The organism is Kitasatospora sp. NPDC085895 (assembly GCF_040702125.1).
GTDB classification, from domain to species: Bacteria; Actinomycetota; Actinomycetes; order Streptomycetales; family Streptomycetaceae; genus Kitasatospora; species Kitasatospora arboriphila.
Window position 1 is genome coordinate 56,271 of record NZ_JBFBJY010000016.1, and the last position, 57,671, is coordinate 113,941.

Consider the following 57,671-nt stretch of genomic DNA (forward strand, 5'->3'; position numbering starts at 1 on the left):
GCGGGCGCGGGTCAGCCGGTGGAGGGCGAGCAGGCCGGCGACCGTTCCGCCGAGCGTCACGCCGAGCGGGACGCCGAGGCCCACCACGCCGAGCACGGTGACCAGGTAGACCGGGAACTCGCGGTGCCGGTGGATGCGCCTGATGTGGGCGTAGCTGACCATCTGCACGCCGACGACGAGCACGAGGGCGGCCAGGGCCGCGAGCGGGATGCGGCGCAGCCCGCCGGCCAGGGCCAGTGCGGCCAGCACCACCCAGCAGCCGTGCAGGACGGCCGACCACCGGGAGACGGCGCCGGCCTGCACGTTGGCCGTGCTGCGGACGGCGCCGCCGGCCACCGGCAGGCCGCCGAACAGGCCGGAGACCATGTTCGCCAGGCCCTGGCCGCGCAGCTCGCGGTCCAGGTCGCTGGTGGTGTGCGTCATCCGGTCGACCGCGACCGAGGAGAGCAGCGACTCCACACCGGCGACGGCGGTGACCGTCAGGACCACGGTGAGCAGGTCCGACCAGTGCTCGGCGAGCAGCCGGCCGCTCGGGGCCGCGGCGAGTGCGTGGTGCTGCCAGCCGGGCAGTTCGACCCGGGCGAGGTGCAGGCCGAGGGTGAGGGAGAGGGTCGTGCCCGCGGCGACGGCGACGAGGGCGGCCGGCAGCCGGGCGAGCCGTGTGCCGATCCGGCCGGCGGCACCGGGGAGGCGGCCGAGGCGGGGCCAGCAGAAGAGCACGGCGACGGCGAGCGCGCCGACCGCCAGGGCCGGCGGGTGGGGCCCGGCCAACTGACCCGGGAGCGCGCGGAGGTTGGCGAGGGCGGAGCTCTGCGGCGATCCGCCGAGCACGACGTGGAGCTGGGCGATGGCGATGGCGAGGCCCACGCCCGTCAGCATCCCGTGCACGATCGCCGGGGAGACGGCGAGCGCCGCGCGGGCCACGCGCAGCGAGCCGAGCAGGAGCTGGAGCAGGCCGGCCGCGACGGTCACCGCGCAGGCGATCCGCCAGCCGTACTGGGCGACCACACCGGCGGTGATCACGGTCAGGGCCGCCGAGGGGCCGCTGACCTGGAGGGGAGTGCCGCCGAGCAGACCGGCCACCAGGCCGCCGGCGGCGGCGGCGACCAGGCCTGCCGTCAGTGGCGCGCCGGTGGCGAGGGCGATGCCGAGGGAGAAGGGCACCGCGATGAGGAAGACCGCCAGCGAGGCCGGCAGGTCGTGGAGGAGTGCGGAGCGGCCTCGGCCGCCCGCCCGTCCGGGGCGGGGCGCCGACCCGGACGACCGGCCGCCGTACGGCGGCGCGTGGTCGGTGGTGTCCGAGGCGATGGGTGCGGAGGAGATGTCGAGGGTCATGGTGTCCCGTCTTCCGGGGGAACGTACGCAGTCAGGTCCGGTGGTGGTGCTGTCAGCGGATCGGCTGTCGTGGATCGCGACGGTGTGGCGGGATGGTGTGGGCGCGGCGGCTATCCGCGGGGCCCAAGGACCATCACTCCGGTCTGCCAAGATTCGGTAAACCGAGAGTAATGAGATCTTTGCACGGCGTGAATACGAACGACAGGCCGGAGCGTTGGATTCACCTTTATGAGTGGAGGCCGGTCGGCTCGGGAACCCGACAGCCGGAAGGGCCGGCGAACGCCCAGCTCAGTGGGTGTCCGCCGGCCCTTCCGGGGGTGCTGCCGCAGCGCCTCGTCCGGCGGCAGCGGGTGGGGGATCAGACCCGGGCCGCGCCCAGCCCGGCCGTGCCGCGGTCCGCGGTGGCGCCGTCGGGTCCGAGCACGAACTCCGGGTCGACCTGCTCGGCGAGGTCCCGGCCCACCTTGGCGCTGCCCCAGCTCTCGGCGTTGCGCAGGTGGAAGTGGACCGCCTGAGCGGTGTACTTCCGCGGGTCCCGCAGCCCGAACGCGGCGTCCGCGGCGGCCTTCAGCTCCTCCAGGGTGCTGCGGTTGGCCGGCTCGAGCAGGCTCAGGGCGGGCTCGGCGCCCTGCTCCAGCCGCCGCACCCAGTCGGACTGTCCGAAGGTCGTCAGCAGGTCGTCGCCCACCTCCCGGCGTAGGAAGGCCAGGTCGTCCGGCCCCTGCACCTTGTTGCCGACGACCCGGAGGGCGACGCCGAAGTCGCGCGCGTACTCCTTGTACTGGCGGTAGACGGAGATGCCCTTCCGGGTCGGTTCGGCGACCAGGAAGGTGAGGTCGAAGCGGGTGAACAGGCCGGAGGCGAAGGAGTCCGAGCCGGCGGTCATGTCGGTGACCACGTACTCGTCCTGGCCGTCGACCAGGTGGTTGAGCAGCAGCTCCACCGCGCCGACCTTGGAGTGGTAGCACGCGACGCCGAGGTCCTCCTCGGTGAAGGCGCCGGTGGCCAGCAGCCGGACGGACCCCTCGTCGAGCGCGATCGGGCGGGCGCACACGGCGTACACCGGGTTCTCCTCGACGATCCGCAGCAGTCGCGAACCCCGGCCGGGGGGAGTGGTCTTGATCATCTCCTCCGCGGACCCGATGAGCGGGTTGTCGCCGCGCAGGTACTCCTTGATCTCCGGCAGGCGGGCGCCCAGCGAGGGGAGTCCGGCGGCCTGGTCGTCCGTCAGTCCGAGTGCCGGGCCCAGGTGTTGGTTGATGTCGGCGTCGACGGCGATCACCGGGCGGCCGGCGGCGGCCAGGTGGCGGATGAACAGCGCGGACAGCGTCGTCTTGCCGCTGCCGCCCTTGCCGACGAACGCGATCTTCATCTAGGGCTCCGGCTCTCGCTGCGGCGGCCGGCGCCGCCGAAGGGATGTTGGAAATCGTTATCGTCACCGATAGCGGTCATGCTAGCGGTGGTTTGGTACGCCGCGCGGGTGGGAACGCCGGATTGCCTCGATCGGGTGATGCCGGGGTTGCTGTGCGGGGGGTGGGGGGTGGTTCATTACCCTCGGGTACGTGAGCACTGGAACTGATCCCCTCGCCTCGCTGGCCGAGCTGCCCGGGGTGCCCGAGGCCGTCGCCGAGGTGCGCAAGGCCGTCGACCGGCTCTACGGCCACCGCGTGATGCGCCGCCGAGCCGGTGAGGTGACGTCGGAGGCGGCCATCCGCGGCGCCCGGGCGTCGGCCGCCCTCGACGGTGCCGACTGGCCGCTGGAGGAGATCCGGCGGCGCACCGACTTCGGCGGCGACGCCGAGGCCCGCACGGTGGGCGGTGCACTGCGGATCTCGGCCGAGGCCGGGCAGCTGCTGGGCGTGTGGCGGCACTCGCCGCTGCAGGTGCTGGCCCGGCTGCACCTGCTCGCGGTCGGCGACGCCGACCCGTCCGCCGGCCGTCCGCGGCGCGCGGGCGAGCAGGCGGGGCCGCTCTTCCCGGTCGAGCTGGCGGCCGCCGAGGGCTTCGACAAGTCGTTCGAGGGCGTGGAACTCCCGCCCGCGCCGGGCGCGGAGGAGGTCGCGGCGCGCCTCGACCAGCTGTCACACCTCCTGGCGTCCCGCGCCGAGGGCGCCGCGAACGGTGCGCCCGCCCTGGTGACGGCCGCGGTGGTGCACGGCGAACTGCTCGCGCTGCGCCCCTTCGCCTCCCACAACGGGGTCATCGCACGTGCCGCACAGCGCATCGTCCTGATCGCCGAGGGCCTCGACCCGAAGGCCATCTGCCCGGCCGAGGTCGGCCTCGCCGAGCTCGGCACCGCCTCCTACCGGGACGCCCTGGCGGGATACCTCAGCGGCACCGGCGACGGCATGGCGCGGTGGATCCGGCACTGCGGGGAGGCGCTCCGGCTCGGCGTCCGGGAGAGCACCGCGGTCTGCGAGGCGATGCAGCGCGGGATGGTCTGACCGTCCGACCATGTGACCGGCCGACGGCTCGGGGCGTCGGCCGGGTCGCTCGAACGGTCCGTGACATGCAGATGCGGCGGCACCTGGTCCTGCTCGGTGCCGCCGCTGGCACAGGGGCCGGGTTACCAAGCATGCACCGGAAGTGCCCATCAGGTGGGGATCTGGCCCGTTCACCTGGTGCGGCGGCCCGTCAGCGGGTCGGCTGCATGTGGGTGCCCAGCTGGCTGTGCGCGGTCCGTGGGCCTGAACTGCGTTGTCGGAACGACCCCTTAGGGTCCTGACCGGGTCTCGCGGGCCGTAAGTCCTTTCTATCGCGGATCGCCCCAAAGCGGAACCCGAAACAAGAACTTTTTCCCGTTTGTCTGATATGGCAACCGGCCTGGTCGGACGGGTCAGGCCACCGGTCGGCGCCGCCGTGCGGAGTACCAGAGCAGGCCCGCCGTGAGGGCTGCCGCGCCGACCGCGACGGCCAGCAGCACGGACCGGCTCGGAGCGCTGAACTCCGGCAGCCTGCTGCGGAGTTCGACCGGACGGTTGAAGACCAGCACCGGCCACTCGCGGGCCGCCGCCTCCTTGCGCAGCGCCCGGTCCGGGTTGACCGCGGACGGGTGGCCGACCGCCTCCAGCAGCGGGAGGTCGGTGGACGAGTCGCTGTAGGCGTAGGACTCGGCGAGGTCGTAGCCCTGCTCGGCGGCGAGCTCGCGGATGGCCGCCGCCTTGTTCTCGGCGTACGCGTAGTACTCGATCTCGCCGGTGTAGCAACCGTCCTCGACCTTGAGGCGGGTGGCGATGGCGTGGTCGGCGCCGAGCAGCCGGCCGATCGGCTCGACGACCTCCGAGCCGGAGCTGCTGACGATCACCACGTCGCGCCCGGCCGCATGGTGCTGCTCGATCAGCGAGGCGGCCTCCTCGTAGATGATCGGGTCGATCAGCTCGTGCAGGGTCTCCGCGACGATCTCGCGGACCTGCTGGACGTTCCAGCCGCGGGTCAGCGCCGACAGGTACTGCCGCATCTTCTCCATCTGGTCGTGGTCCGCGCCGCCGACCAGGAAGACGAACTGGGCGTACGCGCTCTTGAGCACGGCCCGACGGTTGATCAGGCCGCCCTGGTAGAAGGGCCGGCTGAACGCGAGCGCGCTCGACTTGGCGATGATCGTCTTGTCCAGGTCGAAGAACGCGGCCGTCCGCGGGGTTCCGTGGGGCGGGCTCGGAGCGGCCGGCCGGGCCGCGGCGTCCACCTCGTCCACATCGTCCGCCTTGTCCGTCGCGTCCGCTTCGCCGTCGGGCCCGTCCGGGCGGCCGGTGTCGGCGACCGGTCCCCCTTCGCCGCCCTCGGGCGCACCCTCGGCTGCGCCGTCGCCCGGTGCGGCGTCGGCGGCCGGCGTCTTTGCCCGGTCGGGGACGGCCGGCGGGGGCGCGTCGGGGGTGGTTGCGCGCCCCGAGTCGGGACCGGTGTCGACGGTGTCGGCGTTCTCGGTGGTGTCCACGGGACCGAGGATAGAGGGCGTGCCGAAACCCCCCGCCATTCGGCGTACTCGGTGGCGCGCGGGTTTGTGTTTCTGGCCGCTCGGGTACACCATGGAAGTCACGGATCGTTCGCGACCGTGCTAACCCGGTCCGGCTCCTCCCCCCCGAGTCGGGCCGTGGATAGACGACCCCCGCTCTCCCCCCCCGGCGGGGGTCGTCGCATGTCCGGGCCCGTTTCGCAGGGTAGTTGACACTCCCGGTGTCCACCCGGAACGGATCGGTGACCGCCCGGCCCGTTCGGCGCACGTCCGCCACCGCCACGCCGCCCATGTCACTGTCGGTAACTGATTCATCGGGAATCGCAGGACGCACAGAAGGCGCGTTCTCATGCCTCTCGCGTCAATTCTGCGATGCATTGCCCCCCGGGCGAGTGAAGCGAGTTATCCACAGCCACGAGTTGTCCACAGCGAATGCCGGGGGCGCATCCGAGGGCCGCCCGCTCCGCCACGGTGGTGCCCGGGCCGCCGCCGCACCCACCCGATCACCGGGCGGGCCGGCAGCCCCGCACCGGCCGCCGCACGTGCTCCACGCGCGCCGACCGGCCCGGACCACTCGGACACCGCCCGGCAGCACCGGGCGCCGCCCCTGGGGGAGACGCCATGTCGACACCCACCACCGATTCCCGCCCGACGGGCCGCCCCGCGCCGGCCGGCCCGCTGATCATCACCGCGGACGACGCCCTCGCCGACCACCTCGCCCGGATCTGCGCCGCGGCCGGTGTCGAACCACAGCTGGCCCGTGCCGAACCGCCGCGCGCGCTCTGGGAGGACGCGCCGCTCGTGCTCGTCGGCGACGACCTCGCCGAGTCGTGCTCCGGGCTGCCCCGGCGAGCCGGTGTGCTGCTGCTCGGGCTCGACCTCGACGACGGCAGCGTGTGGGTGCGGGCCGTGCGCCTCGGCGCCGAGCACGTGCTCTTCCTGCCCGACGCGCAGACGTGGCTGCTCGATCGGATCGCCGACGCGGCGGAGGGCGTCGGCCCGCCCGCGCTCACCGTCGGCGTGCTCGGCGGCCGCGGCGGTGCCGGTGCCTCCACCTTGGCCTGCGCGCTCGCCGTGACCGCGGCCCGCAGCGGCCACCGCACCATGCTGGTCGATGCGGACCCGCTCGGCGGAGGGCTCGACGTGCTGCTCGGCGGCGAGACCGCCGAAGGGCTCCGCTGGCCCGATCTCGCCGGCTCCCGCGGGCGGATCGGCGGGGCCGAACTCGCCGACGCGCTGCCGGAACTGCAGGGCCTCAGCGCTCTCTCCTGGGACCGCAGCGACTGCCTGGCCATCCCGCCCGAGGCGATGCGCAGCGTGCTCGCCGCGGCACGGCGCCGCGGCGGCCTGGTGGTGGTCGACCTGCCCCGCCACCTCGACCCCGCCGCCGCCCGGGCGTTGGAGCAGATCGACACCGCCCTGCTCGTGGTGCCCGCCGAACTGCGCGCCCTGGCCGCCGCGGACCGCGTGGCCGCGGCCGCCCGGATGCGGCTCACCGACCTGCGTGCGGTGGTCCGCGTGCCCGGCCCGGTCGGCCTTCCCGCCGCCGAGATCGCCCGCAACCTGCGGCTCGCCTTCGCCGGTGAGCTCCCGCCGGAGCCCGGGCTCGGCCTCGACGTCGAACGCGGAATGCCGCCCGGTCTGCGGGAACGCGGCCCGCTCGCCCGTTTCTGCAGCGGTTTCCTGAGCGAGGTCATGCCGCCGGTGGCCGCCGCGGGCGGTGCGTCATGACCGATCGTCTTCCGCGTCGGCGGCTGTCCGGCGGCCCGTGGGCCCAACCCGCGCAGCACCGCCGACGCCTCGGTACCGCCCTTCGGCTCGGCGGCGGTGGCTCACTGCGGACGGCCGCGGCCCTCCGCCCGGACGGACACCACCCCGGGCTCACGGCATCGGTCGGCCAGCGGACCCAGGACGACACCGCGCACGGCCGCGGAGCCCTGCTCGACGCCGTCCGCCTCCACCTGGCCGAGACCGGCGCCCTGCCCACCACCGGGTCCGTCGCCGCCGCACTGCGTGCCAACCTGCCGACCCTGGGCGGCGACGACGTGCTCGACACCGTGCGCGCGATCCAGGCCGAACTGGTCGGGGCCGGTCCGCTCCACGAGCTCCTCGACCGGCCCGAGGTGACGGACGTGCTCGTCAACGGGCCTGACGACGTGTGGATCGACTGCGGTCGCGGTCTGCAACGGGCGCCCGAGGTGCGCTTCCCTGACCGCGAGGCCGTCCGGCGGCTCGCCCACCGGCTGGCAACCGCGGCGGGCCGCCGACTCGACGACGCCATGCCCTGGGTGGACGCCCGCCTCCCCGACGGCACGCGGCTGCACGCCGTACTGCCGCCCATCGCCGCCGGCGGCTGCACCCACATCTCCCTGCGGATCTGCCGGGCGCGCCCGTTCACCCTGGACGAACTCGTCGCCGGCGGCACGCTCACCGGGCCCGGGGCCGACCTGCTCCGCGGTGTGCTCCGTGCCCGGTTGTCGCTGCTCATCAGCGGTGGCACCGGCTCCGGCAAGACGACACTGCTGGCCGCCCTGCTCGGACTCGTCGGACCGGACGAGCGGATCGTCGTCGTCGAGGACTCGGCAGAGCTCCGCCCGGACCACGCCCACGTGGTACGTCTGCAGAGCCGCCCGCCGAATCAGGAGGGACTGGGCGAGCTCACCCTCCGCGACCTCGTCCGGCAGGCCCTGCGGATGCGTCCGGACCGACTGGTCGTCGGTGAGGTCCGCGGCGCCGAGGTCGTCGACCTGCTCGCCGCACTCAACACCGGACACGACGGGGGGTTCGGCACCGTCCACGCCAACGCGGCCGCCGATGTACCGGCCCGCCTCGAAGCGCTCGGATCACTCGCCGGGCTCGACCGGCTCTCGCTGCACAGCCAGCTCCGGGCCGCCGTGGACCTGGTCGTCCACCTCGTCCGGGATCCGGCCACCGGGCAGCGGCGGATCGCCGAGCTCCACACCGTGGAGGGCGATGTCCGCGGCCTGGCCACCACCCGACCCGCCCTGCTCTTCCGGCCCGACGGCCGGTGCGCGACCGGGCCGGGCTGGGCCGCACTGCAGCACGCCTGCGCCGAGCGCGGGGTCGTCCTCGCGGGGAGGCCGGAATGACGCTCCGCCAATTGGAGGCCCTGTGGGGCCTGGCGCTCTGCGGGACGGCCGGGCTGGCGTGGTGGCTGCTCGAATCGGCCGTCGCCGGGCCGAAGCGCGGCCGGGCGGCATCCGGTGAGCGGAGGCGGCCGTGAGCGGGCCGTCGAGAGGGACGACGGCCTTCGCCGGCCCGCCGGCCGCGCATCCGGGCGGCACACTGCGGCACCGGGCCGGCCACGGGCGTGCCCACCGACTGCTCGGCACCACGGACGGGCACCCTTCCGGGCGCAGCGGAGCGGCCCTGCACGCAGCTGCCCGGCGCATGACGGCGGCCGGACAACGGCCGCGGTGGCTGATCCCCGAACTGGTCCTGCTGCCGATCGGGATCGCGGCAGGCCACGCCACCCGGTCCCCGGTCCCGTTCCTCGCCGCGGCCGTCGGGATCCTGCCCCTGCGGCGACTGCGCGCCCGGCGCCGGACGGTCGAGGAGGCACGCCGTCGTGCGGCGGCCGTGATCGAGCTGTGCACCGCCCTGGTCGGCGAGCTCCGCAGCGGCGCCACCGCCGAGTACGCCCTGCAGACCGTCATCGGCCGCGGGGCCGCGCTCCGGTACGGCCTCGGCGCCGAACCGTCCGCCCGGCTCGCGGCGGCCCGCTACGGGGCCGACGTTCCCGCCGCCCTCCGTCTGGTCGCCGAACTGCCGGGAGGCCGCGGCGCCGCAGCCGTGGCCGCCTGCTGGCAGGTGAGCGCCGACAGCGGTACCGGTCTGCTGGCCGGCCTGGACCAGCTCGGCGATGCCCTGCGGTCCGAACGCGCCCTCGCGGAGGAGGTGGCCGGTGAACTGGCCGGTTCTCGGGCGACGGTCGCGCTGCTGGCCGCGCTTCCCGTGTTCGCCCTCCTGCTCGGCACGGCCCTCGGTGCCCACCCGTTGTCGACACTGCTGCACACGCCGGCAGGGCTGGCCTGCCTCGCCGTCGGCGCCGTGCTGGAGACCACGGGACTCCTCTGGACGGCCAGGATCGTCAGGGCCGCCGAGGACGGTCCCCCGGCCGACCCGGACCGGGCAGCGGACGAGGACTGCGGGCGGAGTGCGGCGCGGTCTCCCTGCGGACTCACCCGCCGACGCGCGGACCACCAGGAACCTCCGAGGCGGCCGCACCCCGGCACCTCGGGGGAGGCGGTGGCCGGGTGACCGCCCTCACCGCGCTGGCCGCCGTACTGTCAGCCGTTTTCGCGGTGCCGGCACTCCTGCCCGGTCCGGCACGGCGGCGCGACCTCCGACGACGCCTGCGGCGCTGTCTGTCCGACCACCGTGTCAGCCGTCGCCCCGGCGACCGCCGCCGCTCCCGCCGAACACGGAGGCCGCCGCGCCGGCTGCCGGGCCGCGCCTGGTGCTTGCCGCTGGCCGTCGGCCTCGGTACGGCCGCCGCCGTGGGCGGAGCGGTGGGTCTCGTGGCCGGGGCCGGGGCGGCCGCGGCCGCCTACCGCTGGCTGCCCCGGCCCGTACCGGCAGCCGCGCGGCGGGCAGTGGCCGAGGAGGAGCGCCTGCTGCGCCAGTTGCCGCTCACCGCGGAGCTGCTGGCCGCCTGCCTCGGCTCGGCCTCCTCGCCCGGCCCGGCAGCCGCTGCCGTGGCGGCCGGCCTGGATTCCCCGATGCGTGACCGGCTGGCGGCGGCTGCCGCGCAACTCGCGCTGGGAGCACCGCCGGAGGTCTGCTGGGAGCAACTCGGGGCAACCAGCCCGGCCCTGGCGCCGCTGGCCCGCTGCATGGTCAGGACCAGCCGTAGCGGCACGCCGCCGGCTGCCGCGCTGAGCGGCCTCGCCCAGGCGCAGCGGGCCGCCGCAGCCCGGGCCGCCCACGCCAGGGTCCGACGCGCAGGCGTGCTCGCCACGGCTCCGCTCGGGCTCTGCTTCCTCCCCGCCTTCGTCCTGATCGGCATCGCGCCGATCGTCATGGGCCTCGCCGCCCTCTTCGCACACCGGATCTGACAACACGTCCGCCGAAGGCGCCGTCCCGTCCCCACCCGCCCCGGCTCGAACCGAGCCCTCCCAGAATGGAGTCTGCGATGTACCAGCCCACCGTCCGTCTGACCGGCCTCCCGTCCCCGACGGCCGACGCCACCGAGGCGGCCCCCGACCCGGCGGCCGCGGCGCCCCTGGTCCCGACCTCCGTGGCTCCGCCGCCCGGCCCTCGGAGCCGTCGAGCCCTCGGGCTCCGCAGACGGCTCGAACTCCGCCGACCGCTCGGGCTTCGCCGCACGGCCTTGGCCCGTGCGCGCCTCGCACGGCGTCTCGCCCGGCGCATCCGCGGTGCCGTGGTCGGCCCGCCGGACGCCGGTATGACCACGGCCGAGTACGCGATCGGCACGGTGGCGGCATGCGCCTTCGCCGCGATCCTCTACCGCGTGGTGACGAGCGGGACGGTCTCCGGGGCGCTCGGGGAACTGCTCGACAGGGCCCTCCATGCGGTCTGACCGCCGTCGGCGCGACCCGTCGCATCCGGGTGGACGGGGCAGGGCCGCGGCGGCCCGCAGCAGCAGGCCCCGCGACGCCGGGACGGCCACCGCCGAAACCGCGGTGGCGATGCCGGCCATGGTGCTGCTCATGGCCACGCTGATCTGGGGCCTCATCGCCGCCGCAGGCCAGATCCGCTGCGTCGACGCCGCCCGGATCGCGGCGCGGGCGGCTGCACGAGGGGACTCCGACGCGGCAGCGGCCGCCCGCGCGGCGGCTCCGCCCGGTGCGTCCGTCGAGATCGCCCGGGACGACGACACCGTGCGGGTCACCGTCGAGGCGCCCTTCCCCGCCCCCGGCCGGATCGGTGCGGCGTTGTCGGTCCGGCTGGGAGCCTCCGCGGTCGCCGCCCGCGAGGACGTGCCGAGCGGGGCGGAGGGCGGCACGCCATGGCCGTCCTGAGAAGGCGATCCGCCGCGTCCGGCCGTCCGCACGACCTGTCGCCCGAGCCGTCCCCCGATGCGGGCTCGGCCACCGTCTGGCTGCTCGCGCTGGGCATGCTCGGCTGCGCCGTGTTCGCCGTCGTGCTCGCGGTGGGAGCCACGGTGGCGGCCCGCCACCGTGCGGAGTCCGCCGCCGACTTGGCGGCGCTGGCAGCCGCCGAGCGCCTGCTGATCGACCCCGACGGGGGTTGCAGCCGCGCTGCCCGGATCACGGCGGCCCACGGCGCCTCCCTGGTGTCCTGCACCCCCGAGCCGGAGGAGGACGCCGTCGAGGTGGTCGTGGAGGTGGCGGCGGGTCACCTCGGTCTCCTGCCCGGGCCTGCCCGGGCGCGGGCCCGGGCAGGCCCGGTCTGGGCCCCGGCCAGTGGCGGAGACACCTCCACCTCCACCTCCGCCGACGGACCTGACGGACCCGAAGGACCCGCCGGCGCAGCCGGGGCGAGCAGGGCGGAACGGCCCGCTGCCGTCCGGGCGCGGCCGCCCACCCGGATCGACCGGTGGCAGCCGGCCCTACCGCGGCACCGCCCCGTCCGAGCCGCCCCCGACGGTCGGCGCCCCCGCGAGCAGCACGTCCAGCAGTCGGACTGCGGCCGCCTTGTCCAGCGGGTCGTTCCCGTTGCCGCACTTGGGGGACTGCACGCAGGACGGACAGCCGCGTTCGCACTCGCAGGCGGCGATGGCGTCGCGGGTGGCCGTGAGCCACTGCACGGCCCGGGTGTACCCGCGCTCGGCGAAGCCGGCTCCGCCGGAGTGGCCGTCGTAGACGAACACGGTGGGCAGGCCGGTGTCCGGGTGCAGCGGCACCGAGACGCCGCCGATGTCCCACCGGTCGCAGGTGGCGAACAGCGGCAGCAGGCCGATCGAGGCGTGCTCGGCGGCGTGCGCGGCACCCGGCAGCCGGTCGAACGGGATCTCGGCGTCGAAGAGCTGGTCCTCCGTCACCGACCACCACACCGCACGCGTCCGCAGTGTCCGCGGGGGCAGGTCGAGCTTGGTCTCGCCGAGGACCTCGCCGGTCGAGATGCGCTTGCGCAGGAAGCCCACCACCTGATTGACCACTTCGACCGAACCGAAGCTCAGCCGGGCCTCGCCCCACTCCTCGGACCTGTCGGTCGACAGCACGGAGATCGACGTGATGTCGCGGGCCGCCGTGGTGTAGGGCGGATCGGCCGCCTCCACCAGGGCGACGGAGGCCTCCAGGTCGAGGTCCCGCACCAGGTAGGTGCGTCCCCGGTGCAGGTGGACGGCGCCGGTGTGCACGGTGGTGTGCGCGGCTGCCGCGTCGACGGTGCCGAGCACCCGCCCGGTGGGGGCCTCCACGATCTGGACGGGGTTGCCGCCGCTGCCGCGCAGGTCGACCCCGTCCGCCGCCCGCTCCCGCCGGGTCCAGTACCAGGAGCCGTCCGCGCGTCGGCGGAGCAGCCCCCGCCGCTCCAGCACGGGGAGCAGCTGGGCGGTGGACGGCCCGAAGAGGTCGAGGTCGGCATCGGTGATCGGCAGTTCGGCCGCCGCGGCGCACAGGTGCGGAGCCAGGACGTGCGGGTTGTCCGGGTCGAGCACGGTCGCCTCCACCGGGTTGGCGAACAGCGCCTCCGGGTGGTGCACCAGATAGGTGTCGAGCGGGTCGTCACGGGCGATCAGCACCGCCAGCGCGCCCTGCGCCTCCCGGCCCGCCCGGCCGGCCTGCTGCCAGAGCGAGGCCCGGGTGCCCGGGTAGCCGGCCAGCAGGACGGCGTCCAGACCGGAGACGTCGACGCCGAGCTCCAGCGCGGAGGTGGAGGCGAGGCCGAGCAGGCGACCGGAGTGCAGGTCGCGTTCCAGCGCCCGTCGTTCCTCGGCCAGATAGCCGCCCCGGTAGGCCGCGACCCGCCCGGCCAGCGGGCTGCCCAGCAGGTCCTGCGCCTGGAGGGCGACCAGCTCGGCGGCCCGGCGGGAGCGGACGAAGGCGACCGTCCGCGTCCCGGACTCCACCAGGTCCGTGAGCAGGTAGCCGGCCTCCGCGGTCGCCGTCCGGCGGACGGGCGCGCCCTGCTCACCGACGTGCTCGGTCAGCGGCGGCTCCCACAGCGCGAACACCAGCGGGCCGCGCGGCGACGCGTCCTCGGTCACGGCCACCGCGGGCAGCCCGGTCAGCCGCTCGGCCGTCACGGCCGGTTCCGCGGTGGTGGCGGAGGCGAGCAGGAACGTCGGGTGGGACCCGTACCGCGCGCAGAGCCGCCGCAGCCGCCGCAGCACCTGGGCGACGTGCGACCCGAACACGCCGCGGTAGCTGTGGCACTCGTCGACCACCACGTACCGCAGCGCCTTGAGGAAGGAGGACCATCGTGCGTGCCCGGGCAGGATGCCGCGGTGCAGCATGTCCGGGTTGGTGAGAACGTACGAGGCGTACTGGCGCACCCACTCGCGCTCCTCGGGCGGGGTGTCCCCGTCGTACAGCGCGACCCGTACCCGTGGCGGCACGAGCTCGGCGGCCCGCCTGCGCTGGTCGGCCGCGAGTGCCTTGGTCGGGGCCAGGTAGAGCGCGGTCGCGCCGCGGCCGTTGCGGGCCTCGGTGCCGTCGAGCAGTGCACTCAGGACGGGTGCCAGGTACCCCAGGGACTTCCCCGAGGCGGTGCCGGTGGCGATCACCACGCTCCGCCCCGCCTGCGCCGTTTCCATCGCCTCCGCCTGGTGCGCCCACGGCTCGCGCACGCCGAGTCCGGCGGCGGCCTCCCGGATTTCCGGACGGATTCCCTCCGGCCAGGAGGAATGGCGCGCGGGGCGGGAGGGAAGGTGCTCCGTATGGGTGAGGCGGTCCGACCGGCCCCGGTTGGTGGACAGGGTCTTCAGCAGTGCTTCGGGCGCGGTGTGACGGGGCGGCATGAGGACCCAGTGTGTCACCGGCGTGACGGAGAATCGCCGCAAGCCATCGTGCGGGCATGGTCACAGGTGGTTCAATGAGGCCGTGACGGCCGCACGGCCGAGGGACGCACGCCGGTGCTGGTCAGCAGCGGCTTGCCTCGCCCGGCCTGCGACCACGCGGTGGCGGCCGCCCGGCCGAGGATCGCAATGACGTAGCCGCAATGACGTAGCAAGGCAAGGTGCTGGAGGTTCCGTGGACCTGTCCCTGTCGACCCGTACGGTCGGCGATCGCACGGTCGTCGAAGTCGGCGGCGAGATCGATGTGTACACCGCCCCCAAGCTGCGCGAGCAGCTTGTCGAGCTCGTCAACGACGGCAACTACCACCTCGTCGTCGACATGGAGGGCGTTGACTTCCTCGACTCCACCGGTCTCGGCGTGCTGGTAGGCGGGCTCAAGCGGGTCCGTGCGCACGAGGGTTCGCTCCGTCTGGTCTGCAACCAGGAGCGCATCCTGAAGATCTTCCGGATCACGGGCCTGACCAAGGTCTTCCCGATCCACAACTCGGTGGACGACGCCGTCGCCTCCACCGACTGATCGTCTTTCCCGCACCGGCGGGGCCGTGTCGCGGCCCCGCCGGTCCGGCGGGGCCGGTGGCGGCCCCGCGCCGTGGCGTGCGTGCACGTCACGGCCCACCAGGGAGCAACCCCGGAGGGGGAGGAATGGCAACCGTCGAACTTCGATTCAGCGCGCTTCCCGAGCACGTGCGCACGGCCCGGCTGGTGGCCGCCGCCGTGGCCAGACGTGCCGGGGTCGACGAGTCGGTGCTCGACGAGGTCCGCCTGGCCGTGGGTGAGGCCTGTTCGCGGGCCGTCGGCCTGCACCAGCGCGGGGCCGCCCACGGGGCGATCCGCGTCGCACTGATCGAGCAGGAGAAGCGTTTCCTCATCGAGGTCGCCGACGAGGCCGGCGACGCCTCCGTACCGTCCCCGGCTTCCGGCGAGAGCGCCGACCCCGGCGAGGACGCCCTCGGGCTGGCCGTGATCAGCGGCCTGGTGGAGGACGTCGAGGTCACCAACGGTGGCGAGGGCGGCCTGATCAGGATGAGCTGGCCGGTCTCCACCGCACCCGTCGCGGTCTGACTTCCCCGACCGCTCCTGCCGGAGGCGCGTAGGCGCCCGCATGCGGGGCGCACTCCCGGCATGCGCTGCCCGCGGCCATGCCCCTGTCCGCGGCCTCACCTCTGTCCGCCGGACCCCTGCCCGCCGGCCGGGCCCGTGACCGCCTGCCGCTGCCGCCGGGTCCCGCTGCGCCTGCGCGCGCATTGACAAATTGTTGAAGCGGGCTGTTTCCTGCTCCCGGCGCGACCGGTTCGGTACGAGAACGACGGGACGAGTGACACCTCCATGCGCATACACATCCTCTGGCCGGCCGGACAGGCGACGGCCGAGCTCCGGTCGACGCCCACCACGGAGAAGCTCTGGGCCGTGCTGCCGATCGACTCCACGGCCCGCACCTGGGGCGAGGAGGTCTACTTCGACGCCGGCGTGAGCCTGCCGAGGGAGCCGGACGCGGCACAGGTCGTGGACCCGGGCACGGTCGCGTTCTGGACGGACGGCGACAGCCTGGCGCTGCCCTTCGGTCCGACCCCGATCTCCCGCGACGGCGAGTGCCGCCTCGCGAGCCCCTGCAACCTGCTCGGGGCGCTGGACGGGGACCCCGGAGTGCTGCGCACGGTCCGTGACGGGGACGCGATCCGGGTCGAGCGGGCGTAAGGGGCGGTCGGCGGGCGGGTGGACGGCCGTGTAGGTTCGCAGATCGACGTCCGCGACCGAAAGGCACCCGGTGAACAAGCGACTGCTGACCGTCCCCGCGCTCGGCGCGCTGCTCGCGTTCGGCGCCGTCGCGTGCGGCGACGACGACGACACCAAGCAGCTCGACGGCTGGGCCAAGAGCGTCTGCGACGCCGCGCGGAGCCCGATCGCCCAGTCGCGGGTCGCCCTCGCCGACACCGCCAAGGTGACGCCAGGCGAGGCGCCGATAGCGCTGCAGAAGCGCCTCTCCGCGGACCTGGCCGAACTGGCCAAGTCCAACGCCGGGTTGGCGGACGCCGTCGACAAGGCCGGGGCTCCGAAGTCGAAGGACGGCGAGACGGCCCGGACGGACGCGGTGAACGAGCTCCGCAAGGCCGCGCAGGGCTACGTGGACGTCCAGAAGAAGCTGGACGCCTTGGCCACCGACGACCAGGCGAAGTTCGCGGACGGCCTGCGCAGCGTGGGCGACCAGGTCCAGCAGCTGGCCCAGCTCTCCACGCAGGGGCTGAACCGTCTGCAGACCGGTGAGGTGGGCGACGCGATGAAGCGGCAGCCCGGGTGCAAGGCGCAGGCCGTGGCGGACCCGGTGGCCACCGACACCGCGTCGGCGGGCACGGACCAGTCCGGCTCGGGCGGGACGGGGACGCAGTCCGGCGCACCCTCCGGCAGCTCTTCCGGCAACGGCTCCGGCAAGCCCTCGGCGAAGCCGTCCGGCAGCGCCTCGGGCGCGTCCACCGCGCCGTCCGCGGGCGCCTCGGCCCAGCAGGCCCAGAAGTCCGGTGCCGCCTCACCGAGCACCTCCGCCGGCTGACCGGCCAGGACCGGCCAGGACCGGCCACGACCGGGCCAGGGCAAGCCAGGACCAAGCAGGACCAAGCGGGACCGGCCGGATCGGGGTGCGTGCGCCGCGCGCACCCGCCGCGGCCGCACCCGTCACCGGCCGCGGTCGCGCGACAATGGCGTGGTGACCAACAGCCCTACGCCCGATCCCGTCCGCCTCGCCAGGCTCCGTGAGGCGCTGCTCGCCGCCCAGTACACGGCCGACGGCTGCCTCGACCTGCTCGGCCCCACCGCCTACGCCGCCCTCGCCCGCAGCGAGACGGTGCCCGCCCTGCGGGCGACCCGGGGCGGCAGCCCGCTGGAGACGCTGGTGCGGCTGTTCCTGCTGCAGCAGCCCGTGCCGCGCGCGGCCGCCGCGGCCGCACTCTCCGTGGAGGACTGCCTGGCCGACGGCTGGCTGACCGAGGACGGCGACCAGGTGCGGGCGACCGTCGACGTGCGCCCGTACGCCAACGAGGTGGCCGGGCTGCCGAGCGCCGACGCCTGGGTCGTCTCCGACCTCGGGTGCGCGGTGGGCGGCGCCGGCGGCATCGGCGCCGGGGAGAGCTCCGGCGGTGTGGCCCGCCGGGACCTGGTGCTCGGTGTGGGCGGCGCCTCGACCACCTTGGCCAACCTGGCGGTGCGGCGTCCCGTCCGGTCCGTCCTGGACCTCGGGACGGGCTCCGGGGTGCAGGCCCTGCACGCGGCGCGGCACGCCCAGCACGTCACCGCCACCGACCTCAACCCGCGCGCCCTGCGGTTCGCCCGGCTCACCCTGGCGCTCTCCGGTTTCGAGAACGCCCGGACCGCCGAGGGCAGCCTCTTCGAGCCGGTCGCGGACGAGAGGTTCGACCTGATCGTCTCCAACCCGCCGTTCGTGATCTCGCCCGGCAGCCGCTTCGTCTACCGGGACGGCGGCATGGCCGGTGACGACCTGTGCCGGAGCATCGTCCGCGGCGCCGCCGCGCACCTGGAGCCCGGCGGGTACTGCCAGCTGCTGGCCAACTGGCAGCACGTCAAGGGCGAGGACTGGCACGAGCGGCTGGCCGGCTGGGTGGCCGGTACCGGCCTGGACGCCTGGGTGGTGCAGCGCCAGGTGCAGGACATCGCCGAGTACGCCGAGCTGTGGCTGCGCGACGGCGGCGACCACCTCGGCCGGGGGGCCGACTACCGGGCGCGGTACGGGGAGTGGCTGGACGCCTTCGAGGCGGCGGGCGTCGAGGGCGTCGGCTTCGGCTGGATCACCCTGCGGGCGAGCGGTGCGGCCGAGCCGACCGTCCGGATCGAGGAGTGGCCGCACCCGGTCGAGCAGCCGCTCGGCCCGCACATCGAGGAGTGGTTCGCCCGTCAGGACTTCCTCCGTGCCCACGACGACGCTGCGCTGCTCGCGGCCCGTTACGTGCTCGCCGAGGAGGTGGTGCAGGAGCAGGTCGGGGCGCCCGGTGCGGAGGACCCGGAGCACGTGATCCTGCGTCACAACCGCGGCATGCGGCGGGCGACCAAGGTGGACACGGTCGGAGCCGGTTTCGTGGGCGCCTGCGACGGCAGCCTCGCTGCGGGCGACATCGTCGACGCCATCGCCCACCTGTTGGGGGAGGAGCGCGTGATGCTGCGGGACCGGGTCCCGGAGTCGCTGCGGCTGCTCACGGAGCAGGGTTTCGTCGCGCCGGTGGCGCCCTGACGGCCGGCGGATGACAGCCGACGGGGGCGGGGCGGCCGACCCGGTGCCGGCCGCCCCGCCCCCGTCGTCCAGCCCGCCCCGCCCCCGTCGTCCTGTCCGGCGGTGGTCCGTCGGCGTTCAGGGCGCCGTCACGGGTGGAACAGCTCGCTGATCTTGGTGATCCGGCCGGCGGAGTCGACCGTGACGTCGTAGTTGCCGCCGTAGCAGGAGTAGGGCTGGGGGACCTCGCGGTTGTGGGCGCAGTCCTCGGCGTGGGTGGCGAACTCGGCCAGCGGGACGGCCTTGGGCGACATCGTGCTGCTCATCGCGAACAGTTCCGCGGTGGCTCCCGGGGCGAAGGTGTAGGCGCCGGCCGCGCCGGTGGGCTCGTAGTAGCCGTCGTCGTCGATGTCGGGTCCGCAGACGAAGCGGGTCGGCGTCGCGGTGACCTTGGTGGCGGTGGCGGCCGTGACGTTGATGACCTTGTGGCCCGGACGCTGGGCGGCGGCCGTGCAGTCGGCTGCGGGCTTGCCGGAGCCGGAGGGCTTGGCGGTGGTGGTGCGGCCGGTGGAGGGCTTGCCGCTCGGCCTGGTGCTCGGCTTGGTGGTCGGGGTGGCGCTCCCGGTCGGCGCGGACGCCGCGGAGGACGACGGAGCGGCGGAGGCCGTGGTGCCGGTGCCCGGGGCGGCGGTGTCCGCGCCGGCGCCGTTCGGGTCGCAGGCGGTGAGGGCGAGCGTGGCGGCGCCCAGCAGGGCGGCGGTTGCGATCAGACGGCGTGCGGACATGGTGGTTCTCCCCCCGAGTTCGACCGGCGGGCTCCGGCCGAGGCGATGTGGTCCTGCTGTGGTGCCGCTACTGGTGTACCCCCTGCGAGCGCGGTGCGGGGCCTGCCGTAGCGGGGCTGTGACAGCCCGGGCCGAGCCGTTACGCGGGCGGCCTCCCCGTGACGTTCCGCGGGCCGTCGGCGGGACGCAGCCGACACAACGGGCCCCTCCGGCCACTCGGGCCCGTCCCCTCACCCGAGCCCCCTCACCCGAGCCCCCTCACCCGAGCCCCCTCGGCCTCGCCGGCCCGCCCCGCCGGCCCGCCCCGCCTCGCCTCGCCGGCCCGTCCCGCCGGGCCCGCGGCCGTCGCCACGCCGTCGAAGCATTGTCCACAGACCGTCGTTCACCTCTCCGCCCCCGGGATGTTCCCCGTCGTACGTCGAACGTCAGTCCGGGGTTGTCCGCGGGCTGCCAGGCTCCGTCCACAGGTTGTGGACGAGCGCGCTCGGGACGGCGCGCCGGGCCGATGGACTGAGGCCAGGGAGGGCGGGACGGTGGAGACGCCGACGGCGGTCGCGGCAGGAGCGGTTCTGACCTTCTTCGGCAGCGCACTGCTGCTGTGGTGCGCCGCCGAGTTGCGCCTTCGCCACCATCTGCGCCGTCACGGGATACCCGCGACCGCCCGCGTGGTCGCCGACGGGGATCCGTACGGCGAGCCCTACGGCGACACCTTCGGCGAGCTCGACAGCGCGCCGCTGCTCTCCTACACCGCGCTGCCGGAGGTGGAGGTCGTGTCGGTGCGCGGTGCGGCCGAGGCCGGGCGGGCCCGTGCCGTCCGGGCCGCCGAGACCGTGCTGGCGCGCCCCCGCGGGACGACCCCGCTGCGGCGTCCGGCCAGGCTGGTGCCCGGCGCCCTGGTGCAGGTCATGTACGACGCCCGGCGGCCGAGCCGGGTCGTGCTGGCCGGCACCGACCTGCTGCCGACGCTGGCCACCGACGTCTTCTGGGCGGTGCTCGGCACCGGCGCCCTGGCCGGCGGCCTCAGCCTGTTCGCCTCGCTCCTGGCCCGCTGAGAACGGCTGCCGTCGACGCGGACCCGGCCACCGGCCCGATCCCGCCACCGACCCGATCCCGCCGTCGGCGTGAACCCGGGGCCGGCGGGCCGAACCCGAAGAGGGCCCCGCCCGGGAGAACCCGCGAGGTGCGTGCGGTCCCTTCGTCCACGGCCGGCCCGGGCCCGTCGCCGTCGGCCGGGATACGTCCGGATCCGGCCTCCTCGTCGGCCGGCAACCCCCTCCGTGGGGCGCGCGGCCTCGTCGTCGGGTTACCGTTCGAGTGGCGTCGGTCGGCCTTGCCGGTGAAAAAGCGGGAACCGTCCGTTTGACAAGGGTGGCCAGGGTACGGTCACACTCCGCTGGTGGGGTCGTCGCACAGCGACAGCCCCGGACGGCGGAAGGACGGGCTGAGCGCCTCCCCCGCCGCCCGCGCCGCCAGCACAGATAACGACCGGGAGAGAAGAGCGAAGGTGTCCCCGAGCAGCGAGACCGCGCACGGCAAGCGACTCGTCATTGTCGAGTCGCCGGCCAAGGCCAAGACGATCAAGGGCTACCTCGGCCCCGGCTACATCGTCGAGGCCAGCGTCGGGCACATCCGGGACCTGCCCGGCACAGCCGCCGAGGTGCCGGACCGCTACACCGGCGAGGTCCGCCGGCTCGGTGTCGACGTCGACCACGACTTCGCCCCCATCTACGTGGTCAACGCCGACAAGAAGTCGCAGGTGACCAAGCTCAAGTCGCTGCTCGCGGAGTCCGACGAGCTCTTCCTCGCCACCGATGAGGACCGCGAGGGCGAGGCGATCGCCTGGCACCTGCAGCAGGTGCTGAAGCCCAAGGTGCCGGTGCACCGCATGGTCTTCCACGAGATCACCAAGGACGCCATCCAGGAGGCCGTCCGCAACCCGCGAGACCTCAACCAGCGCCTGGTCGACGCCCAGGAGACCCGCCGCATCCTCGACCGCCTCTACGGCTACGAGGTCTCGCCGGTGCTGTGGAAGAAGGTCATGCCGAAGCTGTCGGCGGGCCGCGTGCAGTCCGTCGCCACCCGGCTCGTGGTCGAGCGCGAGCGCGAGCGGATGGCCTTCCGCTCCGCCTCGTACTGGGACCTGGTCGGCACCTTCTCCACCGGCCGCACCGCGAGCGACGCCGCGAACCCGGAGAACTTCGGCGCCCGGCTGGTCTCCGTCGACGGCCGCCGGATCGCCACCGGCCGCGACTTCGGTTCCGACGGCCGGCTGCGCGACGCCGCCGCGGCCGCGAACACCCTGCACCTCGACGAGCAGGCCGCCCGGACGCTGGCCGCCGCGCTGGAGCAGACCGCGTTCGCCGTCCGCAGCGTCGAGTCCAAGCCCTACCGCCGCTCGCCGTACGCGCCGTTCCGCACCACCACCCTCCAGCAGGAGGCCAGCCGCAAGCTGGGCTTCGGTGCCAAGCGGACGATGCAGGTCGCGCAGAAGCTGTACGAGAACGGCTTCATCACCTACATGCGCACCGACTCCACCACGCTGTCGGAGACGGCGGTCGCCGCCGCCCGCGCCCAGGTCACCCAGCTCTACGGCGCCGACTACCTGCCGGACGCGCCGCGCGTCTACGCCAGCAAGGTCAAGAACGCGCAGGAGGCGCACGAGGCGATCCGCCCCTCCGGCGACCGCTTCCGCACGCCGGCCGAGACCGGCCTGTCGGGCGACGACTTCCGGCTGTACGAGCTGATCTGGATGCGCACCGTCGCCTCGCAGATGAAGGACGCCGTCGGCCAGTCCGTCACCGTCCGGGTCGGCGGCCGCTCCGCCGACGGCCGGGACGCCGAGTTCTCCGCCTCCGGCAAGATCATCACCTTCCACGGCTTCCTCAAGGCCTACGTCGAGGGCGCCGACGACCCCAACGCCGAGCTCGACGACCGCGAGCGCCGGCTGCCCCGCGTCACCGAGGGCGACCCGCTGGCCGCCGACCGGCTCAACCCGGAGGGCCACGCGACCAAGCCCCCGGCGCGCTACACCGAGGCCTCGCTGGTCAAGGAGCTGGAGGACCGCGAGATCGGCCGCCCCTCCACCTACGCCTCGATCATCGACACGATCATCAACCGCAAGTACGTCTTCAAGAAGGGCACGGCGCTCGTCCCGTCCTTCCTCTCCTTCGCCGTGGTGAACCTGCTGGAGAAGCACTTCGGCCGGCTCGTCGACTACGACTTCACCGCCAAGATGGAGGACGACCTCGACCGGATCGCGGCCGGCCAGGCCGAGTCCGTGCCGTGGCTGAAGCGCTTCTACTTCGGCGAGGGCGAGGGCGCCGGCACCGCCGCGGGCAGCGCCGCCGAGGCCGGCAACGGCGACGGCGACCACCTCGGCGGCTTGAAGGAGCTCGTCACCGACCTCGGCGCGATCGACGCCCGGGAGATCAGCTCCTTCCCGCTGAGCGAGGAGATCACCCTGCGGGTCGGCCGCTACGGCCCGTACGTCGAGAAGGCCTCCGCCGTCGAGGGCGAGCAGGGACAGCGCGCCGACATCCCCGACGACCTGCCGCCGGACGAGCTCACCGTCGAGCTCGCCGAGGAGCTGCTGGCCAGGCCCAGCGGCGAGCGCGCGCTCGGCACCGACCCGGGGAGCGGCAACCCGCTGGTCGCCAAGGACGGCCGCTACGGCCCGTACGTCACCGAGGTGCTGCCCGAGGGCACCCCGAAGACCGGCAAGAACGCGGTCAAGCCGCGCACCGCCTCGCTCTTCAAGACGATGTCCCTGGACACCGTGACCCTCGAGGACGCGCTGCGCCTGCTCTCGCTGCCCCGCGTGGTCGGCACCGACCCCGAGGGCAACGAGATCACCGCGCAGAACGGCCGGTACGGCCCGTACCTCAAGCGCGGCACCGACTCCCGGTCGCTGACCAGCGAGGACCAGCTGCTCACCATCACCCTGGACGAGGCGCTGGCCGTCTACGCCCAGCCCAAGCAGCGCGGGCGCGCGGCCGCCGCCGCCCCGCTCAAGGAGCTCGGCACCGACCCGGTCAGCGAGCGCCCTGTGGTCGTCAAGGACGGCCGTTTCGGGCCGTACGTCACCGACGGCGAGACCAACGCGACGCTCCGCAAGGACGACGACGTCGAGACGATCACCCCGGAGCGCGGCTACGAGCTGCTCGCCGAGAAGCGCGCCCGCGGGCCGGTGAAGAAGACGGCCAAGAAGGCACCCGCGAAGAAGGCCGTGGCCAAGAAGACGGCGGCGAAGAAGACCGCCGTGAAGAAGACGGCCGCCGCCAAGACCACGGCGGCCAAGAAGACCACCGCCAAGACGGCCGCCAAGAAGACCGCCACCAAGGCGACGGCCACCGGGGCCGCGGCGGCGAAGAGGTCCGCGGCCGCGCCCGACGAGGACTGAGCCGGCCTGCACCACGCGACCTGCGCCACGCGGACCCGCACCCTTGGGGTGCGGGTCCGCGGTGCGTCACAACCGTGTCATGACCGGCTTCCGGAACCCCGTCCGCCCCATGGGCCCTAGCGCCCGACCGCTACGCTGACGGTATGACGAGTGAGGAGCAGACCACCGGTCCCAGCAGCGCCCCGCCCGACCGTCCGGAGGTCACGCCGGCCGGGACACCAGGTGAACGGGCCCGGGCGCTGCTCCGGCTCCGCCCCTACCGCAGGCTGTGGACGGCCCAGCTGGTCAGCGGCACCGCGGACCGCCTGTCGCTGCTCGTCCTCGTCCCGCTGACGGTGGTCGCCGCCGTGGCCGGTGGGCAGTTCGGCGACGGCTACCGGTCGCTGGCCCTCGCCGTGGCCGCCGTGTTCACCGCGCGGATGCTCGCCACCGTGCTGTTCGGCGCCGCCCTGCTCGGCCCGGTCCACGCGCTGTTCGGCGAGAAGCTGGACCGCCGCTGGGTCCTGGTCGGTGCGGACGTGCTGCGCGCCGTCCTGGTCGGCGTCGCCGCATGGTGGTCGGTCTGGACGCCGGGCGCCGCCACCTGGGTGCTGCTCGGCACCGTCTTCGCCGTCGGCGCCGCCGAGCGGATCTGGGCGGTCGCCAAGGCCGCCGCCGTCCCCGGCCTGCTGCCGGCCGCAGACCCGTACGCCGCGGCCGACCGGCGCAAGCCCTCCGCCGCCTCCCTGGACGCCGTCCGCACCGTGGACGACCGGACGGGCTGGGCCACCGTGCCGCTCGGCGCGACCGCCCTGGTCGCCCTCACCCTGCTCAACAACGTCCTCGCCGCACTCGGCCCGGACTGGCTGCGGGACCACCAGATGACCTCCGCCGCGGTGGGCGGCGCCCTGGTCTTCGCCGCCTCCGCCGTGCTGGTCTTCCTGCAGGAGCTGCCCGCCGGCCCCGCCGCCGCCCCGCACTCCCCGCTGCAGGGCCTGCGCGCGCCCGTCGACGCCACCCCCGGCAAGGCGCTGAGCAAGGGCCGCACCGGTTCCGCCCCGTACTTCACCTTCGCCGTCGCCGCGGCCTACGCCTCGATGGCGGGCGTCGCCTCGCTCGGCCTGCTGACCGCGCTGGAGCACCGGGCCGGCCCGATCGGCTACGGCCTGGTCGTCCTCGCCGCGGGCCTCGCCCCGGCCGCCGGCGTCCGGCTCACCCGGGCCACCCTGCCCTCGTTCTCCCGCCGCCGGCTGCTCACGCTCGCCCTGCTCGTCGAGGGCGTCGCGCTGATCCTGGCCGGCCTGGTGCTGGACTTCGTCCTCGTCCTGCTGCTCACCGTGCTGGCCGGCGTCGCCGCCGGGCTGACCGTGTCGGTCGGCCGCACCCTGCTCGCGCAGGAGGTCGAGGAGGTGCGGCTGCCCAAGGTCACCGAGCACCTCTACGCGGTGCTGCGGGCCGTGGTCGGCAGCGCGCTGATCGCCGTCCCGCTGATCGCCGCCGCCTACGGCGAGGTCACCCTCGGCCGGGTCGAGCCCGGCAGCTTCACCTTCATCCACGACGGCGCCGCGCTCGCCGTCTCCACCGCCGGCCTGCTCACCCTGGTGCTGGCCGCGGTCGTGCTGCTGCGCACCGACGACCGCCGCGGGGTCGCGCCGTTCAGCAAGGAGCTGTTCCGGGCCGTCCGCGGCACCGCCGAGCCGGCGCCGCACCGCACCGCCGGCACCGGCTTCTTCATCGCCCTGGAGGGCGGCGACGGCGCCGGCAAGTCCACCCAGGCCCAGGCCCTCGCCGAGTGGATCCGCGCCAAGGGCCACGAGGTGGTGCTCACCCGCGAGCCCGGCGGCAGCCCGGTCGGACAGCGGCTGCGCGGCCTCGTCCTGGACGTCGGCAACACCGGCCTCTCGCACCGCGCCGAGGCACTGATCTACGCCGCCGACCGCGCCGAGCACGTCGAGAGCGTCATCCGGCCCGCCCTCGCCCGCGGCGCGGTGGTGATCACCGACCGGTACATGGACTCCTCCATCGCCTACCAGGGCGCCGGCCGCGACCTCGCCGCGACCGAGATCGCGCGGATCTCCCGATGGGCCACCGGCGGCCTCCTCCCGGACCTCACCGTGGTGCTGGACGTCGACCCGACCGCCGCCCGGGAGCGGTTCACCGAGGTGCTGGACCGCCTGGAGTCCGAGCCGACCGAGTTCCACGCCCGGGTCCGGGCCGGCTTCCTGGCCCTGGCCGCCGCCGACCCGTCCCGCTACCTGGTCGTCGACGCGGCCCAGCAGCCCGCCCAGGTGACCACCGCGATCCGCCACCGGCTCGACCGCGAGCTGCCGCTCTCCGAGCAGGAGAAGGCCGCCCGCGTCGAGCAGGAGCGTCTCGCCCGGGAGGCCGCCGAGCGCCGCGCCGCCGAGGAGGCCCGGCTCAAGGCCGAGGCCGAGGAGGCCGAGCGCAAGCGGCAGGCCCTGCTGGAGGAACTGCGCGCCGAGCAGGCCGAGAAGGAGCGCCTCGCCAAGCTGGAGGCCGAGCGGATCGCCGCCGAGGAGGCCCGCAAGGCCGCCGAGGAAGCCCGCCTGCGGGCCGAGGAGCAGGCGAAGGAACGCGCCGAGGAGGAGGGCCGCCGCCGCGCCGCCGAGGAGGCCCGGCTCAAGGCCGAGGCCGCCGAGCGCGAGCGCCGGGAGGCGGAGGCCGCCGCCCAGGCCGAGATCCAGCGCCAGCTCGACGTGCAGCGCGCCGAGCAGCGCCGCCGCGCCGAGGAGGCCCTGCAGCGCGCCGAGGAGGCCCGGCTGCAGGCCGAGGCCGCCGAGCAGGAGCGCCGCGAGGCGGAGGCCGCCGCCGCGTCGGCCGCCACGACCGCGGAACTGCCGCAGGTCGCGGCGGACCGGGAGGGCGACGGCACGGACGCCGGGGACGCCGAGACCACCCGGGAGATCCCCGAGGTCGAGCGCCGGAAGGCCGTGCGGGCCGCCGAGCAGGCCGGCCCCGCCGACCGGACGGCCGTCCTGCCGACCGTCCCCGCGGCCGACGAGACCGCCGTGCTGCCGAAGGCCGGGCGCGCCGACTTCCGGAAGCCGCCGGTCGGAGACGAGACCGCGGTGCTGCCGAAGGCCGACGAGACGGCCGTGCTGCCGAAGGCGGAGCGCGCCGACTTCCGCAAGGCACCGCTCACGGACGAGACGGCCGTGCTGCCGCAGGCGGACGAGACCGCCGTGCTGCCGCAGGCCGACCCGGACGCGGCCGACCGGGTCCCGCCGGGGCTGTGGCGCGAGGAGCCGCCCGCCGAGACCACCCGCGAGCTCACCCCGGTCGACCGACCGCGCCCGTCCTGGGCCGAGGAGACGCCGATGGACGACCTCCCGAGCCTCACCGACAGCCTGCTGGGCTCGCGCGACGAGTGGGCCCGCTGGGAGTCCGAGGAGGACGGCGAGGAGGGCCAGGAGGGCCAGGAGCGACGCGGCTGGGGCCGCAAGCGCCGCCGGGACTGAGCCCGCGCGGGCGGCCGGCGGAGGCCGCCGGCCGGTAGCGGACGCACCGGACGGGCGCCGCGGTCTGAAAGACTGCGGTGCCCGTTTTCCGCATCCGCAGCCAGCCGAGGAAGCCCGTACCCGTGACCGTCGCCGCAGCCGTCCCGTCCACCCGCGCCGCCGAGGCCGCCGCCCCGGAAGCGGCGCGCAGACCCGGCGGCCGGCTGCTGGCACTGGACGGGCTGCGCTTCCTGGCCGTCCTGCTGGTCGTCGTCTACCACTACGTCGCGTTCGGGTCCGACTGGGGCCGCCCGCGCGCCGAGCTCTTCCCGGTGCTCTACCGGCCCGCGGCCTACGGCTGGATGGGCGTGCAGCTGTTCTTCCTGATCAGCGGCTTCGTGATCTGCCTGAGCTGCTGGGGCCGCTCGCTCGCCGACTTCCTGAGCTCGCGGGTGGTGCGGCTGTTCCCCGCGTACTGGTTCGCGGTGCTGCTCACCACGGCGGTGCTCGCCGCCGTCCCGGGCGGCAGCCGCCCGCGGGCGACCCGGGACGTGCTGACCAACCTGACGATGATGGAGTACCCGTTCGGGGCGCCCTACGTCGACGGCGTGTACTGGAGCCTGTGGGTCGAGGGCCGGTTCTACCTGATCTTCGCGGTGGTGGTGGCGCTCGGCCTCACCTACCGCCGGGTCCTCGCCTTCTGCCTGCTCTGGTGCGCGGCCGGGGTGCTCGCGATGGCGGCGCCCGGCGAGCAACTGCTCCAGGTGCTGGCGATGCCCGAGTACTGCTGGTTCTTCATCGGCGGCCTCGCCTTCTACCTGATCCGGCGGTTCGGCCCGGACCTGCTGCTCTGGCTGCTGGTCGGCTTCACCTTCCTGGCGGGCTGCCGGGCGGTGCTGCCCACCTACCGCTTCGTCGCCGCCCAGGCCGGCTACCCGGTGCCCGAGTGGGGCGTGGTGGCGGTGCTCGCCGTCTTCTACCTGCTGATGGCCGGCGTCGCCCTGGACCGGTTCCGCGGCGTGCAGTGGCGCTGGCTGGCCACCGCCGGGGCGGTCACCTACCCGCTCTACCTGCTGCACGAGTACATCGGCTGGGAGGTGATCGACACCCTCGGGAACCGGGTCGACCCCTGGCTGCTGGTCGGCACGCTGCTGGTGGTGATGACCGCCGCCTCCTGGCTGGTGCACCGCTTCGTCGAGCGGCCCGCCACCCGCTGGCTCAAGCCCCGCCTGGCGGCCTCCTTCGCCAAGGTGCGCGGGGTGCCGCTGCCCGTTCCGCGCCCGTCCGTTCCGTGCCCGTCCGTTCCGTGCCCGTCCGTTCCGTGCCCGTCCGTTCCGTGCCCGTCCGGTCAGGGCCCGTCCGGTCAGGGCCCGTCGGTCCACGGCCCGTCGACCGACGGCCCGTCGGCCCGGCGCCCCGCGGCCGAGGAGCCGGCCGGCGTGCCGGGGGAGGAGCGGGAGCCGGAGCCGGCCGGGGCCCGCGCGCCGACGGCCGCCCGCGGTGTCGGCGACGGGCGTTAGGCTCGTGGCGGACCCGGCGGGCAGGCGGCCGGGGCGGACGGCGGGTACGGCAGGGAGTACGGCGTGAGCGTGTGGGACGACCTGGTCGGCCAGGACCGTGTGGTCGAGCAGCTGTCCGCGGCTGCCCGTGCGGCACGGGCCACCGCCGCCGCCGGACGCACCGCGGGCGCGCCGGCCGAGCCCGGCGCCAACGCCTCGCTGATGACCCACGCCTGGCTGTTCACCGGACCGCCCGGCGCAGGCCAGACCACCGCCGCCCGCGCCTTCGCCGCCGCGCTCCAGTGCACCAGCCCCGACCTCGAACTCGGCGGCACGCCCGGCTGCGGCTTCTGCGAGGGCTGCCACACCGTGCTCTCCGGCAGCCACGCCGACGTGAAGTACGTACGCACCGACGGGCTCTCCATCGGCGTCGGCGACATGCGCGACCTGGTCCTGCGCGCCGCGAGCTACCCGACCGGCGGCCGCTGGTCGGTGATCCTCGTCGACGCCGCCCACCGGCTCACCGAGGCCGCCGCCAATGCCCTGCTCAAGGGCGTGGAGGAGCCCTCGCCGCGCACCGTCTGGCTGCTGTGCGCCCCCTCCGTCCAGGACGTGCTGCCCACCATCCGCTCCCGCTGCCGGCTGCTGGTGCTGCGCACGCCGTCCGCCGAGGCCGTCGCCGACATGCTGGTCCGCAGGGACGGCGTCGACCCGGGCCCCGCGCACGCCGCCGCCCTCGCCGGGCAGGGCGACATCGAGCGCTCCCGCCGCCTCGCCGTCGACGAGCAGGCGCGCGCCCGCCGGGCCGAGGTGCTGCGCATCCCGCTGGAGGTCGCCGACGTCGGCGGCTGCCTCGCCGCCGCCCAGCGGCTGGTCGACACCGCCAAGGCCGACGCCGAGGCCCTGGCCGAGACCCAGGACGCCAAGGAGACCGACGACCTGAAGGCCGCGTACGGCGCCGCCGAGGGCAGCCGGGCGCCGCGCGGCATGGCCGGTGCGGTCAAGGAGCTGGAGAAGCGGCAGAAGAGCCGGGCCACCCGCACCCGCCGCGAGACGCTCAACACCGCCCTGCTCGACCTGCTCGGCTTCTACCGGGACGTCCTCGCCCTGCAGTTCGGCTCCGCCGGCCCGCTCGCCAACGAGGACCACCGGCAGACCCTCGACCGGATCGCCGCCGCCGGCCCCGCCGAGTCGACCCTGCGCCGGATCGAGGCCGTCCTGGCCTGCCGCGAGGCGCTGGACCGCAACGTCGACCCGCTGCTCGCCGTCGAGGCGATGACGCTCGCCCTCCGGGCGGGCTGAACCACCCCGACCGGCCGCCGGGGCGCCGGACCGACCCGGCGTCCGCTGCGGCAGGGCGCCTCCTGCCGCGACGGGCGCCCCGGAGGGCTTCCGGGTGACGGCATGTCACCTCGCTCGTTCGAGTGAACGTCGCCCGGCGCCCGCCCGGCCCCCGCCGAGCCGCTCGGCCCGTTGTGCACCCTGTGGACGGTCGGTCCGAAAGCCGTGGTCCGGCGACCGTGCTCGCCCGGAGGTGGTACGCCCATGCCCCGTCCGCTCCTCGTCGTCGTACCCCTGCTGGCGGCCGCCGCAGCCGCCGTGGCCGGACTCCGGCTCGGCCGCTCCACCCTCACCGGCTGGCGCGACCTCCGCTCCGCCCGCACGTACGGGCTCGCCGCCGAGCAGCGCCCGCTGTTGCTGCGCGCCGCCGCGGCCGTGCTCTGCCTCGTCGGCGCCGCCGTGCTGGCCGTCGCCGTACTGCCCGGCCGGGTACCCGGTGCCTGGGGGCGGTCGCAGCACTTCGGGGCCTCGGCGGCGTCCCGGCCCGCGCCGGCCGCCGATGGTGCCGCCCCCGCGACACCGCGGCCGGCCGCCGAGCAGTCCTCCGCCACCGCCCGACCGGCACCGCCCGCCGCCACCGCCTTCACCTCGATCGGGCACCCGGCCGAGGGCGAGCTGATGGAGGCCGCCGTCCCCGGCCCCGACGGCCGGCCCCGCGCCGTCCGGGTCTGGTTGCCCGCGCAGTACCGCACCGACCCGCAGGCCCGCTTCCCGGTGATCGTCCTGCCCTCCGGCACCGTCCGGAAGACCGCCGACGCCGAACTGCCGGACCTCTTCGACGGCATCGCCTCCGCGGTGAAGCTCGGCCGCTCCCGGCCCTTCCTGGTGGTCGCCCCCGAGGCCCCCAGCGGTACCGAACACCCCTGCGAGCTGGTCGCCGCCGCCCCGCAGGCCGTCGCCGACGACGTCGCGCTGCGCACCGCGGTGACCACCGCCTTCCGCACCCTGTCCGCCGGACCGGACAGCTGGGGCGTGCTCGGCGTCGAGTCCGGAGCCCCCTGCGCGGCGGCCGCCGGGCTGACCCGCCGGGACCTGTACGGGGCCGCCGCCGCGGTCTCCGGACGGTACGACGCCTCCGCACTCGCCTCGGCCGCCGCCGACGCGCCCGCAGACTCCGCAGGCCGCCTGCTGCTGGCCGCAGCCAAGGCCGACACCGCGGGCGTCGGCGCCGCCCGCGCGCTGCAGACCGCGCTGCACGGCGGCAGGGGCCCGGCCGCCCGCGCCGACGTCAAGGTCTCCGACATCGTGCAGGACTACACGCACGAGCGGGAGCGCCTGCGGCTGGTGCGGGTCGCCGTGCAGTACCTCGCCGACAGCCTCGACCGGGCCCGCTGAGCCCGCCGAACCCGTACCGACGACCGTCCGCGCCCGCTGAGCCCGCCCGGCGGGCCGGACCCGCCGCAGGGTGTCGGCACCGGGGCGGCCCGGGCGGGGCCCGATACGCTGGGGGCGGCCAGGCGACCGCCCCGCCGAGCCCGCGACCGGCCCGCGCACAGCACCGCCGTTCCGCGCCGTGCCGCGCCCGAGGGAGACCCACACCATGCGAGCCACCCGGCGGAACCGCCCCGCGACCGCCGTCCTGGCCGCCGCAGCCGCCTCGGCCCTGCTGCTGGCCGGCTGCTCCTCCTCCGGTTCGCCGACCCCCATCGACACCGGCACGCCCGGCGCCTCCGCGGGTGCCTCCGGGGCCGCGGCGAAGGCCGCCCCGCTGCAGCCGCTGCCCGAGCAGACCCCGGCCGCCCTCGCCCCCTACTACGCGCAGAAGCTCGACTGGAAGAGCTGCGACGGGGAGTTCGAGTGCGCGCAGTTCAAGGTCCCGCTCGACTACGACCGGCCGGCCGGCGGGGACATCACCCTCGCCGCCGTGCGCAAGGGCGCCTCCGGCGGCGCCCAACGGCTCGGCTCGCTGCTGCTCAACCCCGGCGGCCCCGGCGGCTCCGCCGTCGACTACCTGGAGGCCGTCGCCCGCGGCTACGACCCGAAGGTCCGCGCCGCCTACGACCTCGTCGGCCTCGACCCGCGCGGCGTCGGCCGCTCCGCCCCGGTCAGCTGCCTCTCCGGCGAGCGGATGGACGCCTACACCGCCGTCGACATCACCCCCGACGACCAGGCCGAGACCGACGCCCTGATCGCCGCCGACAAGGAGTTCGCCGAGGCCTGCAAGGCGAAGTCCGGCGACGTCCTCGGCCACGTCTCCACCGTCGAGGCCGCCCGCGACATGGACGTCCTGCGGGCCCTGGTCGGCGACGACAAGCTGCACTACCTCGGCAAGAGCTACGGCACCTACCTCGGTGCGACCTACGCGGGCCTCTTCCCCGGCCGGGTCGGCCGGATGGTGCTCGACGGCGCGATGGACCCGTCCCTGGACGCCAGGGCCGGCAACCGCACCCAGGCCGGCGGCTTCGAGACCGCCTGGGCCGCCTTCGCCAAGGACTGCGCCAAGCGCGAGGACTGTCCGCTCGGCCGCACCGAGAAGGAGATCGGCGACCGGCTCACCGCCCTCTTCCGGCAGATCGACGCCAAGCCGCTGCCGACCGGATCCGGCCGCAAGCTCACCGAGGCCCAGGCCACCACCGGCGTCATCCAGGCGATGTACGCCGAGTTCCTCTGGCCGCAGCTGCGCACCGCGCTCACCGACGCGGTGGCCGGCGACGGCACCGCGCTGCTCGCGCTGTCCGACGAGTACTACGAGCGCGGCGAGGACGGCAGCTACCCCAACCTGATGGCCGCCAACATGGCCGTCAACTGCCTCGACCTGCCCGCACCGTTCACCGGCCCGGAGGAGGCCCGGGCCGCCGAGGCGGACTTCGCCGCGGCCTCCCCGCACTTCGGCCGCGACATGGCCTGGATGGCCCTCTCCTGCACCTACTGGCCGGACCGGCCGACCGGGCTGCCGCACACCGTCCGCGCCGTCGGGGCCGCCCCGATCGTGGTCGTCGGCACCACCCGCGACCCGGCCACCCCGTACGCCTGGGCGCAGTCCCTGGCCGGCCAGTTGGAGACCGGCCGGCTGCTCACCTACGACGGCGACGGCCACACCGCCTACGGTCGGCGCAACACCTGCGTGGACGGCGCGGTCAACCGCTACCTGCTGGGCGGCGAGGCGCCGGCGGAGGGCACCCGCTGCGCCAAGTAGCGCCCCGGGCCGCGCGGCGCCGGGGGCGTGCGCCTTGTCCACCAGGTAAGACCCGTACCTGGCTGACGGTGCTGGCGGTTAGCATGAGGCGCCCCCACGTGTCCCGCCGCACCGACAGGAGCCCCCGTGCTCGGAGTCAACGACCTGGCGACGTACGTCCTCGGCGCCCTGGTCATCGTCCTGCTGCCCGGCCCGAACTCGCTGTACGTCCTGTCCGTCGCCGCCCGCAGGGGCGTCCGCACCGGCTACCGGGCCGCCGCGGGCGTCTTCCTCGGCGACTTCACCCTCATCAGCCTCACCGCGCTCGGCGCCTCCTCGCTGCTGGAGGCCAACCCGGCGGTCTTCGCCGTGGTGAAGTTCGGCGGCGCCGCCTACCTGCTCTGGATCGGCGTCGGCATGATCCGGGCCGCCCGGGAGCTCTGGCGCGAGCGGCGGGCCGCGGCCGAGGCGATCGACGCGGCCCCGGCCGCCGAGGCGCTGCCGGAGAGCACCGAGAACCCCTTCCGCCGGGCGCTGGTGATCAGCCTGCTCAACCCGAAGGCCATCCTCTTCCTGCTCTCCTTCTTCACCCAGTTCGTGGACCCGTCCTACGGCATGCCGGCGCTCTCCTTCGGCCTGCTCGGCGGCATCCTGCAGACCTTCAGCGTCCTCTACCTGTCCCTGCTGATCTTCGCCGGCACCACGCTCGCCACCGCCTTCCGCCGCCGCAAGCGCCTCTCCGCCGGGCTCACCAGCGGCGTCGCCCTGCTCTTCGCCGGCTTCGCCGCCAAGCTCGCCGTCTCCTCCGCCTGACCCCCGAGCCGGCCGCGGTGCGGACCACCTCCGGAAACTGTGTAGACTGGCCCGCGTTGCCGATGCGATCCTCGACTCGTCGGGGAGCCCGGCAACGGCGCCGCCTTAGCTCAGTTGGCCAGAGCAACGCACTCGTAATGCGTAGGTCGCGGGTTCGAATCCCGCAGGCGGCTCAGTGTGAAAGGTCCGGTCAGACGCTCTGGCCGGACCTTTTGCTTTCCGCGTCATAGGCCAACGAATTCCGGCGAGGGGTCGCCGTTCCGGCCCACGAGGGGGCATCCCGAACTCCTCCGAGCCACCAGCTGTCGGCGACGGGTGAAAACTGACCGCTGATCGGCGGATGAAATGGGACCCGCTTCGCGATCTTCTGTTCATCCTGATCTTCATCGAGGGTCAGGAGGAGAGGGTGATTCGCGTGGAGGACTGGGCTGAGATCCGTCGGCTGCACCGGGCCGAGCAGATGCCGATCCGGGCGATCGCCCGGCAGCTGGGGATCTCGAAGAACACGGTGAAGCGGGCGCTGGCGACGGACCGGCCGCCGGTCTATCAGCGGCCGTTGAAGGGATCGGCGGTCGACGCGGTCGAGCCTGCGATCCGCGAGCTGCTGCGGCAGACGCCGACGATGCCCGCGACGGTGATCGCCGAGCGGATCGGCTGGGAGCGCGGGCTAACCATCCTCAAGGAGCGGGTGCGCGAGCTGCGGCCGGCCTATCTGCCCATCGACCCGGTCTCGCGGACGGTCTATCAGCCTGGCGAACTCGCGCAGTGCGACCTGTGGTTTCCGTTGGCTGACATCCCGCTGGGCTACGGGCAGACCGGGCGCCCGCCGGTGCTCGTCATGGTGTCCGGCTATTCCAGGGTGATCACCGCGCGGATGCTGCCCACCCGGACCACCGCCGACCTGATCGACGGGCACTGGCGGCTGCTGACCGACTGGGGCGCCGTCCCGAAGACGCTGGTCTGGGACAACGAGAGCGGTGTCGGCCGGGGCAGGCCCACACCTGAGTTCGCGGCCCTGGCGGGCCTGCTCGCGACCCGGATCCACTTCTGCCGGCCCCGCGACCCGGAGGCGAAGGGCCTGGTCGAGCGGGCGAACGGCTACCTGGAGACCAGTTTCCTGCCAGGCCGCATCTTCACCGGCCCGGGCGACTTCAACACCCAGCTCGCCGCCTGGCTGCAGGTCGCCAACCGGCGCCGGCACCGAACGCTCGACGCCCGCCCCGTCGACCGCTGGGAGGCCGACCGCTCCGCGATGCTCACCCTGCCGCCGGTCGGCCCGCCGAACTGGTGGCCGCAGACCACCCGGCTCGGCCGCGACCACTACATCCGCGTCGACACCTGCGACTACTCCGTCCACCCCCGCGCGATCGGGCACCGGATCACCGTCCGCAGCGACACCGAAAGCATCACCGTGACCTGCGGCGGCGATATGGTCGCCCGCCACGTCCGCTGCTGGGCCCGCCACCAGACCATCACCGATCCCGAGCACGCCGCCGCAGCCAAGGCCCTGCGCGGCCAGGCGATCCACCAGCGCGTTTCGCGCGCCGCCGGAGGGACCGCTCTGGCTCCCGACGACCTGGGCGTCGAGGTCGAACAGCGCGAGCTCGGCTCCTACGACCGCATCTTCACCCTCCTCGAGGGCGGCGCCGGAAAGGACACCTGATGGCCCGCACCACCACCGCCAGCAAGACCGCAGGCACCCAACAACCTGCCACGAACGGGCGGCAGACCGCCGCCGACCTCGCCTTCCTCGCCCGCGCCATGAAGGCCCCCGCCCTGCTGGACGCCGCCGAACGCCTCGCCGAGCGGGCCCGCGCCGAGTCCTGGACCCACCAGGAGTATCTGGCCGCCTGCCTGCAGCGCGAGGTCTCCGCCCGCGACAGCCACGGCGGCGAGCAACGCATCCGGGCCGCCCGCTTCCCCGCGGTCAAAACTCTTGAGGAGATCGACACCGCCCACCTGCGGGGCATGACGCGCCAACAACTCGCCCACCTGGGAACATTGGACTTCATAGCCGCGAAGGAGAACGTGGTCTTCCTCGGCCCGCCCGGCACCGGCAAGACCCACCTCGCCACCGGGCTCGCCGTCCGGGCCTGCCAGGCCGGCCACCGGGTCGCGTTCGCCACCGCCTCCCAGTGGGTCGACCGGCTCGCCGCCGCCCACCATACCGGCCGCCTCCAGGACGAACTCGTCAAACTCGGCCGCTATCCGCTGATCGTGATCGACGAGGTCGGCTACATCCCGTTCGAACCGGAAGCGGCGAACCTGTTCTTCCAGCTCGTCTCGAACAGATACGAGAGGGCCAGCGTGATCGTCACCTCGAACAAGCCCTTCGGACGCTGGGGCGAGACCTTCGGCGACGAGACCGTCGCCGCCGCCATGATCGACCGGCTCGTCCACCACGCCGAGATCCACTCCCTCAAGGGCGAGTCCTACCGCATGCGCGGCCACGGAGACCTCGGCCGCACACCGACCAGCAACGACTGACAAGATCAACAGAAGACGCGAGGGTCAGAACTCAACCGACCGAACCGGGTCACGGTTCAACCGCCGCCGACACCAGCGAACCTGTGCGACAGGTCGGTCCGTACCCCTCTGTGTCATACCCATTGGCCCCGAGCGGAAGGGCAGCCTCAGCAGCGAAGCCCGGCTCGTGATCGCGAGCTGACGGCGGGGCCTTACCTGCGCAGCCGTCGGAAGTCCGCGATGGCGGCGAGCAAGTCGTCTCGCACGGGATCCGTCTCGGGGATCCCCTGTTCAGTTCTGTAGTCGCGAATTCGTCCGCAGCCACGAGGACGGCATCGACGAATTCGAAACCGGCAGCAGCGCGATCTCTGAGGCACTGCCGGAAACCGAGACGTTCCCCCAGCAACGGTGAAGCGAGCCAGGAACGACGAGTCCACGCCGTAATAGGTCACGACACCGTCGCCGGATGAGACCGGTTGCTGGAGCTGGTCGAGGAGCAGGGCGACGGATGGGAAGATCATCATTCCTTGGTCGGGGAAATCATCCGCCGAGGTCGTGCATGAGCTCCGCCCGACGACATCGATGTCGCCGAGATCCATGCCGCTCGCGATTCCCGGTGCGGGCCTTCGGGAAAACCTGAAGGTGATCACGGCACTCTCTCCGCGGCGCTCCGTGTCTGGCCCGCGGCACGGGCTCAGCTCGACCAGGGCAGCGGGTTCGGACGGCGCTGCCACCACCAGCTCCGCAGTGCGACGTCCAGCCGCGGCAATCCCAGTGCCTCGCTCACCGCGGTGCCCTTGTCGTCCACGGTGTGTTCCCGGAAGACCTCGTCGATGCTTGCCAGCGCTTCGGCCGCACGCGCGGAGACCTCCTGGGGAAGAGCGGCCACGGTCTGGACCAGCTGGTCCCTGACCTCCAGGTCCTCGTGGTAGAAGTCCGCGGGATACCAGTCGTCGGGTCGCCACGCGGCGGCCATCCTCTCGGCCAGGCTCTCCCACGCGCCGAGCCTCGTCCTGGCGTACCACTCCGCCTCCTCCTCGGCCGGGTCGGTGCCGTGGCCGCGGGAATGCTCGTGCTCCGTGAGCCAGGCCGCGAACGCGTCGGTCGCGGGTGTGGCCGGCCGGTGCTCGCGGATCACCTCGGGCTGACGCTGCACCGGGGTCGAGGGCAGGTCGGGGACGGCCTGCTCCACCGCATCGATCGTGTAGGTCACCTCGTCCTCGTCGTCGATGAGCAGGCGGGCACGGGTGACGAGCCCGCCGGGGGCCGCCAGCCAGTACGCGCTCGGCAGGGACTCCTGCGCGGGGAAGAGTACGGACCGGCCGAGCCGACCCGCGAGGCCCGCTGCCAACTGCGACTCGGAAGGCAGGCCGGGCCGGTCGGCAGCCGCGTGAATGTCGAGAGCCCACGTCACGTCTCCGAGGACGCGCTCGTACGTGCAGCTCACAACCGCGTCCCAGTTGCGGTTGTCGTAGTCGTCGGCGCCCGCGACATCGACCTCGCCGGTCGGGAGACCGAACTGCTCGGCCAGTCCGGCCGCAATCAGGCCGTGGTCCAGGTCGCCGGTGAGAAGGAGGTTGTACGTCATGTGTGTGTCCCGTTGTAGACGGCCAGTGCCTTGGCGATTGCCTGCGGATTATCGCGGAACCTCGGGTCCCTGGTGAATGCCGGGACCTTCGACGGATCGCCTCCGGCCTTGGCAATCTCCTTCAGTGCGGCGTATTCGTTCCGGTCCATGTTGACAATGCCCTTGCCGGAGTCCGGGAAGACCGTGCCGTGGGGCTCGACGCCGTAGGTCCGGCCGTTTATCTCGTATCGCTGGGTCTGGGCGTTCCATCGCGCGTTTCCGGCCGCGATCTGCGCGACATCGTCATGGACGTCCTTCTCGTGTCCTCTGAGGATGACACTGTTCTCGGCCTTGACCTGACCGTTCCTGACACCGGACAGGGTGTGACGCTTGTGCGGCGGGTTCAGGCTCTTTCCGCGGGCGGCCCCCGGGATGCCGTCCTTGGCCGGCCACGGAGGGCCGGACGGGACAGTGCTCGGAGCGTGGGAGGGAGCCTTGGGCGGCTTGTGGATGTCCTTCTTGCCGCCCTCGATGATCTTCTTCAGTTCCTCGGCGTGCTTGGCGTCCACCTCGCGGGTGTTCTTGGCCACCGTCTTCAGGTTGTCGCCGGCCTGCTTGTACAGCTTGTGGACGGCCTTGCCGGCGTCCTCGGCAAGCGTCTTGCCGAGCTTCTGCGCCCCGTGTTCGAGCGCCCTGACGATCCGGTTGCTCACTCGAAGCTCACCCCCGCGAGCTTGGACCGGAAGGCCTGTGCGTGGCCGGCCACGGTCTCGGCGTGCCGGTGCATCGTGCGGGCGTGCGCCTCCAGGGCGTCCGGGTTGATCCGGAACCCGGTACCGCCCCCGCCCCCACCGCCGCCGGAGACGCCGAGCGCCGACTCGGCGGTCTGGAACACCAGACCCGACACCGCACCCGCCACCACCTCCACCAGCGGGTCGATCGCCGCCTCGATCACCTGGCCGATGATGTAGTCCTCCAACTGCTGCTCCAGGAACTGGATCAGCTTGCGCCCGGCCAGCACCGTCGCCGCCGCGGCCGCCTCCGCCGCACCCAGCGTCGCCACCGCCGCCGCCTGCTCGGCGATCAACGTGGCCGCTAGCACGACGAGTTCGGCGATCGCCTCCACCTTCATCGCCACGATCACGTCCGCCGCCACGTCCAGCGCGGTCGCCACCACCCGGCAGGCCTGCACCAACTCGTTCATGTGCGAGTCCGACAGCGACGCCCACTTCGCCAGCAGCGCCTCGTACGACGCACCCTCGTACGCCTCGGACAGCGCATGGATCGTCGCCGTCGACTCCCGGTGCGCCTCATCCACCTTGTCGGCGAACTCCCGGACGTGGTCGGCGAACTCGCGGACCTTGTCCTCGTTCACCGACGGCCAGCGGATCCCGATGAACGCCAGGAACGACTCCACCTCACCGGGCAACTCGATCGCCATGCTGTTCCTCCCCCGTCACGGCATGTGAACCTACGATCGCACAGCAGGACGACAGCGCCGATGCCGCGGGTTGCACGAACGCCGCCGCCCCCGGGCCGTACCGGCGGGGCCGGCGGTCCGGGGGCGGACGGGGTGGAGCGGGGATCAGGCAGCGACGGCCAGGCGCTCCGCGGCGGCGTCGAGGCGGGCCAGCACGCGGTCGCGGCCGAGCAGCTCCATCGACTCGAACAGCGGCAGGCCGACGGTGCGGCCGGTGACGGCCACCCGGATCGGGGCCTGGGCCTTGCCGAGCTTGAGGCCGTGCTCGGCGCCGACCTTCTCCAGGACGGTCTTGAGGTCCTCGGCCGTCCAGGCCGCCGAGGCGAGCTCCGACCGGACGTCCCGCAGCAGCTCCGCGGCGCCCGTCTTCATCGCCTTCGTCCAGGACGCCTCGTCGGCGACCGGCTCGTCGAGGAAGAGGAAGTCCACCTGCGCGGTGATCTCCGACAGCACCGCGATCCGGGTCTGCGCGAGCGGCGCGACCTTCTCGAACACGGCGGCGTCGAAGGCCTCCGGCTGCCACGGCGCGTGCGGGGCGGCCAGCCACGGCGCGCAGGCCGCGATGAACCGCTCCGCGCCCAGCGCCCGGATGTAGTCGCCGTTGAAGGCGGTCAGCTTCTTGATGTCGAAGAACGCCGAGGAGCTGTTGACGTTCTCCACGCGGAAGAGCTGCTGCAGCTCCTCGAACGGCAGGATCTCGCGGTCGTCGCCCGGTGCCCAGCCCAGCAGCATCAGGTAGTTGACCATCGCCTCGGGCAGGAAGCCCTCGGCCAGGTAGTCCTCCAGCGCCACCTTGTCGCGGCGCTTGGAGAGCTTCTGCCGCTTCTCGTTGACGATGACCGGCAGGTGCGCCCACACCGGGGGCTGCGCGCCGAGCGCCTCCCAGAGCAGCTGCTGCTTCGGGGTGTTGGAGAGGTGCTCCTCGCCGCGGATCACCTGGGTGACGCCCTCGTCGAGGTCGTCGACCACGTTGGCGAGCAGGAAGACCGGGGTGCCGTCGCCGCGGGCGATGACGAAGTCCTCGATGGCGCTGTTCGGGAAGGCCGGCTCGCCGCGGATCAGGTCCACGACCACGGTCTCGCCCTCGTCCGGGGTGCGGAAGCGCATCGCCCGGCCGGCCTCCCAGCCGAGGCCGCGCTCACGGCAGAAGCCGTCGTAGCCCAACTGCTGCGAGCCGGTGCGCTCCTGGACCTGCTCGCGGGTGCAGTCGCAGAAGTAGGCCTTGCCGGCGGCGTGCAGCTGCCCGGCCGCCTCGCGGTGCCGGTCGGCGTTGTGCGACTGGAAGTAGGGGCCCTCGAAGGCCGGGTCGGACTCGTTGATGCCGATCGCGGAGAGGGCGTTGACGATCCCGTCGATCCACTCCGGCTTGTTGCGGGCCGCATCGGTGTCTTCGATGCGCAGGACGAAGGTGCCGCCGGACTGTCGCGCCACAGCCCAGTTGTAGAGGGCGGAACGAGCGCCGCCGACGTGGAACATGCCGGTCGGGGACGGTGCGAAACGGACGCGAACAGCGGGAGCAGACATGCCGCACAGCCTACCGATCCCGCGCCCGCCCCTGCTCCGCCCGACCGCCGCCCCGAGGGCGCGCACCCGCCGCCCCACCGCCCCCGCCCGGCCCGCCCCACCGCCCCCGCCCGGCCCGCCGCACCGCGCCGCGGCACGGACGCGTCCGGCCGCTCGTGGCCCGTCCTCTAGGATGGCGGGGTGACCGATGACACTCAGCAGGCCCCCGACCGCGGGCCGATCAGCCACCCCGAACTGCCGACCGCCTACGCCCCGGCCGAGGTAGAGGGCGTGCTGTACGAGCGCTGGGTGGAGCGGGGTTACTTCAGCGCCGACGCGAAGAGCGACAAGCCCGCCTACACCATCGTCATCCCGCCGCCGAACGTGACCGGTGCGCTGCACCTCGGCCACGCCTTCCAGCACACGCTGATGGACGCGCTGACCCGCCGCAAGCGGATGCTCGGCTTCGAGGCGCTGTGGCTGCCCGGCATGGACCACGCCGGCATCGCCACCCAGAACAAGGTCGAGCAGCAGCTCGCCGAGTCCGGCCTCTCCCGCCACGACCTGGGCCGCGAGGCCTTCGTCGAGAAGGTCTGGGAGTGGAAGGAGAACTACGGCGGCAAGATCCTCGGCCAGATGCGCCGCCTCGGCGACGGCGTCGACTGGTCGCGCGAGCGCTTCACCATGGACGAGGGCCTGTCGCAGGCCGTCCAGACCATCTTCAAGAAGCTCTTCGACGACGGCCTGATCTACCGGGCCGAGCGCATCATCAACTGGTGCCCGCGCTGCCTCACCGCGCTCTCCGACATCGAGGTCGAGCACAAGGACCGCGACGGCGAGCTGGTCTCGATCCGCTACGGCGAGGGCGAGGACTCGGTGGTCGTCGCGACCACCCGCGCCGAGACGATGCTGGGCGACACCGCGGTCGCCGTCCACCCGGACGACGAGCGCTACAAGCACCTGGTCGGCCGGACCGTCAAGCTGCCGCTGACGGACCGCGAGATCCCGGTCGTCGCCGACGAGCACGTCGACCCGGAGTTCGGCACCGGCGCCGTCAAGGTGACCCCGGCGCACGACCCCAACGACTTCGCCATCGGCCAGCGCCACGGCCTGCCCAACGTGACCGTGATGGACGAGCGCGGTGTCATCACCGTGCACGGCCCCTTCCTCGGCCTGGACCGCTTCGAGGCCCGCTCGGCCGTGGTCGGCGCGCTCCGCGAGCAGGGCCGGATCGTCGCCGAGAAGCGCCCGTACGAGCACTCGGTCGGGCACTGCTCGCGCTGTCACACCGTGGTCGAGCCGCGGCTGTCGCTGCAGTGGTGGGTCAAGGTCGGCCCGCTGGCCCAGGCCGCCGGCGACGCGGTCCGCGACGGCCGGGTCGAGATCCACCCGAAGGAGCTGGAGCGCCGCTACTTCGACTGGGTCGACAACATGTACGACTGGTGCATCTCGCGCCAGCTCTGGTGGGGCCACCGGATCCCGGTCTGGTACGGCCCGGACGGCGAGGTCGTCTGCGTCGGACCGGACGAGCAGCCCCCGACCGGCGAGGGCTGGCACCAGGACCCGGACGTCCTGGACACCTGGTTCTCCTCCGGCCTGTGGCCGTTCTCCACGCTCGGCTGGCCGGAGAAGACCGCCGACCTCGAGAAGTTCTACCCGACCGACGTCCTGCTGACCGGCCACGACATCATCTTCTTCTGGGTCGCCCGGATGATGATGTTCGGCCTGTACGCGATGGACGGCCAGGCGCCGTTCAAGACGGTCGCCCTGACCGGTCTGGTCCGCGACGAGTTCGGCAAGAAGATGTCGAAGTCGTCCGGCACCGCCGTCGACCCGCTGGACTGGATGGATGCCTACGGTGCCGACGCCGTCCGCTTCACCCTGGCCCGCGGCGCCAACCCCGGCGCCGACGTGCCGATCGGCGAGGACTGGGTCAAGGGCTCCCGGAACTTCTGCAACAAGATCTGGAACGCCACCCGCTTCGCGCTGATGAACGGCGCCACCGTCGAGGGCCCGCTCCCGGCCGCCGAGGAGCTGACCTCGGTCGACCGCTGGATCCTCTCGCGCCTCAACGCGACCGTGGCCGAGGTCGACGCGCTGTACGACGACTACGAGTTCGCCAAGGTCTCGGACGCGCTCTACCACTTCGCGTGGGACGAGGTCTTCGACTGGTACGTCGAGCTCTCCAAGACCACCCTGGCCAAGGGCGGCCCGCAGGCCGACGCGGCCCGCCGGGTCCTCGGCGAGGTTCTGGACCTCACCCTGCGCCTGCTGCACCCGGTGGTCCCGTTCGTCACCGACACCCTGTGGACCACCCTCACCGGCGCGGAGTCGCTGGTGGTCACCGAGTGGCCGAAGGACTCCGGCTTCCGCGACGCGGAGGCCGAGGCCGAGGTCGCCACCCTGCAGCAGGTGGTCACCGAGGTCCGCCGGTTCCGCTCGGACCAGGGCCTGCAGCCCGCGCAGCGCGTCCCCGCGCAGCTCGATCTGGCCGGCACCGTGCTCGGCGTCCACGAGGACGCGATCCGCTCGCTGCTGCGCCTGACCGAGCCGGGCGACGGCTTCGCCGCCACCGCCTCGCTGCCGGTCGCCGGTGCCACCGTCGCGCTGGACCTCTCCGGCACCATCGACGTGGCGGCCGAGCGCAAGCGCCTGCAGAAGGACCTCGCCGTCGCCGAGAAGGAGAAGGCGCAGACCACCGCCAAGCTCGGCAACGAGGCCTTCCTCGCGAAGGCCCCGGACGAGGTGGTCGCCAAGATCCGCGGTCGTCAGGAGGCCGCCGAGGCCGACATCGCCCGGATCACCGCCCAGCTGGCCGGCCTGCCGCAGGGCTGACCGGGCCGCCCGGCACGGACGACGGAGGGCCGCACCCGCGCGACGGGTGCGGCCCTCCGGCACGTCCGGCCGCTCGGCCCCTCGGGGTCCTCAGGCCACGGTCGGCCGCATCCGCCGGGCCAGCCACTTGCCGAGCTCCCAGAGCACCAGCAGCGCCAAGGGCGCCAGCAGCGCCCAGCCGAACTGCTGGACGCTGATCCGGGTGGTGCCCAGGATGCGGCGGAAGCCGTCCATCTGGGTGACCATCACGGCCAGCACGAACTCGCCGAGCGCGGCCCAGTTCATCTGCTTGCTGTCGAAGGTCGTGGTGCTGAACACCGAGGCCGTCTCGCTGCGGCACTCGAAGGCCGCGACGATCAGGCAGAGCGAGAAGGCGGTGAAGGCGATCGAGCTCCCCGTGTCCACGTCGCCGTAGCGCGACCCGCCGAGCTTGATCAGCGAGAGCAGGAAGACGGTGATGGCGAGGCCGCTCAGCCCCACGGTGACCATCACCGGCCGGGTCAGCACCGACTCCCCGCGCGGCCGCGGCGTCCGCTTCATCAGTCCGGGGCTCTCCTGGTCGAAGCCGAGCGCGAAGCCGAACGGCGCGTTCACCACGAAGTGGATCCACAGCACCTGGGGCGGCGGGAAGGGCTCGCCGCTCGCGATGTTGAGGATCGTCGCACCCAGGAAGGTCAGCACGAAGGTGACCAGCAGCAGGAGCACGAAGCGGATGTACTTGGTGAGGTTGTCGTAGAGCTTCCGGCCCTCCGCCACGGCGTAGACGATGGTGGCGAAGTTGTCGTCGGAGAGGATCATCCGGCTGGCGTTCTTCGCCACGTCGGTGCCGCTGCCCATGGCGATGCCGATGTCGGCGGCCTTGATCGCCGGCGCGTCGTTGACGCCGTCGCCCGTCATCGCGACGACGGCGCCCTTCTTCTTGAGCGTGTTCGCCAGCAGCACCTTGTGCTCGGGCGCGACCCGACCCACCACCCCGATGGTGTCGATCCGCTCCATCTGCTCCTGCTCGGACAGGGCCGCGAAGTCGGCGCCGAGCACGGCCTCGCCCTCGATGCCGAGCTGCCGGGCGATGGCGGCGCCCGTGGTGACGTCGTCGCCGGTCACCATCCGGACCCGGATGTGGGCGGCCTGCGCCTCGGCGACCGCCGCCTTGGACTCCTCGCGCGGCGGGTCCACCATGCCGACCAGGCTGGTCATCTGCAGCTCGGTGACCAGGGCGAGCAGGTCGCCGCCGGGATCGAAGTGCGCCGGGTCGATGTCGCGGACGGCGGCGGCCATCACCCGGCGGCCCTCGCCGCCCATCCGCTCGGTGGCCGCGACGGCCCGCCGGGCGAGCTCGCCGTCCCAGGGGACGGTGGTGCCGGCCGAGAGCGCCGTGGCGGCCCGGTCCATCACCGCCGGGGCGGCCCCCTTGACGAAGCAGCGGACGACCGGCCGGCCCATGGCGTCCACCGCCGAGTTGAAGGTGGCCATCAGCTTGTAGCCGGGGTCGAAGGGCAGCGTGGCGAGCCGCGGGTAGCGCTCCCGGGTCGCCTCGACGTCCAGGCCGGCCTTGTGGCCGAGCACGAGCAGGGCGCCCTCGGTGGGGTCGCCGACCACCCGGCCGTCCACCAGCTTGGCGTCGCTGGCGACCAGGTACGGCAGCACCGCGTCCTCGACGCCGGCCGAGGCGCCCGCGGCGTGGTGGATCCGGCCCTCCAGGCCGTAGCCGGTCCCGGAGACGGTGTAGCGGTCGGTCGGGCTGAGCACCTCCACGGCCGTCATCTGGTTCATCGTCAGGGTGCCGGTCTTGTCGGAGTTGATCGCCGAGGTGAAGCCCAGGGTCTCGACCGAGGGCAGCTCCTTCACGATCGCGTGGCGCTTCGCCAGGTTGAGGCTGCCGACGGAGAGGATCACCTGGGAGACGGTCGGCAGCGCCTCCGGGATGGCCGCGATGGCCAGCGAGACCGCGCTGACGAAGAGGGCGTCCCAGGCCTGGTCGCGGCTGCGGCCGAGCGCGAACATCACGATCATGGTCAGGCCGGCCGCGCCGGCGATCCACAGGGTGAGGGTGTTGAGCTCCCGGTCGAGCGGGGACTGCTCCTTCTCGGTGGCCGAGAGCAGGCCGGAGATCTTGCCGAGCTCGGTGCCGGAACCGGTGCCGGTGACGACCAGCAGCCCGCTGCCGTGCGTCACCGGGGTGTTCATGAACGCCATGTTCGACTGCTCGCCGGGCGCCAGCCGTTCGCCGGTCAGCGTGCCCGCGTCCTTGGCGGCCGGGACGCTCTCGCCGGTGAGCGCCGACTCGTCGATCTGCAGCGCGCTCGCCTCGACGATCCGTCCGTCCGCGGGGACCTGGTCGCCCGCCGAGATCAGCACGACGTCCCCGACGACCAGCTGCTCGGCGGGGATCTCCGACTCGGTGCCGTCCCGGCGGACCCGCGCGGTGGCCTTCATCATCGACTTCAGCGCGTTCATCGCGCTCTCGGCCTTGCCCTCCTGGCGCAGGCCGACCACGGCGTTCAGCAGGGTCAGCAGGACCAGCAGGATGCCGGTGCTCCACTGCTTGATGGCCAGCGAGACCACCGCGGCGGCCACCAGGATGATCTGCATGTAGCTGCGGTACTCGTCGAGGGACCGTCGCCAGGTCGGCTTCGGCTTCTCCTCGGGAAGCGCGTTCGGGCCGTCCGCGGCGAGCCGCTCGGCCGCCCGGGCGGCGCTCAGGCCGACGGCCGGATCGACGCCGAAGGCGGCCAGCACCTCCGTCGGCGGCCGCGTGTACCAGCTCGGTGCGGGCGCAGCCGCCGCCGGGTCAGCCTGCTGGGTCATCGGCTCCCCTTCTTCTTCCGCTTCTCGCCCTTCCCGTGCTCCGCCTCGTACGGGTCGGCCTCGGCGCCGGGCGGGGCCTCGGCCTCCAGGTCGCGCCGGACGAGGCGCAGCTGCTTGCGGGCCTCGGCGTCGACCGTCGGGTACTGCGGGTCGATCCCGGCCAGGGTGTGCACCAGGACGGCCGCCGCGCAGATCCGCGCGAACCACTTGCGGTCGGCCGGCACCACGTACCAGGGCGCCCACTCGGTGCTGGTCGCGGAGAGCATCTCGGAGAAGGCCAGCTGGTAGTCGTCCCAGAAGCGGCGCTCCCGGACGTCGGCCGCGGAGAACTTCCAGTTCTTCTCCGGCAGGTCGATCCGCTTCAGGAAGCGGATCCGCTGCTCCTCGCGGGAGAGGTTGAGGAAGACCTTGACGACCTTGAAGCCGTTGTCGGCGAGGTGGCGCTCCCAGCGGTTGATGTCGCGGTAGCGGCGCTTCCAGACGTCCGGTCCGCGGGCGGCCTCGGGGAGCCGCTGCCGTTCCAGGTTCTCCGGGTGGACCCGGACGACGAGGACCTCCTCGTAGTGCGAGCGGTTGAAGATGCCGATCTCGCCGCGGCCGGGCAGCCGGAGGTTGTAGCGCCACAGGTAGTCGTGGTCGAGTTCCTCGGGGGAGGGCACCTTGAAGCTGCTGACCTTCACGCCCTGCGGGTTCACGCCGCTCATGACGTGGCGGATCGTGCCGTCCTTGCCGCCGGCGTCGAGCGCCTGGAGGCAGAGCAGCACGCCGTAGGTGTCCTGGGCGGCGAGCCGGTCCTGGTACTCGGCGAGCAGTTCGACGCCGGTGCGCAGCAGCTCGGCGCCGTCCCGCTTCTTGAGGCGGGCCCGGTAGCGGGGGTCGAAGTCGCGGGCGAGGTCGACCCTCGACCCGGGCTCCACGCGGAGCGGCGCGATGAAGCGCGCGATGGCCTCGGCTCGGTCGTCCGCCATGCCCGGGCCCCCTTCCGCCGGCCCGCCTCGGGCGGAGGCGGGAGTCACCTGCCACGCTCCGCCCGGGGTCCGGGTGCGGCAATCGGAGTACGGCCGTTCGGGCCGGGTCAGGCGGGGCCGTGGCCGGGGGAGGTCCGGGCGGCGTGGGCCAGCAGCAGGGCGGCGACCAGACCGCCGGCGAGGACGGCGGCGGCGCCGACCAGCTGGGCGGTGCGGGAGGCTTCGGTGAAGGCGTCGAGGACGGCGGCGCGGTCCGCCTCGGTGCGGGCCGCGGCGAGGGCGGCCGGTACGGAGGCCGCGGCCGGCAGGACGGCCGTCAGCCGGGCGTTCATCACGGCGCCGAGCGCGGCCACCCCGAGGCTGCTGCCGGCCTCGGCCATCGCACCGTCGATGCCGGCTCCGGCTCCGGCCCGGTCCGGCGGGATCGCACCCACCACGGCCTCGACGACGGCCGGGTTGGCGACCGCGCAGCCGGCGCCCATGAGCACCAGCCCGGCGAGCAGCGGCCCGTAGCCGCCGGCGGCGAACGCGGCGGTGCAGAAGCCGGCGGCGAGCACCGTCATGCCGAGGGCGATGGAGCGGGGCGTCCCGAGCCGGGCGATCAGCCGGGCGGTGAGGCCGGTGAAGTTGAGCGCGACGACGGTGAGCGCGAACGGCGCCGTCCGCAGGCCGGCCTCCAGCGGCGGGTAGCCGCGGACGAACTGCAGCTGCTGGGTGAGCAGGAAGAGCACGCCGGCGCTGCCGAAGGTGATCAGCACGACGCCGGTGACCGCCCCGGTGAACCGTCGGTCGCGGAAGAACGCCGGGTCGAGCATCGGGTGGGCCGTCCGCCGCTCCCAGTGGGCGAAGGCGGCGAGCAGCAGCAGGCCGGCCGGGGCGGGCAGCAGGACGTGGGCGGAGGCCCAGCCGTGCTCCGGCCCGGAGACGACGGCGTAGACCACCGCGGTCGTGCCGGCCGTGGAGAGCAGGGCGCCGGGCAGGTCGGGCGGGCCGCCGCCGGGGGCGCGGGACTCGGGGACGAGCAGCCGGGCGGCCGCCAGCCCGAGCAGCACCACCGGGACGTTCACCAGGAAGAGCGCGCCCCAGGCGAAGTGCGCCAGCAGCAGGCCGCCGACCGGCGGGCCGGCCGCGAAGCCGAGCGCGCTGACGGCGCTCCACGCGGCGATCGCCCGGGTGCGCTCCTCGGCGTCGAAGAGCTGCATCACGACGGCGAGGGTGCTGGTCATCAGCAGGGCGCCGCCCACCCCCATGCCGGCCCGGGCGGCGATCAGCTGCCCGGTGGTGGTGGAGAGCCCGGCGGCGAGCGAGCCGAGGCCGAAGAGGGCGAGCCCGGTGAGCAGCAGCCGCCGCCGGCCGTACCGGTCGGCGGCGGCGCCCGCGGCGAGCACCAGCCCGGCCTGGACGAGGGAGTAGGCGTTGACGATCCACTGGATGCCGGCGGTGTCCGCGCCGAGCTCCCGGCCGAGGGTGGGGACGGCCACGTTCAGCACGGTGTTGTCGAGCACCACGACGAGCTGGGCGAGGCAGATCACCGCGAGGGCCGGCCACCGGCCGGGCAGCCGGTCCTCGCGGGCGGACTCCACCGGTGCGGTGGCGGCGGTCACCGGGCCGCGGGGGCGAAGCGGGCGATCGGGTTGGCCAGGGTGCCGACCAGCTGCAGGGCCGCGGACGGGTCGGCGAGGTCGACCATCTGTCGGTTGTCGCGCAGCTGCAGCCGGTTGAGGCAGGACAGCGCGAACTCGGGCGCGAACGGGTCGTACCGGTCGAAGCGGTCGGCGAGGTGCGGCACCGAGTCGCGGTAGTCGGCGACGCACTCGGCGACCGTCCGCCAGAAGCCGTCCTCGTCGAGCACGCCGTCCTCGGCGAGGGTCGCGGCGAGGTGGCGGAAGAAGCAGTCGAAGACGTCGGTGAAGATCGACAGCAGCTTCATGTCCTCGGGCACCGCGGCCCGGACGCGCCGGACGGCGGGCGGCAGCACCGCGTTCTCGTCCATGACGACGATCTCCTCGGCGATGTCCTTGAAGACCGCCCGCTGCACGGTGCCGCCGTCCAGCACGAGGATCGTGTTCTCGCCGTGCGGCATGAACGCAAGGTCGTAGGCGTAGAAGCTGTGCAGCAGCGGGGTCAGGTAGGCGTCCAGGTAGCGCCGCAGCCACACCTCGGGGGCGAGGCCGGACCGCCCGATCAGGGCGGCGGCCAGCGAGCGGCCGGCCCGGTCGGTGTGCAGCAGGGCAGCCATCGTCATCAGCCGCTCCCCGGGGGCGAGGGAGGGCACGGGGCTCTCCCGCCAGAGCGCGGCGAGCATCTTGCGGTAGGGCGAGTACCGGTCGGTGGCGGCCTCGTACTGGCGGTGCCGGTAGCCGATCGCGGCGTGCTCGCGGATGATCGTCAGGCCGGTGCGGCGCAGCACCTCGTCGTCGGCGATCAGCTCGGCCAGCCAGTCGTTGATGGCCGGGGTGGCCTCCATGTAGGCGGCCGAGAGGCCGCGCATGAAGCCCATGTTGAGCACCGAGATGGCCGTCTTCACGTAGTGCCGGGACGGATCGGTGGTGTTGAAGAAGGTGCGGATGGACTGCTGGGCGAGGTACTCGTCGTCGCCCTCGCCGAGGCAGACCAGGCGCTGCCGGGCGACCTCGCCGGCGAAGGTCACCGACAGCTTGTTCCACCACTGCCAGGGGTGCACCGGCAGCAGGTGGTAGTCGGAGAGGGAGAGCCCGCGGGCGGCCATCGCGGCGGCGAACCGGGCCAGGGTGGCCGGATCCAGCTCCTGGCGGATCAGCGTGTCGTAGTCGGTGTCCGCGCAGGAGGTGAAGACCGAGTGGTCGCGGTGCGCGGCGAGCCAGACCAGCTTGACCGGGGAGGCGGCCTCCGGGGCGTACCAGTGGTACTCGTGCACGCCGAAGCCGATCCGGCCGTTGTTGGCGACGAAGCCGGGGTGGCCCTCGGTCATGCCGGTCTCGACGGTCTGGAAGTCGGCCCCGGCGAGCTCGTCGGCGCCGAGGGCCGGCCGGGAGAGCTTGTAGGCGGTGCCGGCCAGGGTGGAGGAGATCTCCTCCAGGTAGACCGGCAGCACCTCGTCGGTCAGTCCGAGCGTGCCGCGCAGTTCGATGCAGAAGTCCAGGGCGTCGAGCGGCAGTTCCTGCTCGCCGCGGTGCCGGGTGACGGACCCGTCCGGGATCTGCCAGTGGTCGAGGGCGCGCAGCCGGGCGGTGAAGCGGTACTCCACCGTGCCGTCGTCGCTGCGGACGGCGTACCGGCCGTCGGGCAGCCGCTCGGGGGCGAGCAGCCGCTCGTGTGAGAACTCGGCGAGCGCCTTGCGGACGAGCAGCCGGTTGGCCTGGGCCCAGGCGTCCGGCGTCAGGTGGGCGACGGCTTCGGCGGGCATCATGCGGCGGCTCCTGCGAGGGCGTGCTGGAACTGGGCGCGGGTGCAGACGCTGAGCAGGGCGTCCTTCTCCGGCTTGGCGATCGGGCCGACCACCTCGAAGCCGACGGCGGCGTTCAGGGTGTGGACGGCGGTGTTGCGGACGTCCGGCTCGACGACGACGCGGCGGGTGGCCGGGTCGTCGAAGAGGAAGGCCATCACGGTGGTGATGACGGCCCGGGTGAAGCCGTGCACCGGGGTGTCGGTGGGCGCGCACAGGAAGTGCATGCCGACGTCGCCGGGCTCGGCGTCGTGGAGGCCGACGAGTTCGAGCCGGGCCGGGTCGTAGCGTTCGGCCAGGAAGGCCGGCACGCCGTCGACCAGGCCGAGGAAGGCGTCGTGGTGCGGGTGCTCGGTGATCCGCCGGTACTCGGCGCGGACGTCGTCCTCGGTGGCGTCCTGCATCATCCAGAACGCGGCCTTGGGATGGGTGACCCAGCCGTGCAGCAGTGCGGCGTCGGCGTCCGGGTCGAGCGGACGGACGGAGAACTCGCCGAGGCGGGCGTCGGTGCGGGTGAAGGGCGTCATGCGGGGGCGCCCTCCGGCGCGCCGAACTCCTGGAAGGCGATGGTCTTCTCGATCGGGTAGACCTCGCGGCCGGTCAGCTCGCGGACGATCCACGAGTTGCGGTACGGGCCCATGCCGAGGTCGGGGGAGGTGATGCTGTGGGTGTGGGTGCCGCCGTTCTGCAGGAAGATCCCGCGCCCGGTGGTGTCGATGCTGTAGTTGCGGGCGACGTCGAAGCGGCCGCGGCCGTCCCAGCGGATCCGGTCGTGCACCGGCTCCAGGAAGGCGGGCGGGGTGTACGCGTAGCCGGTGGCCAGCACCAGGCCCTCGGTGGTCAGCGAGAAGTCCCGCTGCTGCTCCGCGTGGTGCAGCCCGAGGGTGTAGGTGCCCAGCGTCTCGTCGTACGAGGCGCTGCGCAGCGCGGAGTTGGTGAGCAGCCTGGTCGGGACGGGGCCCTTGACGCTCTTCTGGTAGAGCAGGTCGTAGATGCCGTTGACCAGGTCGGCGTCGATGCCCTTGAAGAGGCCCTTCTGCTCGGACTCCAGGCGGTAGCGGGTCTCCTCCGGCAGGGCGTGGAAGTAGTCCACGTACTCGGGGGAGGTCATCTCCAGGGTGAGCTTGGTGTACTCCAGCGGGAAGAACCGCGGCGAGCGGGTCACCCAGTCGAGCCGGTAGCCGTGCACGTCCGTCTCGGCGAGCAGGTCGTAGTAGATCTCGGCGGCGCTCTGGCCGCTGCCCACGACGGTGATGCTGCGCTTCTTCTGCAGCGTCTGCTTGGCCTCCAGGTAGCCGGAGTTGTGCACCAGGTCGCCGCCGAGCCCGCGGCAGGGCCCGGGCAGGAAGGGCGGGGTGCCGGTGCCGAGCACCAGGTGCCGGGCGCGGTGCCGGACGGTTTCGCCGCCGGCCTCGGAGACGACGGTGTACAGGCCGTCGGCCTCGTCGTACTCGACCCGGGTGACGGTGTGCCCGAAGCGGACGCTGCGCAGCTTGGCGGCGGCCCAGCGGCAGTACTCGTTGTACTCGCTGCGCACCGGGTAGAACATCTCGCGGATGTAGAACGGGTACAGCCGGCCGCGCTCCTTCAGGTAGTTGAGGAAGGAGTACGGCGAGGTCGGGTCGGCGAGCGTCACCAGGTCGGCCATGAACGGCGTCTGCAGGGTGGCGAAGTCGAGCAGCATCCCGGGGTGCCAGTCGAAGTCCGGCTTGCTCTCCAGGAACACGCCGTCGAGGCCGTCGATCGGCTCGGTGAGGCAGGCGAGGCCCAGGTTGTAGGGACCCAGCCCGATCGCGACGAAGTCGTGGATGGACATGCTTCTCCCGTGGTGCGGAGGGGGCGGGCGGGGATCAGACCGCGGTGGGGCAGAGCTCGGGGGCGACGGCGGTCCGGTCGTTGACGTACCGGCCGGCGTGCTCGGCGAGGAGGTCGAGGACGTGCGCGATGTCGTCCAGGGTGGTCTCCGGGTTGAGCAGGGTGAACTTCAGGTGGTGGCGGCCGTCGACCTTGGTGCCGGCGACGACCGCCTCGCCGGAGGCGGCGAGCGCCTCGCGGGCGTACAGGTTGGCCTCGTCGGCGAGTTCGCGGGACGGGCCGGCGGGCGGCAGCCAGCGGAAGACGACGGTGGACAGCTGCGACTTGGTGACGACCTCGAAGCGCGGGTCCTCGGTGAGCATCTCCCAGGCGGCGGCGGCGCGGTCGACGACCTCGTCGAACAGCAGGCCGACGGCCTCGGCGCCCATGGTGCGCAGGGTCAGCCAGAGCTTGAGGGCGTCGAAGCGCCGGGTGGTCTGGATGCTCTTGTCGACCTGGTTGGGGATCCGCCGCTCGGCCATCCGGGCCGGGTTGAGGTAGTCCGCGTAGTAGGTGGCGTGCCGCAGCGCGGCGCGGTCGCGGACCAGCACGGCGGAGGAACTGACCGGCTGGAAGAAGGACTTGTGGTAGTCGACGGTGACCGAGTCGGCCCGCTCGATGCCGTCCAGCAGGTGCCGGCGGGTGGGGGAGACGAGCAGTCCGCAGCCGTAGGCGGCGTCCACGTGCATCCACACCCCGGCGGCGGCGCACAGGCCGGCGATCTCGGGCAGCGGGTCGATCGAGCCGAAGTCGGTGGTGCCGGCGGTGGCGACCACGGCCATCACGGTCAGGCCCTCGGCGGTGCAGCGGGCGAGCTCCCGGACGAGCGCCTCGGGCTTCATCCGGCGGCCGCGGTCGGTCTCCACGGAGATCACCGCGTCCATGCCGAGGCCGAGCAGTTCCGCGGACTTCTTGACGCTGAAGTGGCCGGCCTCGGAGGCGATGATGCGCAGCTTCGGCAGCAGTTCGTGCTTGGCCGGCGGGGTGCCGGCGGCGGCCGCGAGGGCGGTGCAGGCCTCTTCGCGGGCGAGCAGCAGGGCCTGGAAGTTGGACTGGGTGCCGCCGCTGGTGAAGACGCCGTCGGCGTCCGGGCCGAGGCCGATCCGCTCGGCCGTCCAGTCGATCAGGCGGCGCTCGATGAGGGTGCCGCCGGCGCTCTGGTCCCAGGTGTCCAGCGAGGAGTTGACGGCGGTGAGGACGGCCTCGCCGAGCAGGGCGGGGATCACCACCGGGCAGTTGAGGTGGGCCAGGTAGCGGGGGTGGTGGAAGTAGACGGCGTCGCGGAGGTAGACGTCCTCCAGCTCGGCGAGCGCCTCGGCGGGGTCGCCGAGCGGGCGGTCGAGGTCGATGCCGGATATCTCCGGGGCCAGCCGGTCCGGGGTCGTCCCGGTGAAGGGGCGGGTGGTGGTGGAGACCTTGGCGGCGACGGTCTCGACGCCGGCCCGCAGGGACTCCCGGTAGTGCTCCACCGTGCGGTCGTTGAACAGGTGTGATCTGGCGTCCTCCAGGGTGGCGGTGCTGCCTGCCGACGGCTCGACGGTGTGGCCCCGGAAACTCATGGTCAGTCCTCAACGGTCGCGGACGGGGAGTGGAACTTAGGTTAACCTACCCTAAGTTCCATGCATGCGCGACGGCCCGTGCCCCGGGGGCGGGGAACGGGCCGTCGTGGAGTCGTGATTGACCGTGTGTCGTGTCAGTCCTCGTCAGAAGACGTGCCGACCGCGGCCTCCAGGCGCAGCTGCTCCTCGGAGGCGCCGCGCCGCCAGTAGCCGGAGAAGGTCACCGCGGCGCGGTCCGTCCCGCGCTCGCCGACCAGGTGCCGGCGCAGCGCCCGGACGCTCCCGGACTCGCCCGCGATCCAGGCGTACGGGGTGCCCCCGGGCAGGTCGGCCGCGCGGACGGCCTCCACCAGCGGGGTCGCCCCGCTCTCCCGGACCAGCCAGGTGATCTCCACCTCCGGTCCGGCGGCCAGGTCCTGGATGTCCTGCGCGTACGGGACCTCGATCCAGACCCGGGCGCGGGTGGCCGGCGGCAGCGCGTCCAGGATGCCGCCGACCGCGGGCAGCGCCGTCTCGTCCGCGGCCAGCAGCACCCAGTCGGTGCCGGCCGGCGGCCGGAAGCAGACGCTGCGGTTGTCCTCGACCGCCGGGCCGAGCAGGACCACCCGGTCGCCCGGTGCGGCCTTCGCCGCCCAGGAGGCGGCCGGTCCGGCCGCGCCGGGCACGTCGACCCCGTGCAGCACGAAGTCGACGTCCACCTCGTCCGGGTCACGGCGCTGCGCGCGGACGGTGTACGAGCGCATCACCGCCCGGACGCCCTCGTCGAGCGCCCGCCAGGCGGCGAACCAGCCCTCGCCCTCCTCGACCGGCAGCACCGGGGCGTCCTGGCCGGGGTGCGGCAGGAAGAGCGAGAAGCTCTGGTCCCGGCCGCCGGAGGCGAAGCCGGCCAGCTGCGCGCCGCCGAAGGTGACCCGCAGCATCGTCGGCCCGAGCCGGCGGGTGCGGACGACCTCGGCCTCGAAGAAGCCGTACTGCGCCGCGATCGCGGAAGCGGTGGCCATGGCGGCGTCAGCTCACCTTCCTGGCGTTCCGGATCGCCTTGGCGAGGTTCTCCAGCAGCGGCGCGGCACCCGCGTACGAGAAGCGCGGCACGGCGTCCCACGGGGTGACCTGGCCGGCCTTGACGGCGGGCAGCCGGCCCCAGGCCGGCTTGGCGGCGAGGTCCTTGGGCTGCAGCGCGGTCGAGCGGTTGTCCAGCAGGATCAGGTCGGCGGGGAACTTGCCGGCGTTCTCCCAGCTGAGCGCCTCGAAGTAGTCGCCGGCCTCCAGCTTGGTCGGCACCACGATGTCGACGCCGAGCTCGGCGAAGTACATCAGGTCGGTGGAGACCTTCGGGTTGGAGACGTAGAAGATGTCCGCGCTGCCCGAACAGGCCATCACCTTGACGCCGCCGGCGGCCTTGGCGGCCTGGCGCAGCTCCTCGGCGGCCTTCTCGAAGCGGGCCTTGGCGTCGGTGACCTTCTTCGCCTTCAGGTCCGCGCCGAGCGACTCGGCGAGCGCGGCGTACCGCTCGATCGGCTTGGTCATCGGGACGCGGGCGGTGGTGATCGCGACGCTCGGGGCGAGCCCCAGGATCTTGTCCTTGCTCTCGTCCGGCACGTACCAGAGCGCGTCCGGGTCGTACATGTGCGTCACCAGCAGCTCGGGCCGCAGCGCCGCGTACTTCTCGACGCCGAACTCGCCCCAGACGTTGCCGAGGATCTGGACCTTGTCGACCTTCAGGTCGCCGGCCGTCGGGTCGGCCTTGCCGTCGGCGGTCTTCGTCTCGCCGAAGACGCCGACGATCTGCTCGTCCAGGCCGAAGTCCACCAGGGCGGCCGCGGTGCCGGTGTACGCCACGACCCGCTTCGGGGCGGACTTGGCGGTGACCTCCTTCTTGCGGTCGTCGGTGAACGACCAGGGGCCCGCACCGGCGGGCTTCGCCGAAGAGCCCGACGTGCCGTCGGATCCCGAACCGCCGCCACTGCCGCAGGCGGCCAGCACGGCACCGAGGGCGGTGGCGCCACCGGCGGCGAGCAGGCCGCGACGGGAGAGGTGAGCGGCAGTTCTGGAACGCGGCATGACGGTGTCTCTCTCGGTTCGAAGGGGGCGGGCGCAGCGACCGGCGCAGGCGGGACTGGCAACTGACCCGCAGCGGGCATTAGGTTAACCTAACCTAAGTCTTTGTCCAGAGGGGGTTCCGGAATCCGGTCCCCGCCAGCGCCGGAGCACCACCCGTGTCCCTCACCAAGCCGCCACAGGCCCAAGGGGGTTCGGCCGAACCCGCCGACCTCCCCCCACGCCCGCCCGGCGCCCGCACCGCGCTGCGCGCCGCCGGACTCCTCGCCGCCCTCACCGTCCTGATCGCCGTCCTGGCCCTGAGCATCGGCGTCGGCGCCAAGCAGCTCGCGCCCGCCGAGGTCTGGCACGGACTCACCGACCCCGCCACCGGCTCGTACACCGTCGTCCACGAGATGCGGCTGCCGCGGACCCTGCTCGGCCTGCTCGCCGGCACCGCGCTCGGCCTCGCCGGCGGCGTCATGCAGGCCCTCACCCGCAACCCGCTCGCCGACCCCGGCCTGCTCGGCATCAACGCCGGCGCCTCCGCCGCCGTCGTCTCCGCCGGCACCTTCCTCGGCATCGCCACCTTCGACGGCTACGTCTGGTTCGCCCTCGCCGGCACCGCCGCCGTCGCCGCCCTGGTCTACGCCGTCGGCGGCGGCCGCGGCGCCACCCCCGCCCGGCTCGCCCTCGCCGGCTCCGCCCTCAACGCCACCCTCTACAGCTACGTCAGCGCCCTGATGCTGCTGGACACCGGCGCCCTGGAGAAGATGCGCTTCTGGACGGTCGGCTCGCTCGCCGACGCCCAGGCCTCCACCGTGCTCAAGGTGCTGCCGTTCATCGCCACCGGCCTGCTGCTCGCCCTCGCCCTCGCCCGGCCGCTCAACGCCATGGCCCTCGGCGACGACTCCGCCCGCGCGCTGGGCGCCCGGCCCGAACTCGTCCGCGCCGCCGCGATCACCGCCGTCACCCTGCTCTGCGGCGCGGCCACCGCGGCCTGCGGCCCGATCGTCTTCGTCGGCCTGATGGTGCCGCACTTCGTCCGCGCCCTCACCGGCCCCGACCTGCGCTGGCTCTTCCCCTACTGCGCGGTCCTCGCCCCCGTCCTGCTGCTCGGCGCCGACGTGCTGGGCCGCGTCCTCGGCCGGCCCGGCGAACTCCAGGTCGGCATCGTCACCGCCGTCCTCGGCGGCCCCTTCTTCCTCTGGTTCGCACGCCGCGGAAAGGCGGCCCGGGCATGAGCACCCTCCGCATCGGCTCCGCCGTCTCCGTCCGCCACCGGCCCCGCGCCCTCGCCGTCGGAGCCTCGGCCGCCC

Annotated in this window: 44 protein-coding genes, 1 tRNA gene and 1 pseudogene (2 of these 46 cut by a window edge); 28 read left to right on the top strand and 18 right to left on the bottom strand. The window is 73.8% G+C overall.

The features are described 5' to 3' along the window. Positions 1–1,335, bottom strand: partial view of a solute carrier family 23 protein gene (locus AB0442_RS13305; protein ID WP_366162672.1) — the 5' portion only. 1,050 nt of this gene lie to the left of the window's left edge; 1,335 of the gene's 2,385 nt are visible here — the first part of the coding sequence; its start codon is at positions 1,333–1,335; its stop codon lies off the left edge, out of view. A gap of 358 nt (positions 1,336–1,693) precedes the next feature. Continuing rightward, on the bottom strand, positions 1,694–2,707 hold the full coding sequence (locus tag AB0442_RS13310) for an ATP-binding protein (RefSeq protein WP_366162673.1): 1,014 nt from the start codon (positions 2,705–2,707) through the stop codon (positions 1,694–1,696). A 190-nt stretch (positions 2,708–2,897) separates the two neighbouring features. Between AB0442_RS13310 and AB0442_RS13315 the strand changes: the two genes are divergently transcribed. After that, complete coding sequence (locus AB0442_RS13315; protein ID WP_366162674.1) at positions 2,898–3,779, top strand: oxidoreductase; 882 nt, start codon at positions 2,898–2,900, stop codon at positions 3,777–3,779. Between the two features lie 392 nt (positions 3,780–4,171). Here the strand turns inward: AB0442_RS13315 and AB0442_RS13320 are convergent, their stop codons facing one another. Next, the gene (locus tag AB0442_RS13320; RefSeq protein WP_366162753.1) at positions 4,172–5,017 is read right to left on the bottom strand and encodes an HAD-IB family hydrolase; all 846 of its coding nucleotides are present in this window, start codon (positions 5,015–5,017) and stop codon (positions 4,172–4,174) included. Between the two features lie 888 nt (positions 5,018–5,905). Between AB0442_RS13320 and ssd the strand changes: the two genes are divergently transcribed. The 8 genes and pseudogenes from ssd to AB0442_RS13360 form a co-directional block, all read left to right on the top strand. Further along, positions 5,906–7,015 (top strand): septum site-determining protein Ssd, encoded by a 1,110-nt coding sequence (gene ssd, locus AB0442_RS13325; protein WP_366162676.1) that lies wholly within the window; start codon positions 5,906–5,908, stop codon positions 7,013–7,015. After that, positions 7,012–8,394 (top strand): TadA family conjugal transfer-associated ATPase, encoded by a 1,383-nt coding sequence (locus AB0442_RS13330; protein WP_366162678.1) that lies wholly within the window; start codon positions 7,012–7,014, stop codon positions 8,392–8,394. The genes ssd and AB0442_RS13330 overlap by 4 nt, the downstream gene beginning before the upstream one ends. Further along, positions 8,391–8,528, top strand: coding sequence for a hypothetical protein (locus tag AB0442_RS13335; protein WP_363540966.1), 138 nt, complete (start codon positions 8,391–8,393; stop codon positions 8,526–8,528). Before AB0442_RS13330 ends, AB0442_RS13335 begins: the two co-directional genes overlap by 4 nt. Before the next feature lie 167 nt (positions 8,529–8,695). Further along, positions 8,696–9,565: a hypothetical protein gene (locus tag AB0442_RS13340; RefSeq protein ID WP_366162680.1), complete on the top strand. Its 870-nt coding sequence runs from the start codon at positions 8,696–8,698 to the stop codon at positions 9,563–9,565. Positions 9,566–9,804: 239 nt separating this feature from the next. Continuing rightward, the gene (locus AB0442_RS13345) at positions 9,805–10,362 is read left to right on the top strand and encodes a type II secretion system F family protein (RefSeq protein ID WP_366162681.1); all 558 of its coding nucleotides are present in this window, start codon (positions 9,805–9,807) and stop codon (positions 10,360–10,362) included. A gap of 314 nt (positions 10,363–10,676) precedes the next feature. Next, positions 10,677–10,847: a DUF4244 domain-containing protein gene (locus tag AB0442_RS13350; RefSeq protein ID WP_359985211.1), complete on the top strand. Its 171-nt coding sequence runs from the start codon at positions 10,677–10,679 to the stop codon at positions 10,845–10,847. Between the two features lie 103 nt (positions 10,848–10,950). Continuing rightward, complete coding sequence (locus AB0442_RS13355) at positions 10,951–11,289, top strand: TadE family type IV pilus minor pilin (RefSeq protein WP_366162754.1); 339 nt, start codon at positions 10,951–10,953, stop codon at positions 11,287–11,289. Beyond that, positions 11,277–11,666 (top strand): annotated as a pseudogene (locus AB0442_RS13360) (Rv3654c family TadE-like protein); the annotation flags it as partial. The gene AB0442_RS13355 and the pseudogene AB0442_RS13360, both read left to right, overlap by 13 nt. 174 nt (positions 11,667–11,840) lie before the next feature. Here the strand turns inward: AB0442_RS13360 and AB0442_RS13365 are convergent. Beyond that, complete coding sequence (locus AB0442_RS13365; protein ID WP_366162683.1) at positions 11,841–14,192, bottom strand: DEAD/DEAH box helicase; 2,352 nt, start codon at positions 14,190–14,192, stop codon at positions 11,841–11,843. Between the two features lie 232 nt (positions 14,193–14,424). Here AB0442_RS13365 and bldG point away from each other — a divergent pair, with 232 nt between their 5' ends. The 5 genes from bldG to AB0442_RS13390 all read left to right on the top strand — a co-directional run bounded on the left by bldG (position 14,425) and on the right by AB0442_RS13390 (position 18,483). Continuing rightward, on the top strand, positions 14,425–14,766 hold the full coding sequence (gene bldG, locus AB0442_RS13370) for an anti-sigma factor antagonist BldG (protein WP_030272780.1): 342 nt from the start codon (positions 14,425–14,427) through the stop codon (positions 14,764–14,766). A gap of 125 nt (positions 14,767–14,891) precedes the next feature. Next, a complete protein-coding gene (locus tag AB0442_RS13375) occupies positions 14,892–15,311 on the top strand; it encodes an ATP-binding protein (RefSeq protein ID WP_366162684.1) in 420 nt (139 codons plus the stop codon). 264 nt (positions 15,312–15,575) lie between these two features. Then, positions 15,576–15,944 carry a cyclophilin-like fold protein gene (locus AB0442_RS13380; RefSeq protein ID WP_366162686.1) on the top strand — a complete coding sequence of 123 codons (369 nt, stop codon included), beginning with the start codon at positions 15,576–15,578 and terminating at the stop codon, positions 15,942–15,944. 70 nt (positions 15,945–16,014) lie between these two features. Beyond that, entirely contained in the window at positions 16,015–16,794 is a 780-nt protein-coding gene (locus tag AB0442_RS13385) for a hypothetical protein (RefSeq protein WP_366162688.1), read from the top strand. A 153-nt stretch (positions 16,795–16,947) separates the two neighbouring features. Beyond that, the gene (locus tag AB0442_RS13390) at positions 16,948–18,483 is read left to right on the top strand and encodes a methyltransferase (RefSeq protein ID WP_366162689.1); all 1,536 of its coding nucleotides are present in this window, start codon (positions 16,948–16,950) and stop codon (positions 18,481–18,483) included. A gap of 128 nt (positions 18,484–18,611) precedes the next feature. On the opposite strand, the gene AB0442_RS13395 is transcribed toward AB0442_RS13390, so the two are convergent. Continuing rightward, positions 18,612–19,247, bottom strand: a complete 636-nt coding sequence (locus AB0442_RS13395; protein ID WP_366162690.1) for a hypothetical protein — start codon at positions 19,245–19,247, stop codon at positions 18,612–18,614. 533 nt (positions 19,248–19,780) lie between these two features. Between AB0442_RS13395 and AB0442_RS13400 the strand changes: the two genes are divergently transcribed. The 11 genes from AB0442_RS13400 to istB all read left to right on the top strand — a co-directional run bounded on the left by AB0442_RS13400 (position 19,781) and on the right by istB (position 36,338). Beyond that, positions 19,781–20,299, top strand: a complete 519-nt coding sequence (locus tag AB0442_RS13400) for a DUF3592 domain-containing protein (protein WP_366162692.1) — start codon at positions 19,781–19,783, stop codon at positions 20,297–20,299. 452 nt (positions 20,300–20,751) lie between these two features. Beyond that, a complete protein-coding gene (gene topA, locus AB0442_RS13405) occupies positions 20,752–23,646 on the top strand; it encodes a type I DNA topoisomerase (protein WP_366162693.1) in 2,895 nt (964 codons plus the stop codon). Between the two features lie 143 nt (positions 23,647–23,789). Further along, positions 23,790–27,104 (top strand): dTMP kinase, encoded by a 3,315-nt coding sequence (gene tmk / locus AB0442_RS13410; RefSeq protein ID WP_366162694.1) that lies wholly within the window; start codon positions 23,790–23,792, stop codon positions 27,102–27,104. Between the two features lie 122 nt (positions 27,105–27,226). Continuing rightward, a complete protein-coding gene (locus AB0442_RS13415) occupies positions 27,227–28,603 on the top strand; it encodes an acyltransferase family protein (protein ID WP_366162696.1) in 1,377 nt (458 codons plus the stop codon). A gap of 63 nt (positions 28,604–28,666) precedes the next feature. Further along, positions 28,667–29,884 (top strand): DNA polymerase III subunit delta', encoded by a 1,218-nt coding sequence (locus tag AB0442_RS13420; protein ID WP_366162698.1) that lies wholly within the window; start codon positions 28,667–28,669, stop codon positions 29,882–29,884. Between the two features lie 243 nt (positions 29,885–30,127). Further along, complete coding sequence (locus AB0442_RS13425) at positions 30,128–31,258, top strand: hypothetical protein (RefSeq protein WP_366162699.1); 1,131 nt, start codon at positions 30,128–30,130, stop codon at positions 31,256–31,258. 205 nt (positions 31,259–31,463) lie between these two features. Next, the gene (locus AB0442_RS13430) at positions 31,464–33,059 is read left to right on the top strand and encodes an alpha/beta hydrolase (RefSeq protein WP_366162700.1); all 1,596 of its coding nucleotides are present in this window, start codon (positions 31,464–31,466) and stop codon (positions 33,057–33,059) included. Between the two features lie 126 nt (positions 33,060–33,185). Further along, entirely contained in the window at positions 33,186–33,851 is a 666-nt protein-coding gene (gene leuE, locus AB0442_RS13435; protein WP_363540950.1) for a leucine efflux protein LeuE, read from the top strand. Positions 33,852–33,950: 99 nt separating this feature from the next. Continuing rightward, positions 33,951–34,024, top strand: a tRNA-Thr gene (locus AB0442_RS13440). Between the two features lie 233 nt (positions 34,025–34,257). Continuing rightward, positions 34,258–35,514, top strand: coding sequence for an IS21 family transposase (gene istA, locus AB0442_RS13445; RefSeq protein WP_366162702.1), 1,257 nt, complete (start codon positions 34,258–34,260; stop codon positions 35,512–35,514). After that, the gene (istB, locus tag AB0442_RS13450) at positions 35,514–36,338 is read left to right on the top strand and encodes an IS21-like element helper ATPase IstB (RefSeq protein WP_366162704.1); all 825 of its coding nucleotides are present in this window, start codon (positions 35,514–35,516) and stop codon (positions 36,336–36,338) included. Before istA ends, istB begins: the two co-directional genes overlap by 1 nt. A 673-nt stretch (positions 36,339–37,011) precedes the next feature. Here the strand turns inward: istB and AB0442_RS13455 are convergent. The 4 genes from AB0442_RS13455 to gltX form a co-directional block, all read right to left on the bottom strand. Further along, positions 37,012–37,905 carry a hypothetical protein gene (locus tag AB0442_RS13455; protein ID WP_366162705.1) on the bottom strand — a complete coding sequence of 298 codons (894 nt, stop codon included), beginning with the start codon at positions 37,903–37,905 and terminating at the stop codon, positions 37,012–37,014. After that, a complete protein-coding gene (locus AB0442_RS13460; protein WP_366162707.1) occupies positions 37,902–38,597 on the bottom strand; it encodes a hypothetical protein in 696 nt (231 codons plus the stop codon). Before AB0442_RS13460 ends, AB0442_RS13455 begins: the two co-directional genes overlap by 4 nt. Further along, positions 38,594–39,325, bottom strand: coding sequence for a hypothetical protein (locus tag AB0442_RS13465; RefSeq protein ID WP_366162709.1), 732 nt, complete (start codon positions 39,323–39,325; stop codon positions 38,594–38,596). Before AB0442_RS13465 ends, AB0442_RS13460 begins: the two co-directional genes overlap by 4 nt. A gap of 144 nt (positions 39,326–39,469) precedes the next feature. Further along, positions 39,470–40,840, bottom strand: a complete 1,371-nt coding sequence (gene gltX, locus AB0442_RS13470) for a glutamate--tRNA ligase (protein ID WP_366162755.1) — start codon at positions 40,838–40,840, stop codon at positions 39,470–39,472. Between the two features lie 228 nt (positions 40,841–41,068). On the opposite strand from gltX, the gene AB0442_RS13475 reads away from it, so the two are divergent. Beyond that, positions 41,069–43,702, top strand: coding sequence for a valine--tRNA ligase (locus AB0442_RS13475; protein ID WP_366162711.1), 2,634 nt, complete (start codon positions 41,069–41,071; stop codon positions 43,700–43,702). A 90-nt stretch (positions 43,703–43,792) separates the two neighbouring features. On the opposite strand, the gene AB0442_RS13480 is transcribed toward AB0442_RS13475, so the two are convergent. The 9 genes from AB0442_RS13480 to AB0442_RS13520 all read right to left on the bottom strand — a co-directional run bounded on the left by AB0442_RS13480 (position 43,793) and on the right by AB0442_RS13520 (position 56,376). Continuing rightward, positions 43,793–46,510 carry a cation-transporting P-type ATPase gene (locus tag AB0442_RS13480; protein WP_366162712.1) on the bottom strand — a complete coding sequence of 906 codons (2,718 nt, stop codon included), beginning with the start codon at positions 46,508–46,510 and terminating at the stop codon, positions 43,793–43,795. Continuing rightward, positions 46,507–47,478 carry a polyphosphate kinase 2 family protein gene (locus AB0442_RS13485; protein ID WP_366162713.1) on the bottom strand — a complete coding sequence of 324 codons (972 nt, stop codon included), beginning with the start codon at positions 47,476–47,478 and terminating at the stop codon, positions 46,507–46,509. Before AB0442_RS13485 ends, AB0442_RS13480 begins: the two co-directional genes overlap by 4 nt. Positions 47,479–47,585: 107 nt before the next feature. After that, positions 47,586–49,061 carry an MFS transporter gene (locus AB0442_RS13490; RefSeq protein ID WP_366162756.1) on the bottom strand — a complete coding sequence of 492 codons (1,476 nt, stop codon included), beginning with the start codon at positions 49,059–49,061 and terminating at the stop codon, positions 47,586–47,588. A 17-nt stretch (positions 49,062–49,078) separates the two neighbouring features. Then, the gene (locus AB0442_RS13495; protein WP_366162715.1) at positions 49,079–50,866 is read right to left on the bottom strand and encodes an IucA/IucC family siderophore biosynthesis protein; all 1,788 of its coding nucleotides are present in this window, start codon (positions 50,864–50,866) and stop codon (positions 49,079–49,081) included. Further along, positions 50,863–51,429 (bottom strand): GNAT family N-acetyltransferase, encoded by a 567-nt coding sequence (locus AB0442_RS13500; protein ID WP_366162716.1) that lies wholly within the window; start codon positions 51,427–51,429, stop codon positions 50,863–50,865. Before AB0442_RS13500 ends, AB0442_RS13495 begins: the two co-directional genes overlap by 4 nt. Then, positions 51,426–52,718, bottom strand: a complete 1,293-nt coding sequence (locus tag AB0442_RS13505) for a SidA/IucD/PvdA family monooxygenase (protein WP_366162717.1) — start codon at positions 52,716–52,718, stop codon at positions 51,426–51,428. The genes AB0442_RS13500 and AB0442_RS13505 overlap by 4 nt, the downstream gene beginning before the upstream one ends. A gap of 34 nt (positions 52,719–52,752) precedes the next feature. Next, positions 52,753–54,315 carry an aspartate aminotransferase family protein gene (locus AB0442_RS13510; protein ID WP_366162719.1) on the bottom strand — a complete coding sequence of 521 codons (1,563 nt, stop codon included), beginning with the start codon at positions 54,313–54,315 and terminating at the stop codon, positions 52,753–52,755. A 134-nt stretch (positions 54,316–54,449) separates the two neighbouring features. Beyond that, complete coding sequence (locus AB0442_RS13515) at positions 54,450–55,316, bottom strand: siderophore-interacting protein (protein WP_366162720.1); 867 nt, start codon at positions 55,314–55,316, stop codon at positions 54,450–54,452. A gap of 7 nt (positions 55,317–55,323) precedes the next feature. After that, positions 55,324–56,376: an ABC transporter substrate-binding protein gene (locus AB0442_RS13520; protein ID WP_366162721.1), complete on the bottom strand. Its 1,053-nt coding sequence runs from the start codon at positions 56,374–56,376 to the stop codon at positions 55,324–55,326. 242 nt (positions 56,377–56,618) lie between these two features. On the opposite strand from AB0442_RS13520, the gene AB0442_RS13525 reads away from it, so the two are divergent. Together AB0442_RS13525 and AB0442_RS13530 are read left to right on the top strand one after the other, a co-directional pair. Further along, the gene (locus AB0442_RS13525) at positions 56,619–57,596 is read left to right on the top strand and encodes an iron chelate uptake ABC transporter family permease subunit (RefSeq protein ID WP_366162757.1); all 978 of its coding nucleotides are present in this window, start codon (positions 56,619–56,621) and stop codon (positions 57,594–57,596) included. Next, a protein-coding gene (locus AB0442_RS13530) for an iron chelate uptake ABC transporter family permease subunit (protein ID WP_366162722.1) crosses the window boundary here: on the top strand, positions 57,593–57,671 show its start. The gene runs 950 nt beyond the window's last position; only the first 79 of its 1,029 coding nucleotides appear in the window; the start codon lies at positions 57,593–57,595; its stop codon lies off the right edge, out of view. The genes AB0442_RS13525 and AB0442_RS13530 overlap by 4 nt, the downstream gene beginning before the upstream one ends.

Excerpts from the sequence above, each read along its gene's own strand:
- AB0442_RS13455 (WP_366162705.1), bottom strand. The coding sequence starts at position 37,905 with ATGACGTACAACCTCCTTCTCACCGGCGACCTGGACCACGGCCTGATT.
- AB0442_RS13365 (WP_366162683.1), bottom strand. The coding sequence starts at position 14,192 with ATGCCGCCCCGTCACACCGCGCCCGAAGCACTGCTGAAGACCCTGTCC.
- gltX (WP_366162755.1), bottom strand. The coding sequence starts at position 40,840 with ATGTTCCACGTCGGCGGCGCTCGTTCCGCCCTCTACAACTGGGCTGTG.
- AB0442_RS13480 (WP_366162712.1), bottom strand. The coding sequence starts at position 46,510 with ATGACCCAGCAGGCTGACCCGGCGGCGGCTGCGCCCGCACCGAGCTGG.
- AB0442_RS13505 (WP_366162717.1), bottom strand. The coding sequence starts at position 52,718 with ATGTCCATCCACGACTTCGTCGCGATCGGGCTGGGTCCCTACAACCTG.
- AB0442_RS13340 (WP_366162680.1), top strand. The coding sequence starts at position 8,696 with ATGACGGCGGCCGGACAACGGCCGCGGTGGCTGATCCCCGAACTGGTC.
- AB0442_RS13375 (WP_366162684.1), top strand. The coding sequence starts at position 14,892 with ATGGCAACCGTCGAACTTCGATTCAGCGCGCTTCCCGAGCACGTGCGC.
- AB0442_RS13380 (WP_366162686.1), top strand. The coding sequence starts at position 15,576 with ATGCGCATACACATCCTCTGGCCGGCCGGACAGGCGACGGCCGAGCTC.
- AB0442_RS13515 (WP_366162720.1), bottom strand. The coding sequence starts at position 55,316 with ATGGCCACCGCTTCCGCGATCGCGGCGCAGTACGGCTTCTTCGAGGCC.
- AB0442_RS13500 (WP_366162716.1), bottom strand. The coding sequence starts at position 51,429 with ATGACGCCCTTCACCCGCACCGACGCCCGCCTCGGCGAGTTCTCCGTC.
- AB0442_RS13465 (WP_366162709.1), bottom strand. The coding sequence starts at position 39,325 with ATGGCGATCGAGTTGCCCGGTGAGGTGGAGTCGTTCCTGGCGTTCATC.
- AB0442_RS13335 (WP_363540966.1), top strand. The coding sequence starts at position 8,391 with ATGACGCTCCGCCAATTGGAGGCCCTGTGGGGCCTGGCGCTCTGCGGG.
- AB0442_RS13495 (WP_366162715.1), bottom strand. The coding sequence starts at position 50,866 with ATGATGCCCGCCGAAGCCGTCGCCCACCTGACGCCGGACGCCTGGGCC.
- ssd (WP_366162676.1), top strand. The coding sequence starts at position 5,906 with ATGTCGACACCCACCACCGATTCCCGCCCGACGGGCCGCCCCGCGCCG.
- AB0442_RS13395 (WP_366162690.1), bottom strand. The coding sequence starts at position 19,247 with ATGTCCGCACGCCGTCTGATCGCAACCGCCGCCCTGCTGGGCGCCGCC.
- istB (WP_366162704.1), top strand. The coding sequence starts at position 35,514 with ATGGCCCGCACCACCACCGCCAGCAAGACCGCAGGCACCCAACAACCT.
- AB0442_RS13430 (WP_366162700.1), top strand. The coding sequence starts at position 31,464 with ATGCGAGCCACCCGGCGGAACCGCCCCGCGACCGCCGTCCTGGCCGCC.
- AB0442_RS13310 (WP_366162673.1), bottom strand. The coding sequence starts at position 2,707 with ATGAAGATCGCGTTCGTCGGCAAGGGCGGCAGCGGCAAGACGACGCTG.
- AB0442_RS13510 (WP_366162719.1), bottom strand. The coding sequence starts at position 54,315 with ATGAGTTTCCGGGGCCACACCGTCGAGCCGTCGGCAGGCAGCACCGCC.
- tmk (WP_366162694.1), top strand. The coding sequence starts at position 23,790 with ATGACGAGTGAGGAGCAGACCACCGGTCCCAGCAGCGCCCCGCCCGAC.
- AB0442_RS13330 (WP_366162678.1), top strand. The coding sequence starts at position 7,012 with ATGACCGATCGTCTTCCGCGTCGGCGGCTGTCCGGCGGCCCGTGGGCC.
- AB0442_RS13520 (WP_366162721.1), bottom strand. The coding sequence starts at position 56,376 with ATGCCGCGTTCCAGAACTGCCGCTCACCTCTCCCGTCGCGGCCTGCTC.
- AB0442_RS13425 (WP_366162699.1), top strand. The coding sequence starts at position 30,128 with ATGCCCCGTCCGCTCCTCGTCGTCGTACCCCTGCTGGCGGCCGCCGCA.
- AB0442_RS13485 (WP_366162713.1), bottom strand. The coding sequence starts at position 47,478 with ATGGCGGACGACCGAGCCGAGGCCATCGCGCGCTTCATCGCGCCGCTC.